The sequence below is a fragment of the Aestuariicoccus sp. MJ-SS9 genome, from assembly GCF_032586235.1.
Taxonomy (GTDB): Bacteria; Pseudomonadota; Alphaproteobacteria; order Rhodobacterales; family Rhodobacteraceae; genus Aestuariicoccus.
The window spans coordinates 1-57671 of the sequence record NZ_JAWHTD010000017.1 but is presented as its reverse complement, the minus strand read 5'-3'; the positions used below and the strand labels follow the sequence as shown (position 1 = coordinate 57671).

The 57671-nt window shown below is 67.7% G+C and carries 44 protein-coding genes (1 of these 44 running past the window's edge); 17 read left to right on the top strand and 27 right to left on the bottom strand.

All coding sequences use genetic code 11. The features are described from left to right. The 12 genes from RXV88_RS12915 to RXV88_RS12860 all read left to right on the top strand — a co-directional run. On the top strand, window positions 1-447 hold the 3' portion of the coding sequence (locus RXV88_RS12915; protein ID WP_316293476.1) for a hypothetical protein. Its footprint begins 693 nt before the window's first position; only the last 447 of its 1140 coding nucleotides appear in the window; its start codon lies off the left edge, out of view; the stop codon is at window positions 445-447. Window positions 448-564: 117 nt separating this feature from the next. Beyond that, complete coding sequence (locus RXV88_RS12910) at window positions 565-1644, top strand: GSCFA domain-containing protein (protein ID WP_316293475.1); 1080 nt, start codon at window positions 565-567, stop codon at window positions 1642-1644. Next, on the top strand, window positions 1634-2305 hold the full coding sequence (locus RXV88_RS12905) for a hypothetical protein (protein WP_316293473.1): 672 nt from the start codon (window positions 1634-1636) through the stop codon (window positions 2303-2305). Before RXV88_RS12910 ends, RXV88_RS12905 begins: the two co-directional genes overlap by 11 nt. Before the next feature lie 103 nt (window positions 2306-2408). Continuing rightward, complete coding sequence (locus RXV88_RS12900) at window positions 2409-3137, top strand: phytanoyl-CoA dioxygenase family protein (RefSeq protein ID WP_316293472.1); 729 nt, start codon at window positions 2409-2411, stop codon at window positions 3135-3137. Next, on the top strand, window positions 3134-3832 hold the full coding sequence (locus RXV88_RS12895) for an SDR family NAD(P)-dependent oxidoreductase (protein ID WP_316293471.1): 699 nt from the start codon (window positions 3134-3136) through the stop codon (window positions 3830-3832). The genes RXV88_RS12900 and RXV88_RS12895 overlap by 4 nt, the downstream gene beginning before the upstream one ends. A gap of 180 nt (window positions 3833-4012) precedes the next feature. Further along, complete coding sequence (locus RXV88_RS12890) at window positions 4013-7084, top strand: FG-GAP-like repeat-containing protein (RefSeq protein WP_316293469.1); 3072 nt, start codon at window positions 4013-4015, stop codon at window positions 7082-7084. 263 nt (window positions 7085-7347) lie between these two features. Continuing rightward, a complete protein-coding gene (locus tag RXV88_RS12885) occupies window positions 7348-8832 on the top strand; it encodes a phosphomannomutase/phosphoglucomutase (RefSeq protein ID WP_316293467.1) in 1485 nt (494 codons plus the stop codon). Between the two features lie 142 nt (window positions 8833-8974). Beyond that, on the top strand, window positions 8975-10303 hold the full coding sequence (locus tag RXV88_RS12880; RefSeq protein ID WP_316293465.1) for a UDP-glucose/GDP-mannose dehydrogenase family protein: 1329 nt from the start codon (window positions 8975-8977) through the stop codon (window positions 10301-10303). Beyond that, on the top strand, window positions 10303-12648 hold the full coding sequence (locus tag RXV88_RS12875; RefSeq protein WP_316293463.1) for a glycosyl transferase family 1: 2346 nt from the start codon (window positions 10303-10305) through the stop codon (window positions 12646-12648). Before RXV88_RS12880 ends, RXV88_RS12875 begins: the two co-directional genes overlap by 1 nt. Window positions 12649-12651: 3 nt before the next feature. Then, on the top strand, window positions 12652-13491 hold the full coding sequence (locus tag RXV88_RS12870) for a hypothetical protein (RefSeq protein WP_316293462.1): 840 nt from the start codon (window positions 12652-12654) through the stop codon (window positions 13489-13491). Further along, window positions 13488-14306 carry a hypothetical protein gene (locus RXV88_RS12865; RefSeq protein ID WP_316293460.1) on the top strand — a complete coding sequence of 273 codons (819 nt, stop codon included), beginning with the start codon at window positions 13488-13490 and terminating at the stop codon, window positions 14304-14306. The genes RXV88_RS12870 and RXV88_RS12865 overlap by 4 nt, the downstream gene beginning before the upstream one ends. A gap of 137 nt (window positions 14307-14443) precedes the next feature. Continuing rightward, complete coding sequence (locus tag RXV88_RS12860; RefSeq protein ID WP_316293458.1) at window positions 14444-14860, top strand: VOC family protein; 417 nt, start codon at window positions 14444-14446, stop codon at window positions 14858-14860. Window positions 14861-14922: 62 nt separating this feature from the next. On the opposite strand, the gene RXV88_RS12855 is transcribed toward RXV88_RS12860, so the two are convergent. Continuing rightward, window positions 14923-15600: an ABC transporter ATP-binding protein gene (locus RXV88_RS12855; protein WP_316293457.1), complete on the bottom strand. Its 678-nt coding sequence runs from the start codon at window positions 15598-15600 to the stop codon at window positions 14923-14925. A 31-nt stretch (window positions 15601-15631) separates the two neighbouring features. Beyond that, the gene (locus RXV88_RS12850; RefSeq protein ID WP_316293455.1) at window positions 15632-16873 is read right to left on the bottom strand and encodes a sugar transporter; all 1242 of its coding nucleotides are present in this window, start codon (window positions 16871-16873) and stop codon (window positions 15632-15634) included. A gap of 104 nt (window positions 16874-16977) precedes the next feature. Here RXV88_RS12850 and RXV88_RS12845 point away from each other — a divergent pair, with 104 nt between their 5' ends. Both RXV88_RS12845 and RXV88_RS12840 read left to right on the top strand, forming a co-directional pair. Continuing rightward, window positions 16978-17793, top strand: a complete 816-nt coding sequence (locus tag RXV88_RS12845) for an ABC transporter permease (protein WP_410468825.1) — start codon at window positions 16978-16980, stop codon at window positions 17791-17793. Window positions 17794-17891: 98 nt separating this feature from the next. Beyond that, a complete protein-coding gene (locus RXV88_RS12840; RefSeq protein ID WP_316293453.1) occupies window positions 17892-18656 on the top strand; it encodes a sulfotransferase family 2 domain-containing protein in 765 nt (254 codons plus the stop codon). Window positions 18657-18679: 23 nt separating this feature from the next. Here the strand turns inward: RXV88_RS12840 and RXV88_RS12835 are convergent, their stop codons facing one another. The 17 genes from RXV88_RS12835 to RXV88_RS12755 all read right to left on the bottom strand — a co-directional run bounded on the left by RXV88_RS12835 (window position 18680) and on the right by RXV88_RS12755 (window position 45718). Further along, a complete protein-coding gene (locus RXV88_RS12835) occupies window positions 18680-20911 on the bottom strand; it encodes a VWD domain-containing protein (RefSeq protein WP_316293451.1) in 2232 nt (743 codons plus the stop codon). 110 nt (window positions 20912-21021) lie between these two features. Continuing rightward, window positions 21022-24063 carry a choice-of-anchor L domain-containing protein gene (locus tag RXV88_RS12830; RefSeq protein WP_316293449.1) on the bottom strand — a complete coding sequence of 1014 codons (3042 nt, stop codon included), beginning with the start codon at window positions 24061-24063 and terminating at the stop codon, window positions 21022-21024. 211 nt (window positions 24064-24274) lie between these two features. Then, window positions 24275-27610 carry a nidogen-like domain-containing protein gene (locus RXV88_RS12825; protein WP_316293447.1) on the bottom strand — a complete coding sequence of 1112 codons (3336 nt, stop codon included), beginning with the start codon at window positions 27608-27610 and terminating at the stop codon, window positions 24275-24277. 67 nt (window positions 27611-27677) lie between these two features. Further along, window positions 27678-28166: a hypothetical protein gene (locus RXV88_RS12820; RefSeq protein ID WP_316293444.1), complete on the bottom strand. Its 489-nt coding sequence runs from the start codon at window positions 28164-28166 to the stop codon at window positions 27678-27680. A gap of 184 nt (window positions 28167-28350) precedes the next feature. Continuing rightward, window positions 28351-32403 (bottom strand): choice-of-anchor L domain-containing protein, encoded by a 4053-nt coding sequence (locus RXV88_RS12815; protein WP_316293442.1) that lies wholly within the window; start codon window positions 32401-32403, stop codon window positions 28351-28353. Between the two features lie 279 nt (window positions 32404-32682). Continuing rightward, window positions 32683-34470: a calcium-binding protein gene (locus tag RXV88_RS12810; protein ID WP_316293440.1), complete on the bottom strand. Its 1788-nt coding sequence runs from the start codon at window positions 34468-34470 to the stop codon at window positions 32683-32685. A gap of 161 nt (window positions 34471-34631) precedes the next feature. Then, window positions 34632-37553, bottom strand: coding sequence for a M10 family metallopeptidase C-terminal domain-containing protein (locus tag RXV88_RS12805; protein ID WP_316293438.1), 2922 nt, complete (start codon window positions 37551-37553; stop codon window positions 34632-34634). A 164-nt stretch (window positions 37554-37717) separates the two neighbouring features. After that, a complete protein-coding gene (locus RXV88_RS12800; RefSeq protein WP_316293437.1) occupies window positions 37718-37915 on the bottom strand; it encodes a hypothetical protein in 198 nt (65 codons plus the stop codon). Continuing rightward, window positions 37912-38481 carry a hypothetical protein gene (locus tag RXV88_RS12795; protein ID WP_316293435.1) on the bottom strand — a complete coding sequence of 190 codons (570 nt, stop codon included), beginning with the start codon at window positions 38479-38481 and terminating at the stop codon, window positions 37912-37914. Before RXV88_RS12795 ends, RXV88_RS12800 begins: the two co-directional genes overlap by 4 nt. 42 nt (window positions 38482-38523) lie before the next feature. Beyond that, complete coding sequence (locus RXV88_RS12790) at window positions 38524-38973, bottom strand: hypothetical protein (RefSeq protein WP_316293433.1); 450 nt, start codon at window positions 38971-38973, stop codon at window positions 38524-38526. Then, complete coding sequence (locus RXV88_RS12785; RefSeq protein WP_316293431.1) at window positions 38970-39380, bottom strand: hypothetical protein; 411 nt, start codon at window positions 39378-39380, stop codon at window positions 38970-38972. The genes RXV88_RS12790 and RXV88_RS12785 overlap by 4 nt, the downstream gene beginning before the upstream one ends. Window positions 39381-39963: 583 nt before the next feature. Further along, on the bottom strand, window positions 39964-40278 hold the full coding sequence (locus tag RXV88_RS12780; RefSeq protein WP_316293429.1) for a hypothetical protein: 315 nt from the start codon (window positions 40276-40278) through the stop codon (window positions 39964-39966). A gap of 53 nt (window positions 40279-40331) precedes the next feature. Then, the gene (gene kdsA, locus RXV88_RS12775) at window positions 40332-41171 is read right to left on the bottom strand and encodes a 3-deoxy-8-phosphooctulonate synthase (RefSeq protein WP_316293427.1); all 840 of its coding nucleotides are present in this window, start codon (window positions 41169-41171) and stop codon (window positions 40332-40334) included. Beyond that, window positions 41171-41959 carry a manno-octulosonate cytidylyltransferase gene (locus tag RXV88_RS12770; RefSeq protein WP_316293425.1) on the bottom strand — a complete coding sequence of 263 codons (789 nt, stop codon included), beginning with the start codon at window positions 41957-41959 and terminating at the stop codon, window positions 41171-41173. Before RXV88_RS12770 ends, kdsA begins: the two co-directional genes overlap by 1 nt. After that, window positions 41956-42930: a KpsF/GutQ family sugar-phosphate isomerase gene (locus RXV88_RS12765; RefSeq protein ID WP_316293424.1), complete on the bottom strand. Its 975-nt coding sequence runs from the start codon at window positions 42928-42930 to the stop codon at window positions 41956-41958. Before RXV88_RS12765 ends, RXV88_RS12770 begins: the two co-directional genes overlap by 4 nt. Before the next feature lie 193 nt (window positions 42931-43123). After that, window positions 43124-44125 (bottom strand): ParB/RepB/Spo0J family partition protein, encoded by a 1002-nt coding sequence (locus RXV88_RS12760; protein ID WP_316293422.1) that lies wholly within the window; start codon window positions 44123-44125, stop codon window positions 43124-43126. Between the two features lie 204 nt (window positions 44126-44329). After that, window positions 44330-45718: an AAA family ATPase gene (locus RXV88_RS12755; RefSeq protein ID WP_316293421.1), complete on the bottom strand. Its 1389-nt coding sequence runs from the start codon at window positions 45716-45718 to the stop codon at window positions 44330-44332. 473 nt (window positions 45719-46191) lie between these two features. On the opposite strand from RXV88_RS12755, the gene RXV88_RS12750 reads away from it, so the two are divergent. Further along, window positions 46192-47199 (top strand): replication initiator protein A, encoded by a 1008-nt coding sequence (locus RXV88_RS12750; RefSeq protein WP_316293419.1) that lies wholly within the window; start codon window positions 46192-46194, stop codon window positions 47197-47199. Between the two features lie 238 nt (window positions 47200-47437). Here RXV88_RS12750 and RXV88_RS12745 read toward each other — a convergent pair whose 3' ends face one another. Then, entirely contained in the window at window positions 47438-48049 is a 612-nt protein-coding gene (locus RXV88_RS12745) for a DUF2793 domain-containing protein (protein ID WP_316293418.1), read from the bottom strand. A gap of 265 nt (window positions 48050-48314) precedes the next feature. On the opposite strand from RXV88_RS12745, the gene RXV88_RS12740 reads away from it, so the two are divergent. Further along, window positions 48315-49625, top strand: coding sequence for a glycosyltransferase family 2 protein (locus RXV88_RS12740; protein WP_316293416.1), 1311 nt, complete (start codon window positions 48315-48317; stop codon window positions 49623-49625). 78 nt (window positions 49626-49703) lie between these two features. Then, on the top strand, window positions 49704-52394 hold the full coding sequence (locus tag RXV88_RS12735) for a glycosyltransferase (RefSeq protein ID WP_316293414.1): 2691 nt from the start codon (window positions 49704-49706) through the stop codon (window positions 52392-52394). A 74-nt stretch (window positions 52395-52468) separates the two neighbouring features. Here RXV88_RS12735 and RXV88_RS12730 read toward each other — a convergent pair whose 3' ends face one another. From RXV88_RS12730 to RXV88_RS12700, 7 genes are all read right to left on the bottom strand, one after another. Further along, on the bottom strand, window positions 52469-53956 hold the full coding sequence (locus RXV88_RS12730; RefSeq protein ID WP_316293412.1) for a hypothetical protein: 1488 nt from the start codon (window positions 53954-53956) through the stop codon (window positions 52469-52471). 77 nt (window positions 53957-54033) lie between these two features. Then, window positions 54034-54345: a hypothetical protein gene (locus RXV88_RS12725; protein WP_316293409.1), complete on the bottom strand. Its 312-nt coding sequence runs from the start codon at window positions 54343-54345 to the stop codon at window positions 54034-54036. Window positions 54346-54704: 359 nt separating this feature from the next. After that, window positions 54705-54896 (bottom strand): hypothetical protein, encoded by a 192-nt coding sequence (locus tag RXV88_RS23705; RefSeq protein WP_410468824.1) that lies wholly within the window; start codon window positions 54894-54896, stop codon window positions 54705-54707. Between the two features lie 219 nt (window positions 54897-55115). Continuing rightward, window positions 55116-55490 (bottom strand): hypothetical protein, encoded by a 375-nt coding sequence (locus tag RXV88_RS12715; RefSeq protein WP_316293407.1) that lies wholly within the window; start codon window positions 55488-55490, stop codon window positions 55116-55118. A 174-nt stretch (window positions 55491-55664) separates the two neighbouring features. Beyond that, entirely contained in the window at window positions 55665-56168 is a 504-nt protein-coding gene (locus RXV88_RS12710) for a hypothetical protein (protein ID WP_316293406.1), read from the bottom strand. Continuing rightward, window positions 56146-56496 carry a helix-turn-helix transcriptional regulator gene (locus tag RXV88_RS12705; RefSeq protein WP_316293404.1) on the bottom strand — a complete coding sequence of 117 codons (351 nt, stop codon included), beginning with the start codon at window positions 56494-56496 and terminating at the stop codon, window positions 56146-56148. Before RXV88_RS12705 ends, RXV88_RS12710 begins: the two co-directional genes overlap by 23 nt. Window positions 56497-56874: 378 nt before the next feature. Next, the gene (locus RXV88_RS12700; RefSeq protein ID WP_316293403.1) at window positions 56875-57582 is read right to left on the bottom strand and encodes a DUF932 domain-containing protein; all 708 of its coding nucleotides are present in this window, start codon (window positions 57580-57582) and stop codon (window positions 56875-56877) included. Between the last annotated feature and the right edge of the window lie 89 nt (window positions 57583-57671).

Sequence of the window (57671 nt, the reverse complement as noted above, 5' to 3'; positions counted from 1 at the left end):
CTCGAGAACAACGGCGCAATGGCGCTGATCATGGACAACAACGACGCCAGCAACCCGGTGGAATGGCGCATGGGCCAAATCCCCGGCAACACCGATCTGGTGCTGGTGTCACCGGACGGCCCGGGCGACGAATTCAAGCTCAGCACCAGCGGCAACCTGACGATCACCGGCAACTTTATCTCGGGCACGACCACGCTGAACGTGCCGGATTACGTCTTTGCCGCGGATTACGACCTGCGTCCGCTGTCCGAGGTACGCGCCTTCATCGACGCCAATAGCCACCTGCCGGATGTGCCCTCAGCCGCCCAAGTGGCTGAAACCGGCCTCAACATGAGCGAAATGCAGATGACGCTCCTGCGAAAGATCGAAGAGCTGACGCTCTACACGCTCGAGCAGGAAGAGCGCATCGGCAGCCTGACCAGCGAGCTGGAGCGCCTGGCGAACTGACCGGCCCCGCACCGGACCCACGACAGGCCGCGCATCCGAAGATGCGCGGCCTTTTTTTTGGGCCCAACAGGGAGTATGACGAAGGTCCATGCAGGCAGAAAGAAAGACCTCGCCGCCTTGTCCGCCTCCGAGTCCAACCCCTACGCGCAATTGCCGCCCCGCCAGTTTTGGCGCAGCGCCGTGGCCGAACCCGGGCCGTTGGGTCTGCGCGATCTGCACCGCCCAGCCTTCCGCATCTCGCCGCGCGACCACATCATCACCGCCGGATCCTGCTTTGCCCAGAGGCTCAGCCAGGCGCTGCTGCGGCGCGGCTATGCCTGGCTGGATGCCGAACCGGCCCCGCCGATGATGCGCCCCGAAACGGCGCGGCGTTACAATTACGGTGTATTCTCGACCCGCACCGGCAATATCTACACGGTGGCGCTGCTGCGGCAGTGGCTGGAATGGGCCTTTGCCCCCAGGACCGCCAATCCCGAGATCTGGCAGGACGCCGACGGTCGGCTACGCGATCCTCTGCGCCCGGCGATCGAGCCCGAAGGCTTCGAGACGCCCGCAGCGCTGCAGACTGCCCGGGCGCGTACCTTCGCCGCGCTGCGTCGCGCGGTACGCAAGGCCGATGTTTTCATCTTCACCTTGGGGCTAACCGAACTCTGGTACAATCGCGACAGCGGCATGGGCTACCCGATGTGCCCGGGCACCCAGGGCGGGCGCTTCGACCCGGAACGCCACGCTATGAAGAACCTCTTCTGTGACAGCATCCTGCGCGATTTCGAGGCGGTCCTGGCGCTGCTGGAAAAGGTCAATCCCGGGCTCAAGCTGATCCTGACGGTGTCGCCGGTGCCACTCACCGCCACCGCCGCGCCCGATTGCCACGCGCTGGTAGCCAACACCTACACCAAGTCCACCCTGCGCGCGGTAGCCGGAGAGGCCGCCCGCCGCTGGCCGCAGGTGGATTATTTTCCTAGCTACGAGATGATCGCCACACCGCCGATGCGGGGGATGTTCTACACGCCGAACCTGCGCAACATCGCGCCCGAGGGGGTCGAGTTCGTCATGAAGGCCTTTTTCGACTGCTATACCGGGTCGGCGGAGGGCGATGCGGCCGGCGACGGCGGCGCCTCCGCGCTGCGCCTGGCAGAGGCCGGAGATGAGCTGGTCTGCGACGAGATGATCCTGGATTTCTACAATGCCCGCTGATGTGCCCGCCGAGCTGTTCCTGATCGGCGATTCCAACGTCATCGCGATCGCCCAGGCGGCCGACGACCGCGGCCTACCCTGGTGGGGCGGCCCGCTGGCCGCGGGCCGCATGCTGGAAGAGCCGTTCTGGTGCATCGAGGGGCGGCGCTTCGTCTATACCGCCGAGGGCGCGGGACCGATCCGCGCACGGTTCGAGGATCTGCTGGTCTTCGACGGGCCGGTGCTTACGACGCTGGGGTTCAATTCGCACCGCTTTACCGAGGATTTCGCGCGCTACGCGCGCGCGCAGGACCTGCCGGCCACGCCCGAGGCGCTGTCGCGCGCCGCCTTTGCCGACACCGTGCGCGATGCCCGCCGGGTTGCGCTCGAGTTCTACCGCATGCTGGGCGAGCACGGACGCGAGGTCTGGTTCACCTGTTCGCCGCAGCGTACGGCGCTGGGGCTCTACCCGCTGCTGCACGCTTTCGAGGAGGTGCTGATCCCCGAAGTGGCAGCCACCGGCGCGCGGTTCATCGACACCCGCGACGCGGTCATGGACGGCGCCAGCCCGCGCCCGGAATACGCCAACCCACACGATGCGATGCATGCCAGCCCCGCACTCGGCGCGCTGGTGCTGGACCGGCTGGCGGCGCGGCGCGCCGGCAGGACCGCGCCGGTCTGAGCCGGCCCGAGCCGCGCACGGCAGACGGTTGCGCACGGACGAAAACATCTTATAGTACGGCTTTGCCGGGCGATTTCCCGCCTGGCGAGACAAGGCCCCGACCATGCTGCCGACATCTGCACCGTCGCTTCCCGGCCTGGGCTGGGCGGCTGAAAGACAGGCCCTCAACCTGCTCGGCTACAGCGCGCCGCTGCCGCTGGCAGAGCCCGACCGCGCCCGCACCGTACACGCGCACAACACCGGCCTGCCGGCCTATTCGCGCAACCCCCATGTCAGCTCGGACAAGGTGCGCCGCATGCTGCGCGACCCCGCCCCGACGACGGCGGTGGCGGCGCTCTGCGGCGACGGCTTCCGGCTCTGGCGTAGCGCCTTCTTCGCCAAGTCCGAAGGCAGTCGCGAAATCGGCTGGCACCACGACAAGCATTTCAACGACGGCGACGAGGACATCGGGCTGGACGAACTGGGCGGGCATTACTCGATCCTGTTCGGGCTGACCGACATCACCCAGACCACCGGCCAGCTCGAGATGCTGCCCGGCTCCCATCGCCCGGTGGCGGGGCTGGAGCGCGACACCCGGCCGTACCACCTGCGCCCGCGCGAGGCGCATATCCTGACCGATCTGTCCGACGACGTGTTGGCGATGCGCCGCCCGGTGCCGATCCCGGCGGGCTGTTTCGTGGTCTTCCATTCCGCCATTCTGCACCGCAGCCTGCCCCATACCAGCGGTGGCGACCGGCTGGGCCTGGCGATCCGCCTGGCGAAGCCGGACCGCGCCATCCCGGCCAAACTGGCCAAACCCCAGGACATCATGCCCTTTCCGCCCCCGGCATGAGCACAGCGGGCACCTGGCTGATCACCGGCGCCACGCGCGGCATCGGGCTGGCGGTGACGGCCGCGCATCTGGCGCGCGGCGGCAGCGCCATCGCCACCCACCGCGCAGCACCCGGCGCGGCGCTCGACGCGCTGGCCGAGCGCCACGGCGGCCGGCTGCGGCTGCTGGCCTGGGATCTGCGCCAGCCGCTGTCCGCCACCGCCGCCGAAGCCGTCTGCGACGGCCCCCTGGAGGTGCTGTTCGGCAACGCCGCCATCTACGGCCCGCGCGGGCTCAGCTTTCCCGGAGGGCCCGATTACGACGGGCTGAAAGACGCCTTCGACGTCAACGCCCTGGGCGTGATCCGCATGGTCGAGGCCTTTGTGCCGCATATGGAGGGGGCCGCCAATCCGCGCATCGTGGCCGTCACCAGCCTGATGGGCACCGCCGCCAAGGCCGGGCCGAAAGGGCTGGGCTACCGGATATCGAAAGCGGCGCTGAACATGGCGATGCAGGTCATCGCCGCCGAGCTGCAGGGCCGGCACATCGCCACCGCCTGCCTGCGCCCGGGCCATGTGCGCACCGATATGGGCGGCCCGAACGGGGCCATCGCGCCCGAAGAGAGCGCCGCCGCCCTGCTGGCGGTGACCGACGCGCTGAGCTACCGCCCCGCGCCGCAATTCCTCGACCTGACCGGCGAACCGCTGGCCTGGTAACGCGCCGCGCCGCGCCTGGACGGCAACCGGCCGATCCGGCCCGAGGACGTCGCCCCGGCGCAACGCTCATGCATCCCGAGCGCCTTCGAGGAAGCGCTTGAGTTGCAGGCGGCGGCTGGCGATACTCTCTTTGCAAGTCCCTTTTGACCTATCGGTTTCACACCAGCGGAAAGACGCAGCATGTCTTCGATCGTCACCCCCCCGTTTCAGAAACGGTTCTTTCTCGCCATGCTCATCGTCGGGGTGCTGGCCTATCTCTTCTGGACCGGATCGCGCTATCCGGCGCTTAATGAAAAGGCGATGATGTCGGGCGCGATCCAGCTCGAGGACGCGCTGAGCTTCGAGGCCAGGTTCCCGATCGACCCCGACATGGGGCTGGTGGAACGCATCTTCTGGTCGACGCTGAACTGGATCAACACCAACAAGAAAGGCATGACCTTCGGCGTGCTCTTTGCCGCCGCCTTCCTGACCGCCGCCGGCTACCTGCGCCGCAAGAGCTTTGAGGGCAGTTTTTCCAATTCTTTCCTGGGGCTTGTCATCGGCACGCCGCTGGGGGTCTGCGTCAATTGCGCCGCCCCCATCGCGCGCGGGATGTACACCTCGGGCCTGCGCGCCGAAACCACGCTGTCGGCGATGATCGCCTCGCCCACGCTGAACGTGGTGGTGCTGACGATGCTCTTCTCGCTTTTGCCGGTCTACATGGCGGTGCTGAAGATCGCGCTCAGCCTGGTGATCATCCTGCTGGCGGTGCCGCTGATCGCGCGGGTGCTGCCGCGCACCGAGATCGAGCCGGAAAAGCGCATCCAGACACCCTGGAGCGGGGCCGAACTGGCCGCGGGCCAACCCGCCGCGGAAGGGCTGCATGTGGCGGTCTGGGAGGTCGCAAGGGCCTATGCCGCGAACCTGTGGTACATCTTCAAGATGACCGTGCCGCTGATGATCCTGGCGGGGTTCCTGGGCACGGTGGCGGCGGTGCTGCTGCCCGCCGACGCGGTGCTGGGCATGGAATTCGCGCTCTGGCTGCTGCTGGCGGTGGCGCTGGTGGGGCTGTTCCTGCCGGTGCCCATCGGGTTCGATGTGGTGATGGCGGGCGCGCTCCTGGCGGCGGGGATGACGCAGGGCTATGTCATGGCGCTCTTGTTCACGCTGGGCAGCTTCTCGGTCTATTCCTTCTTCATCGTGGCCCAGTCCGTGGGCCGGCGCGCGGCCTGGCTGTTGGCGGGGGCGGTGTTCGTGGCCGGCGTGGGCGGCGGCTGGGGCGCGCAGGCCTGGCACGATTACCAATCCGACCGCGCGCTGAAGCTGCTGCTGGGCGAGGCCCCGGCCCCGCGCCTGCCCTGGGCGGCCGAGGCCGCGGGCGCGCCGGGCTGGCAGGTGACCAGCGACGACGCCGCGCGCATCTCGATCGCCGCCACGCCGTTCAGGCCGCGCACCGGCGCGGGCGGGTTCACCCGGATGGAGGCCTGGCAGGCCGGTATCGACAAGCCGGTGGAGTTTTCCATGGACGACATGTGGCCGCCCTTCTGGGAGGGGCGCAGCCTGGCGTCGAGCGATATCGACAACGACGGCGACATGGATCTGGCCATCGCCTCGACCGAGGCGGGGCTTTACCTTTACGCCAATGACGGCAGCGGCGGGTTCGCCCGGATCGAGGCGGATCTGGGCGCGCTGGCCGATATGCCCGTCTTCAACGCGGCGCTGGCGGATATCGACAACGACGGCTGGCGCGATCTTCTGATCGCCACCTACCGGCAGGGGATCTGGCTCTGGCGCAACCAGGGCGGCGCCTTCACCGGCGCGCCGCAGCCCGTCGCCAACCGCGACGGCGCGGTGCTGGCCATGGCGCTGAGCCTCGGCGATCCCGACCGCGACGGCGATCTGGACGTCGCCCTGGGCAACTGGACGGCGGGCTGGTACCGCCGCGTGCCGGGCGAGGAAAGCCGCAACCGCATCCTCTGGAACCAAAGCGGCGTGCTGGACGGCTCGGATTTCACCGACCTGCCAGGCATCCCGGGCGAGACCCTGTCGATCCTCTTTGCCGACATCGACCGCGACGGGGCGGCGGATCTGCTGGTGGGCAACGATTTCGAGATCCCCGATTACATCTACAGGGGCGACGGCGCGGGCGGCTTCACCGCCATCACCCATGGCGACGGCGTGGTGCCGCATGTCACCACCACCACCATGGCCATCAAGGTGGCCGATCTGATGAACGACGGCAGCCCCGAGATTTACCTGGCGCAGATCGCCGGGCGCTCTTCGGGGGTGTCGAGCAAACTCAAGATGCAGCCGCTCGAGCGCTATTGCGACAGCATCGAGGATGCCCGCGCCCGCACCACCTGCGCCACCAACATGGGCATCAAGACCTGGTACCGCTCGGGCAACAATTTCGACCCGACCTATGCGAGCGAATGCCAGAAGCTGACCGGCAGCCTGCAGGCCGAATGCAAGGGCATGCTGGTCAAGGACCTGGCGATCCAGCGCCACGATCCGGGCATCTGCGCGCTGATCCCCACGGGCCAGGACCGCGCGCACAGCTTCTGCGATCTGCATTTCCTGCCCACCCGCTCCCCCACCCCCGCCGAGGCCGATGCCGGCCTGCGCCAGGTGCTGCGCGCCAACGTCCTGCTGGAGCGCGAGGGCGAGGTCTATGCCGACACCGCCACCGACCGCGGGCTCGAGGTGGGCGGCTGGTCCTGGGACACCAAGGTGGCCGATTTCGACCAGGACGGCTGGCAGGACGTCTATATTGTCAACGGCACCTGGGTGCCGAACGAGGTCTCGCCGTCGAACATGTACTTCCGCGCCCGGGGCGACGGCACCTTTACCGAGGCCAGCGGCGAAGCGGGGCTCGAGGATTACCTGATGACGGCCGCCGCCACCGCCTTCGACATGGACGGCGACGGCGATCTCGACATGCTGACCCATCCGGTGAACGGGCCGCTGGCGCTCTTTCGCAACGACGGGGTGAGCGGCAACGCGCTTGCCATCGCGCTCGAGGACATGGCCGGCAACCGCGACGGCATCGGCGCAGTGGTGACGGTCACCGACGATCTGGGCGTGACCCGCTCGCGCGAGATCCAGCTGGGCGGCGGCTTCATGTCCTTCGACGCGCCTGTGGCGCATTTCGGCATGGGCACGGCGCGCGGGGCGCAATCGGTGACGATCCGCTGGGCCGACGGGGCTGAAACCGCGATCGCCGGCCCGCTCGAAGCGGGTGCCTCCTACCGGGTGACCCGCGCAGCCCCCTGACCCGCCGCAGTCCCCGCAGGCACCGCTACTTTTCGAGTATTTCCGCCAAGAAGAAGCCCCATCCCGTCCTGCTTCTTCTTGGCAAAAATACTCCGGGGGTGAATTGGCTGAATGGCCAAGAGGGGGCAGCGCCCCCTATTCACGGCCCGCCCCCCCCCGCGTATCGCGCGATTTGCCGCGACAGGATCCCGGGCCCCGTTGCCCCCGCGCGCCAAACCTCCTAATCCTGCGGACCAAAGCCATAAAGACCGAGCCCCTTTGCCATGACCCGACCCCTGCCCGACGTCACCCCCAACAGCTGGGAATTCCTGCGCGACGCGATGATCGCGCCCACGGGGTTCCGCGAATACGACGCGCGCTGGAAATATCCCGAAGAGATCAACCTGCCGGGCATGACCGCGCTCGGGCTGGGGCTCGGTACACAGATCCAGGCCCGCGGGCTGGAACCGGTCATCGCCGTGGGCAACGACTACCGCGACTATTCGCTGGCGATCAAACAGGCGCTGACGCTGGGCCTCATGCAGGCAGGGATCCGGGTGCGCGACATCGGCCCGGCCCTCAGCCCCATGGCCTATTTCAGCCAGTTCCACCTCGATGCCCCTGCCGTGGCGATGGTGACGGCGTCGCACAATCCCAACGGCTGGACTGGGGTCAAGATGGGCTTTGAGCGCCCGCTCACCCACGGCCCCGAGGACATGGCCGAACTGAAGAGTATCGTGCTGGAGGGGCGCGGGCAGCCCCGGCCGGGCGGCAGCTACGAGACGGTCGAGGGCGTGCGCGAAGCCTATCTCGACGATCTGGCCGGCGATTTCCGCATGAGCCGGCCGCTCAAGGTGGTGGTGGCCTGCGGCAACGGCACCGCCTCGGCCTTCGCGCCCGAGCTTCTGCGCCGCATCGGGGTCGAGGTGATCGAGCGGCATTGCAGGCTGGATTACACCTTCCCGCATTACAACCCCAACCCCGAGGCGATGGAGATGCTGCACGACATGGCCGCGGCGGTGCAGGAGACGGGGGCGGATCTGGCGCTCGGATTCGACGGCGACGGCGACCGCTGCGGCGTGGTGGATGACGAAGGAGAGGAGATTTTCGCCGACAAGGTGGGCGTGATCATGGCGCGCGACCTTTCAAAGCTCTATCCCGGATCGACCTTCGTGGCGGATGTGAAGTCCACCGGGCTTTTTGCCGCCGATCCGGTGCTGCGCGAAAACGGCGTCACGGCGGATTACTGGAAGACCGGCCACAGCCACATGAAGCGCCGGGTGCGCGACCTGGGCGCGCTGGCGGGGTTCGAGAAATCCGGGCATTACTTCCTCGCCCCGCCGGTGGGGCGAGGCTACGATTGCGGGATGCGCGTGGCGGTGGAGCTGTGCAAGCTGATGGACCGCAACCCGGAGATGTCGATGTCGGATCTGCGCCGGGCGCTGCCCAGGACCTTCTCGACCCCGACCATGTCGCCCCATGCCGCCGATACCGAAAAATACGACATCCTGGCGCGCATCGTGGCCCGGCTGGAAGAGCACAGCGAACTGGCGGGCCGCAAGATCGCCCAGACCGTGACGGTGAACGGCGCGCGGGTGGTGCTGGACAACGGCAGCTGGGGGCTGGTGCGGGCCAGCTCCAACACGCCCAACCTGGTGGTGGTCTGCGAAAGCACCGAGTCGGAGGCCGAGCTGCGCGCGATCTTCGACGATCTCGACGCGGTGATCCGCCAGGAGCCGGGCGTGGGCGATTACGACCAGACCTTCTGACCCGGCGCGGGCGTCGTTTTCTTTGCAAGAAAACGATCCGGAATTTTTCAAAAATTCCGGCCCCCGCGGCATACGTTGACACCACGGGCCGACAGGGTTTTAAGGCCCCATCGCGCATTCAGCCGCAAAGGATCCGGTTTCCATGAAAATCGCAATGATCGGTACGGGTTATGTGGGCCTCGTCTCGGGCGTCTGTTTCTCCGACTTCGGCCATGACGTGGTTTGCGTCGACAAGGATCCGCGCAAGATCGAGATGCTGGAGCGTGGCGAGGTGCCGATCTACGAGCCGGGGCTCGACACGCTCATGGCGCGCAATGTCGAGGCCGGGCGGCTGACCTTCACCATGGACCTGGCCCACGCCGTCGACGGCGCCGATGCGGTCTTCATCGCCGTGGGCACGCCGACCCGGCGCGGCGACGGCCATGCCGATCTGACCTATGTGATGGCCGCCGCCGAAGAGATCGCCCGGGCGGCCAGGGACTACGTCGTCGTGGTGACCAAATCCACCGTGCCGGTGGGCACCAACCGCAAGGTGCGCGACGTCATCGCCGCGGCCAATCCGCAGCTCGATTTCGACGTCGCCTCCAACCCAGAATTCCTGCGCGAAGGCGCGGCGATCGACGATTTCATGAAGCCCGACCGCGTGGTCGTGGGCGTGCAGTCCGACCGGGCCGCCGCGGTCATGTCCGAGATCTACCGCCCGCTCTATCTGCGCGATTTTCCGATCGTCACCACCGATCTGGAAAGCGCCGAGATGATCAAATACGCCGCCAACGCCTTTCTGGCCACCAAGATCACCTTCATCAACGAAATCGCCGCCCTGTGCGAAAAGGTCGGCGCCGACGTCAAGCAGGTGTCCAAGGGCATGGGCATGGACAACCGCATCGGCAACAAGTTCCTGCATGCCGGCCCCGGCTACGGCGGATCGTGTTTTCCCAAGGATACCAAGGCCCTGGCCCGGATCGGCCAGGAACACGCCTGCCCGATGCAGATCACCGAGGCGGTGATCAAGGTCAACGAGGAGGTCAAGCGCCGGATGATCGACAAGCTGCGCGACCTCTGCGGCGGCAGCTTCAACGGCAAGCGCATCGGCGTGCTGGGGGTGACCTTCAAGCCCAACACCGACGACATGCGCGACGCGCCCAGCCTGACCATCGTACCCGCGCTGGTGGGCAGCGGCGCGCAGATCGCGGTGACCGATCCGCAGGGCCGCCATGAGGGCGAGGCGCTTCTGCCCGGCGTCACCTGGGAGCACGATGCCTATGCCGCCGCGACCGGCGCCGACCTCTTGGTCATCCTGACCGAGTGGAACGAGTTCCGCGCTCTCGACCTGGAGCGCGTGGCCACCGCGATGAACACGCCGCACATGGCGGATCTGCGCAACATCTATTCGGCCGAGGTGGCCGCGGCCGCCGGCTTTGTCGCCTATGACAGCATCGGGCGCCAGGGCCACCCGGTTCAAGGCATCTGATGCCGCAGACCTCCGCGTCCGGGACCGGGGCACCGGTCTTTGTGGTCATGGCGGTCTACCGCCCGGACCCCGACCATCTGCGCGCGCAGATGGTCTCTCTGGCGGCGCAGAGCCATGCGCCGCGCCGGGTGCTGGCGGTGATCGCCGACACGGTGTCGGGCGATCTGGTCACCGAAACCGCCGCCGACATCGGCCTCGATCTGGCGCTGGTGGAAACCGGGATGGAGCTCGACGCGGTGCGCGCCTTCGAGGCGGGCATCGCCGAGGCGGTGACACGCGCCGAGGCGCTGGCGGCAGACGGCGGGCCTGAGCCGCTGATCGCGCTTTGCGACCAGGACGACATCTGGCATCCCGACCGGCTGGCGCGCGGCGTGGCGGCACTGGCGGAGGGTCTGGCCCAGCTGGTGCATTCGGATGCGCGGCTGGTGGGGCCGGACGGCACGACCGAGCTGCAGCGCTCGATGTTCAGGTTCGAGCGGCGGCAGCGCAGGCCGGGGCTGCGCGGGCTGCTCTACCGCAACAACATCACCGGCATGACCTTGCTGATGCGGCTGCGCGTGGCGCAGCTGGCGCTGCCCTTTCCGCAGCAATCGGGGGTGCATTTCTATCACGACCTCTGGCTGGGGCTGATCGCGGCGGCGACCGGCGGCGTGCGCCTGATCGACGCGCCGCTGGTGGATTACCGCCAGCACGGGGCCAACACCATCGGCGCGGTCGACCGCCAGGGCGGCTGGCTGCGCAGCGGCGGCGGCCGCCGTCTGCCCGATGCGATGTGGCTGCGGCGGGAATCGGCAGCTTACGGGCTGGCGCGCTACCTGGCGCAGTCGCTGCAGAACCGGATGGCCGATGCGGTGGCCGACGGGCGGCTGGCCCATGGCGTGGCCCGCACCGCGCCGCTGCGCCCCTATCTGCGCCGCACCCGGGGCATGGGCACGCATCTGGCCGATGCGGCCCGGCTGCTGCTGACCGGCCATGCCGGGCTGGCGCGGATCGCCGCGGGTTTCGGCGTGGTCAGCCTGGGCCGCACCGTCTGGACCCTGCGCAACGCGCTGAGCGAGGGCATGGCCAGCGCCATCGAGGCCTTCGACACAAGGCTCTATTCGCTCTCGCCCGGGGTGGCGCCGCGCCTGCCCCAGAGCCACGAGGACAATGGCCCGCGCCGCAAGCCGAAGCCCTGGGAGGATCTGGCCGACCGGCGCAAGACCCCGCGCTGGACCCCGGCCTTCAGCGCCCCGGCCCCGGCACTGACCGTTCTGGTGCCGACGCTGAACCCCTCCGAGATCTTCGCCGGCATCGTCACCGCGCTCGACATCGGGCTGGGGCTGGCGGCACGCGGGCTCGACGTGCGCTTTGTGGCCACCGATCTGCCGGTCTCTTCGCCCGGGGCCTCGCGCAGCTTTCTGCTGCGCCGGCTGGGCCCGGGCGCGGCCCAGGCCGCGCCGCGCGTGTCGCTGCATTGCGGTGTGTCCGAGACCGAGATCCCCGCCCACCCGGGCGACCGGTTCCTGGCCACCGCCTGGTGGACTGCGCATCTGGCCGACGGGCTGATCCGCGATCACGGATTCGATCAGCAGCGGTTCCTCTACCTGATCCAGGATTTCGAGCCCAATTTCTACGCCTGGGGGCCGGAATTCGCCGATGCCATGGCCAGCTACGGCTTCGAGTTCGATCCCTTGTTCAACACCACGCTGCTGCGCGATTATTTCGCCCAGCAGGGCTTTGGCTTTGCCGGCCGCGACGCGCCCGCCTTTCACCCGGCCATCGACATCGGCCGCTATGCGGGTCAGACCCGCAGCGCCGCCAGCCCCCGGCGGCTGGCGCTTTACGGCCGCCCCGAGGTGCCGCGCAACATGTACGCCACCGCCATCGAGGCGCTGGCCCGCTTTGCCGAGACCGAAAAGCTGGGGCCGGGCGACATCGAGCTGGTTTCCATCGGGCTCGCCCATGCGCCGGTCGCCCTGCCCGGGGGGCTGGTGCTGCAATCGCTGGGCAAGCTGCCGTGGGAGGAATATCCCGGATACCTGGCCGGGACCGACCTGGGGCTGTCGCTGATGTTCTCGCCCCATCCCAGCCATCCGCCGCTGGAGATGGCCGCCTCGGGCGTGCGGGTGGTCACCAACACCTTCGGGCCCAAGGACCTGGGCGCGCTCAGCCCCGCTATCGACAGCGTGGCGCCCACAGCGCCCGAGCTGGCCGAGGCGCTGTCGCGGGCCTGGCGCACGGCGGAGCCGGTGAGCGACGCCGCCCGCCGGATCGACCTGACCGAGCTCGGCCAGCCGATCGAGACGCTGATCGACGATCTGGCGTGCCGGCTGACCCCGGCGCTGAAAAAGGTGCAAACGTAACCCATGACGCGGCGGATCATACTGCATATCGGCTCGCCAAAATGCGGCTCAACCTATCTGCAGCAGGCGCTTCTGCAAAGCGCCGGCGCATTGCGGGCGGCGGGGATCCATTATCCGCATGACGGCGGCGGCCACCCCGGCAACGCCGCCGATCTCGCCGATCTGACCCGCCCCCGGCTCGAGACGTGGTTCGGTGACGGCATCCATACGGTGATCCTGAGCCACGAAGACCTTTACGGCGGGCCGCGCCGCGGGGACGCGCTGGCCCGGCTGGTGCGCGAGGACGACACCCAGGTGCAGCTCATCGCCTTCCTACGACCGTTCTCGGAATTCATATTCGGCGATTACTCGCAGTTCATGAAGCAGTATTTCTACCGCTATCTGGAAACCCGCAATCCCTATGACGGGCGCAGCTTTACCGAATTCGCCGAACGCCGGGTGGAAACGCTGAAGCCGGCGACGTTCCTGAGCAACTGGGACAAGCGCTTTCCCGATCCGGGGTTGATCCTGGACAGCCACCGCAATATCCGGCTGGTGTTGGAACGGCTTCTGGGGACCGGCGGGCCGATCGACTGGGAGGTGCCGCGCAGCCAAACCAACCCGTCGCTCAGGATGGCCGATTGCGACGCCATCGCCGCAGCGATGCGCGACCCCACCATTCCCGACAACCAGATCCGCGCCATGTTCCAAGAGGCCTTCCACCACACCGCCGATCCCGATCCGGGCAAGAGCGCCGAGCGCGTGGCCTGGCTGGAGGAGATCTTCGAGCCAAAGAACGCCGCGCTGATGCGCCGCTTCGGCTTCGACAACCGCGTGGCCCCACGGGCCACAGCCCCGCAATGACCCGGCACATCCTTCTGCATGTTGGATCGCCGAAATGCGGCTCGACCTATCTGCAACGCTGCCTGATCCAGAGTGCCGATGCGCTGCGCGAGGCAGGACTGCATTACCCGCATGACGGCAAGGGTCATCCCGGCAACGCCGCAGCCCTCGCCGATCTGGATGCACCCGCGCTCGAGGCGCTATTCCCCGCAGACGTGCACACGACGATCCTCAGCCACGAGGACCTACTGTTTCTGCCCCGGCGCGGCGCGGCTCTGGCGCGGCTGGCGCCCGAGGCCGGGATCGCCGTGTGCGTTCTGGTCTTTCTACGGCCGTTTTCGGAAATCCTCTACGGCTCCTATTCGCAGCACATGAAGCAGCATTTCGAACGCTTCCTGGCCACGCGCCGCGCCTATGACGGGCAAAGCTTCGAAGACTTCTGCACCGCCCGCGCGCGCCAGTTCGCACCGCTGCGCGGGCTGCGGGGCTGGGCGGAGACCTTCGGGCGCGACGCGCTGACCATCGCCGGCCACCGCGACCTGCGGCCTGTGGTCGAAGGCCTGCTACCCGGCGCGCCCATCGACTGGACGCTGCCACATTACCTGGGCAACCCGTCGCTGCGCATCGCCGATTGCGCTGCGCTGGCGCGCGCCATCGCCGACCCTGCGCGCGATGCGGATGACCTGCGCACCGAGTTCAAGGCCATCCACCACCTGACCCGCGAGCCCGATCCCGGCCGCACGCCCGAGCGCACCGCCTGGCTGGAGAGCCTGATGGAAGAGGCCAACGCCGGGATCCTCGATGCCTTCGGCTACGACAACCGGGCGGCGGAATAGACCGGGCCTGCCGGTTGCGGCCCGGATGCATGGCGACGGCCGAATTTGGCCCGAGGGGGTGGAACAACCGATCCGGTTTCTGCAACGCTGCGGGTCTCCGGGTCGAAGCCCCGAACGTGCGCAAGGAGCCGCGACGCATGATCGCCTATGTCACAGTCGGCGCAGATGATATCGCGCGCGCCATGCGGTTTTACTCCGCGTTTCTGCCGGCCCTCGGCTACACGCTAAGGGAGGGGCCCGAGGGGCTGAGCTACGCGCTGCCCGTCCCGCCGGGCCAGGCGCCCGTGCTTCCCGATTTCTACGTCAAGCCGACCTTCGACGGACGTCCCGCCTCGGCCGGCAACGGCTGCATGGTCGCCTTCGAGGCGCGCAATCAAAGCCAGGTCCGCGCGCTGCATGCCGCGGCCCTCGCCGCGGGCGGGTCCGACGAAGGCCAGCCGGGCTTTCGCGCGTCCTACGGGCCACACTTCTACATCGGCTACCTGCGCGACCCCCAGGGTAACAAGATCGCGCTTTTCTCCAGCGATGCGGACGATCCCGGGCGAGACGGGTAACGCGAGGGACACGGGCGGCCAGCGCCCTTCGCCGCCCCGACGAACGAGCACTGCGTCTTGGGCTAGACCACGCCGCCCGGTTTGGCCGCCTTCATCAGTTCCTGGTGATGCGCGATGCCCTCTTCGGGGTCCTTGTAGTAGTAAAGCTGCCCGCCCTCGAGCACGCAGGCGTGGTGGCAGAGCCGCCGCACCTGTCCCAGCGCATGGGTCACCATGATCGCCGCGCTGCCGGTCAGCCGCTCAGTCAGAATCGCCTCGGATTTGCGCTTGAACGAGGCGTCGCCCACCGCGCCGATCTCGTCGGCAAGATAGGTGTCGAAGGGGATTCCCATCGACACCCCCAGCGCCAGCCGCGATTTCATGCCCGAGGAATAGCTGCGGATGGGCAGGTAGAAGTGATCCCCCAGCTCTGCGAAATGACGCACGAAATCGGTCAGCTCGTCGCTGTCCACGCCGTAGACGCGGGCGATGAAGCGGGTGTTCTGCAGCCCCGTGAGCTCGGGGTGGAACGAGCCGGCGAAGCCGATCGGCCAGGACACACTGCCCTCGGTGACGACCTCGCCGCTGTCTGGCTCCATAGAGCCCGACAGGATCTTCAGCAGGCTGGACTTGCCCGCCCCGTTGCGCCCCAGGATCGCCACTGCCGTGCGCGGCGGAAACACCGCCGAGACGCGGTCGGCAACCACTTTGCGGTTGCCGTTCAGAATGAAGGTCTTGGAGACGTTGCGCAGCTCGATCATCGCCGGTCTCTCGTTGCCGCCGCCACCGCGCTCAGCGCCGGTCGCGCAGCGAATAATAGATCATCGCGCCGATGGCCCAGAGGATCAGCAGGAACACCCCCGACACCGGCACGATCACGCCGCGCTGCGGATATTCCGGGGTCTCGGCCCGGGTCGGGTTGATATAGGAGGCCAGGTAGCGCGATTGCCGCTGCGCCTCGGCCAGGGCGGATTCGTAGGCGGTGCGCGCCGACAGGCTGGCGCTTTCGGCGAATTCCAGATCGACGATCAGCCCCTCGTATTCCTCCAGCAGGCGCGAAAAGGCCTGGGCGCCGCCGCCCGAACCCTCTTCGGCGTCGCGGGCGAACTGGTCGCGTTCGGCGGCGATCTGCTTGCGGATCGCCTCGATGCGGCTGCGCAGGCGCTCGACCTGCAGGCCGTTGGGATCGACGCCCTCGTCCAGGAGGCTCTGCAATTCGATCAGTGCCTGGGCCAGGGATTGCTGCAGGGCATTGACCACGCCCATCTGGCCCTGGATGTCGGCCGAGGGGTCGATGATGCCGGTGCGGTTGCGAAAGGCCGTCAGCGCCTGGCGCGCGGCGCGCAGCCGCTCCTGGCTGCGCATCAGTTCTTCCTCGGCATAGCGCGTGGCGTCAGCGCGCGCGATGGCCGAGAGCTCGTTGATCATGGCGCTGGAATTGGCAAAGATCGCGGTGGCGATGGAATGGGCGTCGTCGGGATCAAAGGCCAGCACCCGCACCTCGATCAGCCCGCCGGAGCGATCGTAGAACACCTTGACCATGCGCTGCCAGTAATCGGCCAGCGCCTCGATCCTTGTGTCCTCGCCCAGGGTGAAGACCGGATCGCCGTCGCGGCGGTAGATCGCCGGCAGGTCCAGTTCGCGGGCGATGGCGCGCACCATCTGCTGGGACTGGATGAATTCGTAAAGAATGTCGGTGTCCGACGAGCTGGATCCCGACAGCTCGGTGATCCCGCCCAGCAGCTCGACCGCCGAACTGACCTCTTCGGTACGCACCGAAAAACCGACATGGCTGGCGTATTGGTCGCGGGCGACGGCGTACATATAGAAGGCCACCACCACCAGCGGCAGGAGGACGAACAGGCCGAAGGTCGCCAGCAGCAGCCAGTGACGCCGCCTGGGGCGCGCCGGCGTGGCGGCGGGCAGCACCTTGACCGAGGCCACCTGCTTTTTGCCCGGCCCGTTTCCCTTTGCCGGGCCGGACGGTTTCGCCGGGGCGGAGGCCGCCTGTGCTGCCTGGTTTGTGTCTTCCAAATCCGGTCTCTTTGCCTATGATGCGGCGCCTGTGATACGGCTTGCACGCCTTGACGGGGTTGGCGCGTTCTATCCGACCCCGCGACCCTATGCCAGAGACCCCGATGGATCAATCCACTCTGCCCCGCCTGCCCTCCGCGCCCGCCCGGGCGCCGCGCCGCTCCGGCACGCCGCGGGTGGTGGCCGCGCTCATGCTGCGCGAGATGTCGACGACCTACGGCCGCTCAGCGCTGGGGTATCTCTGGGCGATCTTGGAACCTGTGGCGGGCATCATGCTGATGACGGCGATCTTTTCGCTGGGCTTCCGCTCACCCGGGATCGGCACCAGCTTTGCGCTGTTCTTCGCCTCGGGGATCCTGCCGTTCATGGGCTATATGGATATCAGCGGGAAGATCGCGGTTGCGCTGCGGTTTTCGAAATCCCTGCTGTTCTATCCGGGCGTGACCTTCATCGATGCGCTGATCGCGCGGCTGCTGATGAACGCCATGACGCAGATATTCATCTCGGCCTTCGTGCTGACCGGCATCCTGTGGCTTTACGATCTTGACGTGATCCTCGATCTGCCCGCCATCGCGCTGGCCTACGCCATGGCGGTGGCGCTGGCGGCGGGGGTCGGAACGCTCAACTGCTTCTTGTTGTCGCTCTACCCAGTGTGGGAACGCACCTGGGCAATCCTCAACCGGCCGATGTTCATCATCTCCTGTATCTTCTTTCTTTATGACACCGTGCCGATGCCCTATCGCGACTGGCTGTGGTGGAACCCGCTGGTTCATATCGTCGGACAGATGCGCAAGGGTATCTACGCCACCTATGACGCCACCTATGTCTCGCCGCTTTACGTCTTTCTGGTGGCGGGCGTACTACTGACCACCGGCCTCCTGCTGCTGCGCCGCTATCACCGCGACATCATCAACAACTGACCCGCGGTGCGTGCCGAGCGCGCACCCTAGGGTCGCCCAGATGGACGCCGCGCACATTCTCTGCTAGCGCACCCCGAGCAGGTAACCACACGGCAAGGATGGACATGGGCTGGCGCGGCTATATCGACAAGATACATGGATGCGTCTTCTTCTGGTCACAGAAGGCCGCCTGCACCACGCTCTTCGGCTTTCTGGCCGACAACATGACCCCCGCCCCCGCCCACAAGAAGTATTTCCACACACAGAGCCTGCCCTACCACCACTGCCTTCCCGCCATCAAAAGGCAGCGCCTGCAATCGGCCATCCTGGTGCGCCACCCCGTCACTCGCATCATCAGCGCCTATTTCAACAAGTTCTGCCTCTACCAGGGCCGGGTGCTGCGCACCCGCGACGATCTGGAGCCCTTCGCCCGCGATCTGCACGATCTCTATGGGCAGATCACCGGCGCCCCGCGCCAGGCCAACGTGATGACCTTCGAGGGCTTTCTCGACGCGGTGGCCCATCTGCACGCCAACCGCGACAAGCCCCGCCACCCGGTCAACGGCCATTGGGAGACCCAGGTGCCGCCCTTCCTGGTGGCCGAGGGCCTGCGCTACGATCACATCGTGCATGTGGAGCGGCTGGATGCCGAGATGACGGCGCTGGCGCGCGCGCTCGGCATGCGCTGGACGCCGCGAGCGATGAACCGCACCGAGCGCGGCGAAGGCCCCCTCCATCCCGGCTATCTCGGCGACGTGCCGGCCCGCGACGTGGCCGGCTATGCCTTCAGCTACGACAATTTCATCACCGACGCCACGCTGGCGAAGATCCACGCGCTCTATGCCACCGATTTCGAGATGTTCGGCTATCCGCTGAGGCCCTGAGCGCGCCGCCCCGGCCCCGGGGGTCAGAGGAAGGTGAAATCGTCGAGCGTCAGGTCGGCCGCCGCCACGCCTTCGATCAGGATCGTGTGACCCTGGTAATCGATCAGAGCGCCCTGGGCCGTGTCGGTGATGTTCAGCGCATCGACATAGCCCTGCAGGCCCGAGCCCGGCGCGTTCTCGACCCCGGTCATACGGAAGCTATCGACCCCGTCCTGGAAGTCGGTGATCACGTCGGCGTCGCCCGCGTTGAAGCCGTTGAAGACAAACGTATCGGCATTGGCCCCGCCGGTCATGGTGTCGTCGCCGTCGCCGCCGTTGATCGTGTCGCTGTCGTCGCCGCCCGAGATCACGTCGTTGCGCCCGCCACCCGCAAGGAAGTCGTCGCCCGCACCGCCGGTGATCGTGTCGTCGCCCTCGCCGCCGCCGGCGCTGTCGTTGCCCTGCCCGCCCGCGATCACGTCGGTGCCCGCGCCGCCGCCCATGTCGTCGGCGCCCAGACCGCCGGTCACCGTGTCCGACCCGAAGGACCCGCCCATGGTGTCCGACCCATCGTTGCCCGTCAGGCTGTCGTCGCCCGCGCCGCCGTTGACCACGTCGTCGCCCTCGCCGCCGTCGGCGCTGTCGTTGCCCTGACCGCCGCCGATGAAGTCGTTGCCCGACCCGCCGTCGATCAAGTCATTACCAAGTCCGCCGCCGATGAGGTCATTGTCCGCACCGCCATCGACCACGTCGTTGCCATCACTGGCCGCGATATTGTCGTTGCCCGCGCCGCCGTCCAGCACATCGGCCCCCGCGCCGCCCAGAAGCGCGTCGTTGCCGCCGTCGCCCGACAGCTGGTCGTTGCCGTCGTTACCTTCCAGCCGGTCGTCGCCGCCCGCGCCCGACAGCACGTCGTCACCGGTGCCGCCCACCAGCGTGTCGTCGCCCGAGGTGCCGGTCTGCGACACGGTCAAGAAGAGCGCGGAGTCGATGAACGACTCGTCGCCGGTCAGCGCAAAATCGAGCACCGCCGCCTCGAAGGCCGCCGTGCCCGGCACCAGCCCGGCCGCTTCCGCCGCGGCCTCGGCCGCGGCGCGCACCGCCGGGTCGAGGCTGTCGAGCGTGACCTCCTCGCCGGGGAAGGCCGCGTCGTAGAAGCCGTCGGTGGTTTCGCCCGCGTCATAGGTGAAAAGACTGTCGGCAGCGGCCACGCGCCAATCCTCGCGGTACTGGCCATAAAGATCGGCGAAGGCCACCGGCTGGGCCAGCACCGTGCCGTCGGCCAGAGCGATGTCGTTGGCCGGGTCGCCGTCGCCGTCGCCCAAGAGCCCCTCGAGACTGCCCAGCAGGCTTGCGTCCATGCGCAGGCCGATATCGACCCGGTCCTCCAGCACGCGCACGCTGAGCTGCGCGTCGCCGTCGCCCGCCACGCCATCGGCGCCGGGATAGACGATGCGATAGATGTTGCCCTCGCGAGTAATCAACCCGCCGCCCGCCACGTTGAGCGCCGCGCCGTCGGCCAGGTCGACCGCCGCACCGTCCACGGTCAGCGGGATGGCGTCGGCGGCATCGATCATCACCGCCGTGCCCGCAAGATTGGTGGCGATGGCGGCGTTGACGCTGACGTTGTCGGCCACCGGCACCATGCGCGCCTGGATCTCAAAGTCGCTGTCGGTGCCGCGCAGCAGAACGTATTCGCCCGCCGCCTGGAAATCATAATCTACTCCGTCGAGCGTGCGCAGATGCGGATCGCCCGCCACCCAGGCCTCGACCAGCTCATCCGGGAAGCGCGGCAGGACGAAATTGTCGAAGAAATCCTCGATCACGCCGGGATCGATCGTGCCGCCCTCGCCGACGATTGCCTGGGCCAGGATCGTGTCCTCGGGCACACCGTCGAGAACGGCGCGGATGGCGTCGAAACCGCTGGTTAGGATCGAGGTGTCGCCAGCCGCCAGATCGCTCAGCAGCGCTGTGGCCTGGGCGATCACGTCGTCCACCGTCACGCCTTCGGGCAGTTCGGCAGGGTCGATGACGGCGGTCAGCTGCTCTTCAAGAAGCGGGATCAACTCCTCCAGAAAGCTGAAATCCGTGGCCAGGATCGAGGCTTCGGCGGCATCGAGCAGCGCCAGGTACTCCCCCACCGTCAACGTCGTGGGATCAGCGCTGAAGGCCTGGGTCAGGTTCGCGTCACCCAGAAGCGCCGCCCCGGCGGACGCCAGCTGAGTCCAGGCGGTGAAGTCTTCGATCGTGGTGATTTCAGGGAATTCTGGAAACATCGGTGCGCAATCCTTTGGCAAACACGAGAGTTAAAAAAGGCATGCCGGCCCGGAGACCCGCATGCCGGTTGGCAGGGCCCGCACCAATGCGCGCGGGCCGGACCCTGATCTTAGAGGAAGGTGAAATCGTCAAGCGTCAGATCGCTCGCCGACACGCCCTCGATCAGCACGGTGTGGCCCTGATAGTCGATCAGCGCACCGCCGGCGGTGTCGGTGATGCCCAAGGCGTCGAGCTTGCCGGCGAGGCCCGTGCCCGGCGCGTTCTCGACACCCACCATGCGGAAGCTGTCGATGCCGTCCTCGAAGTCGGTGATGACGTCGGCGTCACCGTCCTTGAAGAAGTTCCACACGAAGACATCCGCACCGTCGCCGCCGGTCATGGTGTCGTCGCCATCGCCGCCGTTGATCGTGTCGTTGCCGATCCCGCCGTTGATGGCGTCGTTGCGCCCGCCGCCCGCGAGAAAGTCGTTCCCCGCGCCGCCGTTGACCACATCGTCGCCCTCGCCGCCGCCGGCGCTGTCGTCGCCGCCGCCGCCCGAGATCGTGTCCTGACCCAGGCCGCCGCCCATGTCGTCGTTGCCGGTGCCGCCGGTGACCTGGTCGGAGTTGAACGACCCGCCCATGGTGTCGTTGCCGTCGCCGCCGATCAGCACGTCGTTGCCGCCGCCGCCGTTTACCACGTCGTTGCCGTCGCCGCCGTCGACCGTGTCGTCATCGAGACCGCCGCCCATGAAGTCGTTGCCGGTGCCGCCGTCGAGGTCGTCACTGCCGGCCCCGCCGCCCATGAAGTCGTCACCGGCGCCGCCAATAGCGACATCGTCGCCGGACGAACTGCCGATGTTGTCGTTGCCCGCGCCGCCAATCAGCGTGTCGTTGCCGTCCTGGCCGAAGACACCGTCGTTGCCGGCCCCGCCGTCCAGGCTGTCGTCGCCGCCGCCGCCGATCAGCGTGTCGTCACCGTCGCCGCCGGTCAGCGTGTCGTCGCCGTCGGTGCCTTCGAACAATTCGCCCGGAACCCCTCCGTCGCTGATGATGCCGTCGAAGGAGATCGTGGTGTTGGTGCCGTCGTTCTCGACGTTGTAGGTGGCCTGCGAGAAATCGCCCAGCAGCGTGATGGTGCTGTCGCTCTCGCCATCGCCATCGGTGTCGATGTCGAGGATCAGCGAGCCCTGAGTGCCAGTTACATCGTCTTGGTCACCAACCCAGTCCTCGACGACGATCACATCGTCATCTTCGGCGCCGTCAATCTGGTCGCCGTCGAGTTCCTGCGCGGTGCCGCTGATCGTATCCGCGCCGCCAGTTCCGATTGAGTGGAGTTCCGGCGCGCCGTTGGCGTCGATCAGATCGTCGCCGACAGTGCCGTTGGACGGTACAAAGCTGCCGCCGGTCTCGAAATCCGACCCCTGGATATTGCCGACGAAGATCCCCGAATCATAAATCGAATCCCCGGTGTCGGCGACCCCGATGGTCACCGTGTTGATGCCCGGCTGCACCGGCGCGATCACGTTCAGCAGCACCGAGAAGCCGTCGTATTCGGTGTCGAAGGTACCGGTGAAAGGATCGTCGTCGGACCCATCGTCGCCGTTGTTGGTGTAGAAGTTGCCCGGCGTGTTGATCGATTCACCCGTGATCGACAGCGGCTGTTCGGGATCGTTGTTGAACAGCGCATAGTTCACGCCGTTCACATAGACCGCGGCGATGTCGACGAAGGAGGAGTTGACAAATTCGGGGAATTCGTCCGAGCCGAAGAAGACGTCGAAGCTGATCGAGGATTGATCGCCCAGGTCGGCGGCGTCGAAGGTGAAGGTGATCAGCGAGGCGTCATTGGTGCTGCCGGCACCGGGGAAGGCCTCCTGCGCCGTGGCGGTCAGCCGCGGATCGCCCGGCTCGTTCAGCACCTCCCGGAAGCTCGGCGAGGTGTTTTCGGTGCCGGGGCCCCCGCCCGAGCTGAGGAACACGCCGCGGTCGATGCCCACCACCTCGTTCGGCGTATCGCCCGAGATCTCGCGGATGGCATGGCCGTCTTCCAGCAGCGCCAGGCTTTCCACCGCGCCCACGTAATAGATGTCGATCGGCACGATACTGTCGTCGGCAAAGAGGAAATCGCCGATCGTCGGGAAATCCTGCGGCCCCAGGATCGTCTCGCCGATGCCCGGATCCGAGGCCAGCGCCGGGTCGAGCTGCAGGATCGTGTTGCCGCCGTCGGCGGTGGCCACCAGCCCGGCCGTTTCCGCGTCGCCGAACACCGTGTCAAAGAAGAACGACGCCTCGGGCGTGTCGTCGCCGGTGGTCTCGATCAGGATCTCGTTTTCCCCGGGCCCTTCGGAGATGCTGTCGGGCGAGATCCCCAGGAGGATGAGCAGGTCGCCAAAATCGAGCCCATTGATCGTGTCCTCGTTGAAATCCGACGGGGTGCCGCGGGTGATGTCGAGCCCGCCGCCGCCGTCGACGATATCGCCGTCGGGGACATCGGGCGTGGTGCCGCCGGGACCGCTGTTGATGTCGTCGTAACCCGGCCCGCCGAGGATGAAATCCTGCCCCGTCCCGCCCAGGATGGTGTCGTTGCCGAAGTTGCCGTCGATCGTGTCGTTGCCGCCCTCGCCGTCGATCGGATCGTTGCTGGGAAAGCCCAGGATGACGTCGGGTCCCGCGGTGCCGGCGAAGGGGTCGGGATCGACCACCGCACTGCTGGCGTCGCCGGGCGAGAATTCGATGCCGGGCGCGAAGGGCCCCGAGGGGATGTCGGAGACGGCCCCGTCGAAGAAAGTGATCACTTCGGTGTCGGTCGGCGGGTTGCTTGCGCCCACCGGATCGCCCGAGAGCACATAGACATAGGTACGTCCGCCAAAGCTGTTGTCGACGATTGTCAGGATCTGGGTGGTGTCGGGGCCGTTGGTGAATTCACCCATGCCCGCGCCCCACTGGTCGCTTTGCAGGTTAGGCAGCAGACCATCCAGAAGGATGCCGTAAACCTCACCCGAGGTGACGTCGAGCGCGCCCGAGATATCGGCCGGATCGGTGCTGGTGCCGGGGGTGAAGGTCACGCCCAGATCGTCGGAGCCCTGAATTTCGAGGGTCGAGCTGGACACGGCGGTCGGGCTGTCCGTGGGACCGGAAAAGCTGAAACCGGTGAGGGTATAAAGACTTGGCATGGTGAAATCCTCGCTATGTGTCGGATTTCCGGGCCGGAACAGCGGCAATCGCAGCAGCTATGGAAATCCGGTTTCTATCAAAAAACAAACCCGAAGACGCCCTGTAAACAGCCGCACCCCCCGGTCCTTCCGCGGTCATGCTAGGAAAGGGGGCGGCACGGGTCAACGGTTTTCCCGCCCGCGCCGCCCCCGGTTTTCGCGGCAATCCGCCTCAGAGGAAGGTGAAATCCTCCAGCCCCAGATCGGCGGCCACGACGCCCTCGATCAGCACAATGTGGCCCTGATAATCGATCTGCGCGCCGCCCGCGGTGTCGGTAATGTTCAGTGCCGCCAGCTTGCCTTGCAGGCCCGATCCCGGCGCGTTTTCGACGCCCACCATGCGCAAGCTGTCGACCCCATCGGCGAAGTCGGTGATCACGTCGGCATCGCCGTCCTTGAAGAAGTTCCACACGAACACGTCCTCGCCGCCGCCGCCGGTCATGGTGTCGTCGCCGTCGCCGCCGTTGATGGTGTCGGCGCCGCTGCCGCCGTCGATGAGGTCGTCGCGCCCGCCGCCCGCAAGGAAGTCGGCGCCGCTGCCGCCTTCGATGCTGTCGTTGCCCTCGCCGCCGCCGACGCTGTCGTCGCCGTCGCCGGCCAGCACGGTGTCCTGACCCAGGCCGCCGCCCATGTCGTCGTCGCCCTCGCCACCCTCGACGCTGTCGGCGTTGAACGACCCGCCCATGGTGTCGTTGCCCGCGCCGCCCAGCAGCACGTCGTCGCCGCCGCCGCCATTCACCACGTCGCCGTCGTCGCCGCCGTCCACGGTGTCGTTGCCCAGACCGCCGCCCATGAAGTCGCGGCCCGCGCCGCCGGTCATCAGGTCGTTGCCCAGGCCGCCGCCCATCAGGTCGTCGCCCGCGCCGCCGTGGGCCTCGTCATTGCCGTCGCTGGCAGCGATGTTGTCGTTGCCGTCGCCGCCCAGCAGAGTGTCGTCGCCGCCCTGCCCCAGCACCGCGTCGTCGCCCGACCCCGCGTCGATCAGGTCGCGCCCGTCGCCGCCCTCCAGCCGGTCGTCGCCGGCGCGGCCGACGATGGTGTCCTGGCCCGCCAAACCGTCGATCGTGTCGCCCAGAACGCCGCCTGTCAGCGCGTCCGGCCCCGGCGTGCCGGTCAGCACCAGCGCCTCGGGCTCTTCGGTCGCGACCGTCTCGTCGATGGTCTGCGGCACCTCGACCGCGGATTCCAGGAAACTGCTGTCGCCGGTCAGCGCGAAATCCAGCACCGCGTTTTCAAAGTTCGGCGTGCCCGGGGTGAGCCCCGCATTGGTCGCCGCCTCTTCGGCCGCCGCCAAGAGCTCGGGGTCCAGATCGTCGAGGCTGACCGCCGCGCCGGGGAAATCCTCGTCGTAAAAGCCCGCCAGGCTCTCGCCCTCGTCATAGGTGAAAAGGCTCTGTTCGGCGCTGGTGACGCGCCAGTCGTCGCGGTACTGGCCATAGACGTCCTCAAAGACCAGCGGGCGCGCCAGCGGCGTGCCGTCCGCGAGCGCGATGTCGTTCGAAGCATCGCCGTCGCCGTCGCCCAAGAGCCCCTCGAGGCTGCCCAGAAGCGCGTCGTTGAGACGGATGTCCAGATCGACCCGGTCCTCGCGCACCGTCACGATAAGCTGGCTGTCGCCGTCGCCCACCACGCCGTCCGCACCGGCATAGACCACCGTATAGGTGTCGCCCTCGCGGTAGACGCGGTCGTCGCCCACCTCGACAAAGCCGAAGTCCTCGATCTCGGTCGGCACGCCGCCGATGTGCAGCGGCACCTCGTCGGTGGCGTCGATCATCACCGCCGTGCCGCCCAGATTGGTGGCCACCGCGGCGTTGACGCTGACGTTGTCGGCCACCGGCACCATGCGCGCCTGGATCTCGAAATCCGACTCCGTGCCGCGCAAGAGCACGTATTCCCCCGCCGCCTGGAAGTCATAGCCCACGCCATCCAGCGTCGAGAGGTGCGGATCGCCCGCCACCCAGCCGCCAGCGTCCTCGGGCTGCAGCGGCACCACCGATTCCACCACGCCGCCGTTGCGCACGAAGAATTCCCACAGCCCCACCAGCCCGGTGTTGCCCGGGATCACGTCGAGGCTCAGCATCGCGTCCTGGTCGCCCGATTGCGGCAGCTCGAAGAACTCGTCCGCCTCGCCCGACCCGGCGGTGTAGCCCGCCCGCGCCACCGTGCCGCCCAGCCCGTTGACCCCGCCCGAGGCGCTGCCGGTGGTCCAGTTGACCGCCTCGTAGCGGAACTGGATGTCGAAATCGCCGCCGCCCTGATCGGTCAGGATCAGCTGGAAGGCGTTCAGCAGATCGGTGCGGTTGCTGTAATAGCCCACGTCGTCCCAGGTGATGACGATCTGGTCGGTGACCTCGTTGAAATCCCAATAGACCAGGTTGGTGCCCATGGAATTGCCGCCCGGCGTCGGGCTGGCCGCGCCGCCGCGGGTGTCCACATCGGCGAAATAGGGGCTGATCTCGGGGTTGTTGGACACGTCGGTGATCGGGCTCGGGGTATAGGTGCCGCGCGGGCCGCCGAAGGTGATCGAGCCGTTGTTGTTGATCCAGAAACCCGAATAGACCGTGCCGAAGAAGTTGATGCCGTCCTCGAAGATCGCGCTGGCGTCGATCTGGGCGGTAAAGCCGTCGTCGTTGGCCGGCAGCACGTTCTCGCCGAACCCCACGTCGCCGCCCAGCCCCGAGACCAGCCCGGGGCTGCCGCTCAGCGGGTTGAGCGCGGCATCGGTCAGATCGCCGTTGGAGAACTGGATCCGCTCGACATCGACCAGCGTGGTCTCAGTCCCGGCGGGGTCGCGCAGCACCCTTGTGCCGGCGTTGACCGACACGATCTCGTAATCCTCGGGCGCGCCGATCATGGCGACGGTGTCGACGCCCGGCCCGCCGTTCAGCGTGTCGGCGCCGCCGTTGCCGTCAAGCGTGTCGTTGCCATCGAGCCCCGAGAGCGAATCCGCCCCCGCGCCGCCGTTCATCACGTCGTTGCCGGGCGTGCCCGGCAGGGTCAACGCGATGGGCGCCAGCGCGGTGCCGCTGGAATCGACCACGTCGAAGAGCACGTTGCGCGCCACGCCCGGAAAGCCCGAGCCGACATCGCTGGGGGTGGCCCCGGCCAGGTAGGTGTCGATATCCAGCCCCGCGATATGCATCAGCGCGGTGATGTAGCTGTTGGAATTCTGCCCCTCCAGCGTCTCGCCGGGGGCGACGCCGGTGCGGTAGTCGATGCTCTGGGTGGCGAAGAAATCGCGCGCATTGGTCAAGAGCTGCCAGACCTCCTCGACCGTGCGGTCGGGGCCCACGTCGATCTGGACGCGGGCGTAGTTTTCCGCGTCGCCATAGCCGGGCGTGGTGGTGTGATCGGTGGTGGCGGGCACCACGATCCAGTCGCCGCTGGCGGCGGTGGGCGATTGCACCTCGATCTCGAATTCGTTGCCCGCGTCGTCGATATAGACCAGTTGCAGATGGCCGTAATCGGTGATGGAAACCTCGTTCCCCGCCAGGTAAAGTTCCGCCATAATCTCTTCCTCTCAATCCCTGAATGGTGTCGGTACAGCCCCGGGCGGACCCGCCCGGAGCGAAATTCTACTGGCGCAAAAGCGCCGCGTCGGTGTGCAGGACCCGCCCCCCGGCCGAGAGCGTCAGCCCCAGCGACAGCGCATAGGCCCCCTGCGTCACCGCCGGCGCCAGCGGCAGCGGGCGGCGTTGGGCCGCCCAGGTGCCGGTCAGTGACACCCCAGGCCCGTCGGTGTTGAAAAGCATCAAGGTGCCCGCGGGCCGCTCCTGCCGCGCCACCGGATCGAAGCCCAGCCCCTCCAGCCAGCCCTGCACCGCCGCGGCGCCGCCCGTATCGGCGGCGCGCTGTGCGGCGCGCGCGGCGCAGATCCGCAGCTCGGCCAAATCGGTGAAGGCGTCCCAGTTCAGCCCCTGCCCTGCGTCCTCGCAGACCGGGCTCCGGGCCAGCGCCGCGCTCAGCTCGGCATGTCCGGGCCGGTCGCTGGGGATGCTCAGCGGCTGGCCCCAGAACAGCACTGCGGCCCCGGCGGGGGCCGGGGCGTCGCGGTTGTCTGGCATGTCTCCCCCCATGGTTCCCCGCGCCACAAGCACGGCCAGAAGGGCCGCGAGCGCCAGAAAGGGAACACTTCTGAAAAACCTGGTCACAAGGAACGATCCGAATTGGCCGCCGTAATAGGGCTACCTTACCAGACCGCCCTTGCCGGTCCAGACAAACCTTGCCGCGCGGGGGGCGCCTCCGGGCTCAGACGAAGAGCATGTCGCCGGGGTCGAATTCGGATTCGATCACCCCCAGCAGATGGATCTCGTGCCCGCCCAGCTCCAGCAGGACGCCGGGCAGATCGTCGATCACCGCAAAGCTCACATCCACCGCCGCGACATTGCCGCCGGTAAAGCGGATCGTGTCCACCCCGACCTCGAAATCGACGATCATGTCGAACTCGCCGTCGCGCGGGTCATTGAAGACGAACATATCCGCGCCCGCGCCGCCCATCAGCGTGTCGTTGCCCGACCCGCCGTTGATCGTGTCGCTGCCCAGACCGCCGATCACCAGATCGTCGCGCCCGCCGCCCGCAAGGAAGTTCGCCCCGTCGAAGCCCTCGATCACGTCGTTGCCCTCGCCGCCGCCGATGATGTCGTCACCGAGCCCGCCGAAAAGGTAATCCTGACCCGTGCCGCCGCCCAGGCTGTCGTTGCCGGTGCCGCCATAGACGCTGTCGTTGCCGAAAGAGCCCCCGGCGGTGTCGTTGCCCGCCTGCCCGTCCAGCAGATCGTCGCCCGCGCCGCCGTTGACGATGTCGTTGCCGGTGCCGCCCAGGACGCTGTCCTGGTCCATGCCGCCGCCGATGATGTCGTTGCCCGCACCGCCATAGATGGTGTCGTTGCCCAGGCCGCCGCCGATGCTGTCGGCGCCGAAATCACCGGTGATGCTGTCGTCGCCTGCGCCGCCCGCCAGGGTGTCGGCGCCCTCGCCGCCGCCCAGCGTGTCCTGGCCCGCGCCGCCCGAAAGCTGGTCGTTGCCGGTGCCGCCGCGCAGGTTGTCGCCCGCATCGGTGCCCACGGCAAAGATCGGCGGGTCGGGCAGCACGCCGATGGTGTAAAGCTGCACGCCGCCGGACACCGCCTCGACAAAGAATTCCGCCTGGCTGAAGTTGCCGAAGATCAGCGTGCGGCTTTCGGCGGTGCCGTCGCCGTTCAGATCGACCACGATCTCGGCCTGCTGGTCATCGGCCGTGACGCTGACCGCGGCGGGGTCAAAATCCTCGGTCCAGAGCAAGAGGTCGTTGTCGCCCCAGCCGTTGATCACGTCGTTGTCGAGCTGCGCCAGGCTGCCGCGCACCAGGTCGCGCCCGCCCACCAGATCGACGATCTGCGGCGCGATGTTGAGATCGAAGACATCGTTGTCCTGGGTGCCCGGCACGTTGACGAAACTGCCGAAGGCGTCGATGTCCGAGCCCGCCAGGTTGCCCACCCAGAGCCCCGAATCGTAGATCGAATCCCCGGTGTCGGCGATGCCGATGGTGACCGTGTTGGTGCCCTCGACCACCGGCGCCAGCACCGTCAGCAGCGCCGAGATGCCGTCATATTCGGTGTCGAAAGTGTCGTTGCCGTTGGAAAAGAAATTGCCCGGGGTGTTGATGCTTTCGCCGACGATCGACAGCGGCTGTTCGGGGTCGTTGTTGAAGAGCGCGTAGTTCTGCCCGTTGACGTAGACCGCCGCGATATCGACGAACGAGCTGTCGGCGAATTCGGGATATTCGTCCGACCCGAAGAAGACGTTCAGCGCCAGCGTCTCCTGGCCCTCTTCCAGCAGGCTGGAATCGAAGGTGAAGGTCAGCACTGCCGCATCGTTGGTGCCGCCCGCGTCCTCGAAGGCCGCCGCGACCGCCGCGTCGAGCAGCGCATTGCCCGGGGTGCCCAGGTTCTCGCCGAAACTGGTCGAGGTGTTCTGCGTGCCCGGCCCGCCGCCGGTGGTCAGGAAGATACCGTTCTCGATCCCGACGCTGATCGCGCCGTCGGTGACGGTGTAGCCCTCGGGCAAAAGCCCGATGGCGTCGGGCGAGCCCTGGTAGTCGATGCTCAGCAGCGGCGTGTTCTCGGTCCCGAAAAGCGCGTCGCCAATGGCCGGGTCGGCGCGGCTGGCGATGTCGTCGCCCACCGGCGCGCGCACGCCGGTCAGCGGCGTGGTGTCGCCCGAGGGCGCCTCGACCCCGCCCGCGGTGTCGGGCAGGGCAATGGCCTCGAGCGCCGAAAGCGGCACCTCGACCCCGCCGTCGAAGCGGAACGTCTCGATCCCGGTATAGACGTCGGAACCTGTGTCCGTGGGGTTGTCCGCATTCGCCACGATGCGCAGGCTGCCGTCCTCGCGCAGGAAGTAATCGTAGCGCGAGGGCGTGCCGGACAGAATGGCGACATCCGATCCCGCGCCGCCCTCGATGATGTCGTCGCCGCCCGCGCCCTCAAAGATGTCGTCGCCCGCGCCGCCGGTCATGGTGTCGTCCAGATCGGATCCGCGGATCGTCTCCATCCCGGTAAAGCTCGTGAGGCCGCCGTTCTCCAGCGTGAAGGCCCCCGTGCCGCTGGCCGAGGTGGTCACCGTCATGGCCTGATCCAGCGTCTCGCCGCTCAGCTGGTCGCCGCCCGCGCCGCCCGCCAGGACATCGTCGCCGGTGCTGGCCAGCACGACATCGTCGCCCGCGCCGCCCGCAAAGACATCGTCGCCGCCCGCCCCCGCGAAGGTGTCGTTCAGATCCGAGCCGACGATCTCTTCGATGCCGAAAAAGCGGTTCTCTTCGTCAATGCGCGCCGCGCCGGTCGCGGCGTCGATCAGCGCGACCGTGCCGATGCCGGCATCGGTCAGGACCACGTTGGTGCCGGTGACGATGTAGGTGCCCTCCGCATCGGTGGTCGTCGTGGTCAGGGCGCTCATGTCGAGGATGTCGCGGTCGGCCGGGGCCTGCGGCTCGGTGCCTGCCTGATCACCGAAATAGGCGTCGCTGCCCGTCGACAGAACCAGCGTGTCGTCGCCCGCGCCGCCCACCAGCGTGTCGTCGCCACCCTCGCCGTCGAGCGTATCGTTGCCGTCGCCGCCGTTGACCAGATCCGCGCCGTCCCGGGCCAGCACCAGGTCGTCGCCCGCGCCCGCCTCGATCACGTCGATCTCTTCGCGCCCGAAGATCGTGTCGTCGCCCTCGGTGCCCAGCTCGGGCGCGGGTTCGGGCACCGCAATGGCCTGCATGGTGGCCAGCGGCACGTCGACGCCGCCGGCAAAGCTGAAAAGCTCGACATTGCGGTAGATGTCGTCGCCATCCGCCGAGAGCACGCGCAGCGACCCGTCCTCGCGCAAAAAGATCACCGCCTGCGACGGGGTCTCCGGCAGCACCGCCGTGTCAAAGCCCGCGCCGCCGTCGATCACGTCCGATCCCTCGCCGCCGGTCAGCACATCGTCGCCCGCGCCGCCCACCAGCGTGTCGTCGCCACCCTCGCCGTCGAAGACATCCGCGCCCCCGGCGCCGGTCATGACGTCGCCGAACTCCGACCCGCGGATCGACTCGACCTCGGCAAAGCCGGTCACGTCGCCGTTGTCGAGCACCAGCGCGCCGCTGCCCGCGCCGGTCATGGTCAGAACCATCGCCTGGTTCAGGTCCTCGCCCGACAGCAGGTCGCCGCCCGTGCCGCCCGTCACCGTGTCGTCGCCGGTGCCGATCATCAGAATGTCGTTGCCCGCGCCGCCTGTCAGGTCGTCGTTGCCCGCGCCGCCCGACAGCAGGTCCGCGCCGTCGCCGCCCTCGAAGGTGTCGTCGCCACCCGCGCCCGCGATCACGTCGCCCAAGCCCGAGCCGATCACGACCTCGATGCCGAAGAACCGTGCGTCGTAAAAGGTGCCGGTGGCGGTGCCCTCTCCGGCATCCGCAAAGATCACCTCGATCCCCGAGATCGTGGCGCCCATGTCGAGCACGTCGCGCCCGCCCGGCACGGTCGACACCACCTGTTCGCCGAAATAGGCGTCGTTGCCTGCCGACAGCACGAAGATGTCGTCGCCCGCGCCGCCCACCAGCGTGTCGTTGCCATCCTCGCCGTCGAGCGTGTCGTTCCCCGCGTCGCCGTAGACCAGATCGTCGCCGTCGCCGGCCAGCACCACGTCGTCGCCCGCGCCCGCCTCGATCACGTCGACCCCGTCCAGGCCGTTGATCGTGTCGGCGTCGCCGGTGCCGGTCAGCGTCTCGGGGGCGTCGGTGCCGTCGATCACCGCATGGCGGGTCAGGGCCAGCGGGCCGTCTGTCGTGTCCTTGGACATTCTGCTCTCTTTCCTCGTTCATCCCGGGGCGCAGGCCCGAGGCCTGCCACTCGGGGATGTTTTTATTATGGCCGGAATCCTAGAAACTGTGCCGCTGCGCTGTCAAACGCGAAAGGCCACCGCGCGCCGATTGGCGGCCCGGGCGCTTTGTTTTCGCCACAGGGTGGGGCCGGGACGCGGCCATCCGGCCTGTCCCTTCGCGCCCCGGTCATGCGAACGGCGCCCCGGGACGGGGCGCCGCAAGACCCGTTTCGGGCCGGATGAGAGCCTGTTTCAGGCTCAGACGAAGAGGAAATCCTCGGCCCCCAGATCGGCCTCCGCGACGCCTTCGAGCACGATGGTGTGGCCGTCATTGACGATCTGCGCGCCCGCGGCGGTGTCGGTGATGGTGAGCGCCTCGAAATCGCTCTGGCCGTCCTCGGTCTCCACGTCCTTGAGCCGCAACAGGTCGATGCCGTCCTCGAAATCGGTGATCAGGTCGACCTCGCCGTCGTTGAAATGGCGGAAGACGAAGACATCCGCCCCTTCGCCGCCGGTCATGGTGTCGTTGCCCTTGCCGCCGTTGATCGTGTCGTTGCCGGTGCCGCCGTCGATCAGGTCGTCACGCCCGCCGCCGGCGAGGAAGTCGTCGCCCGCATCGCCATTGATCGTGTCGTCGCCCTCGCCGCCGCCGGCATGATCGTCGCCTTCGCCGCAGGCGATGTCGTCGGTGCCCGCGCCGCCGCCCATGTTGTCGTGACCGTCGCCGCCGTCGACGCTGTCGCTGCCGAAGGAGGCGCCCATGGTGTCGTCGCCGGTGCCGCCCGACATGGTGTCGTCGCCCGCGCCACCGTTGACCACGTCCTCGCCATCGCCGCCGTCGGCGCTATCATCGCCCAGGCCGCAGCCGATCACGTCGTCACCCGCGTCGCCCGACATGGTGTCGTTGCCCAGGCCTCCGCCCATCACGTCGTTGCCGCCGCCGCCATGGGCATGGTCGTTGCCCGCGCCGGCGCCCATGTGGTCGTCGCCCGCGTCGCCTTCCAGGCTGTCGTCGCCCTCCTCGCCCCAATGGTACGAGATGTCATGCGCGGCGACGTAATGGGCCATGACCTCGGCCGACACCTGGGCGGGCAGTTCCTGCAGCAGCGCGGGCACGAAGGTGCCGTAGCCCTCGGCCACCTCGTACCAATGGTCGGTGTCGGGGTCCTTGGCATAGACCGACCATTCCGGCGCGCCGTGGCCGTGTTCGGTCTTCAACACGAAGCCTTCGATCAGGGTATAGCTTTCGTCGTCCTCGATCTCCTCGGGGTCCAGCGTGCCGTCGTCCTCGACCTCGGAAACCGCGATCACCGCGGCGGTGTCGTCGAATTCGAAGTGATAGGCGTCGGGATCGCCGCCGTCGTCTTCCTCACCATCGTCCTCTTCATCGTCCTCGGAGTCGTCGCCGTCATCCTCTTCGTCGTCGCCGGAGTCGTCCTCTTCCTCGTCGTCCCAGACGGGCGGCACCGTGACACCGGCCAGCCCGTCCAGCACCGCCGGGTCGAAGACGCCGTCGCCATCGGCCACCTCGTACCAATAGCCGGTCTCGGGATCCTTGGCGTAGACCTCCCATTCGGGAGTCAGGCCGGTCTCGGTCTCGACTACGAAACCGTCGATCAGCGCATAGCTTTCATCGGGGTCGATCTCCTCGGGCTCCAGCGCGCCGCCCGGGCCCACCTCGAAGACCGCCGTGACCGTGCCGTCATCGGCAAACTCGAAGACATAGGCGTCGATATCCTCGCCCTCCTCTTCCTCGTCGTCCTCGACGGGCGGCACCGTGACATCTGTCAGCCCGCCGAGCACCGCCGGGTCGAAGACGCCGTCGCCATCGGCCACCTCGAACCAGTAGCCGGTCTCGGGATCCTCGGCATAGACCTCCCATTCGGGGAAGGGGCCGCTGTCGATCTCGACGACGAAGCCGTCGATCAGCTCATAGCTTTCGTCCGCATCGGGGGTCTTGGGGTCGAGCGTGCCGTCCTCCTCGACCTCGAAAATGCCGGTGACGATGCCCGCCGCATCGAATGAAAAGGAATATGCGTTTTCCATCTGGTCCCTCTCGTGTCGCGCCTTGGATATGGGCCCCTTGGTGCCGCCAAAGCGGCCCCGGCGCCATGACCCGGGGGTTTAAAACCGCCCCTGCGGGCCGGAATAGACCGCAGGTTTATGGCGATTTTATGCCAACCGGTCGGATCGCGCCCCCGCCCCGCTCAGACGAAGAGGAAGTCGCCCGCATCGAGATCGGCGGCATCGACCCCGTCGACGTCGATCCGGTGGCCGCCGTACTGCACCACCGCGCCGAAGCTGCCGTCGGTGATCGACAGGGCGGCGAACTTGCCGGCCAGCCCCTGGCCCTCGACCCCGCTCAGGCGGATCAGGTCGAGCCCGTCCTGGAAGTCGAGGATGATGTCCCATTCGCCGCCCACCAGGTCGTTGAAGATGAAGATATCCGCGCCCGCGCCGCCGATCAGGTCGTCGTCCCCCAGCCCGCCGTTGATGCGGTCGCCGCCGGCGCCGCCGTCGATCGTGTCGTTGCGCCCGCCGCCCGCCAGGAAGTCGGCCCCGGTGCCGCCGAGCACCAGGTCGTCGCCCTCACCGCCGCCGATGCTGTCGTCGCCGTCGCCGCCGTCGAGCGTGTCGCGGCCGGTGCCGCCGCCCAGGCTGTCGCCGCCGTCGCCGCCCTGCACGTCGTCGTTGTTGAAACCCGCACCCATGGTGTCGTTGCCGGTCCCGCCGGTCAGCACGTCGTCGCCGGCGCCGCCGTTGACGATGTCGTTGCCCGCACCGCCGTCGGCGGTGTCGTCGCCCTGGCCCGCGCCGATGGTGTCGTTGTCGGCCCCGCCCGAGATGCTGTCATTGCCGAGCCCGCCGCCGATCTCGTCGTTGCCCAGCCCGCCGAGGATGGTGTCGTTGCCGGCCGATCCGGCCAGCAGGTCGTCGCCCGAGCCGCCATTGAGGCTGTCGTTGCCGCCCTGCCCGAAGAGCGAATCCTCGCCCGCGTCGCCGGTCAGCGTGTCGCCCCCCTCGGTGCCCACCTGCAGGCCGCCCTCGCCGGTCGCGCCGCCGGTGCCCAGCAGCGTGTCCAGATCGACCGTGCCGTCGCTGAAGGTGAAGAACTCGACCCCCGACACCACGTCGGTGCCCAGCGTGTCCGACACGATGCGCACCGATCCATTGCCCAGATCGGTGACCGTGGCGCTGCCGCGGGCGATGGCGAAAACCGCATTGTCGGCGCTGCCACCGCCGCCCGCCAGCGTGTCGTCGCCCGCGCCGCCCTCCAGCGTGTCGGCGCCCAGCCCGCCGCTCAGGCTGTCGTTGCCGGTGCCGCCCTGCAGGTCGTCGTTGCCGTCAGCGCCCACAACGGTGTCGTCGCCCGCCCCGGCGCTGACGTGGTCATTGCCGCCGAGCGAGTCGATGCTATCGTCGCCGCCGGTGCCGGTCAGGATGTCGTCGCCCTCGGTCGGGGCGGCGGGCTCGACCGTGTCGTCGCCCAGCAGCTGCGCCGCGGTGAAGGTGCCGTTGGAGAACTGGAAGAGCTCGATGTTGCGGTAGTAATCGGTGCCCAGGGTCGAGGCGATCACCAGCGTCGCGCCCTCCTGGCTGACGGTGACCGAATTGCGCGTGACGTTGAGCACCACGGTGTCCTCGCCCCCCAGCCCGTCGATCGTGTCGTTGCCGCCGCGCCCGATCAGGCGGTTGTCGGCGGCATTGCCGACGATGCTGTCGTCGCCCGACCCGCCGATGGCGTTCTCGATCGTGGTGTCGACGTCGATCACTATGCCACCCACGGTGCCGCGGATGTCCGACACCGCGCCGGGGCGCAGGTCGATCTTCTGGTCGCTGGCCACCGGGGCGAGGTTCACCGTGTCGATGCCGCCGGTGTCGAAGATGGTGAAGGACACCGGCCCGCCGGTGTAGAAGCTGCTGTCCTGGGTGCCGCCGTCGAAGATGATGCCGAAGAGCGTGCCCAGCCAGCCGTCAACGTTGGATTCCGACCCCCAGACCGTGTCCCCGGTATTGGCGGCGGGCCGGCCGTAGATCCCGTGCACCGCCACCAGGTCGGCCAGCATCGGCGTCAGGATCGTTGGATCGTCGCCCGCGACATTGGGATTGTCGTCGGGGTTGAAATAGCTCATCACCGAATAGAGCGTGCTGTCGTTGGAATGGATGTTGTCGTCGCCGTAGGTCGCGACGCCGTCATAGGGACCGGGATGGCCCAGACCCAGCGCATGGCCGATCTCGTGCAGGTAGGTCTGGTAGGAATAGCTGTCGATCGTGGTGCCGTTGTCGGTCAGCCACTGGGTGCTGATGTTGACGGTCGCGCCAGGTATCCCCGCACTCGGGTTCGGGGCTGTCACACCGGTCTCGGGGTTGTAGTAGGCCGGCCCCGCGAAAGCCCCGGATTGGTCGTCGCTGAAAAGGATACCCGGTGTCGCGTCGCTGGTCTCCTGGAAGGTCACGCCGATGGCGTCCTCCCAGGCCTCGAGCGCCCAGCGGGCCAGCTGCTTGCCCGCGGCGGTCAGCGCATCCAGGTTCACCGTGATCGTCGTGGTGTCGAAATAGATCGGCGAGGGCGTGCCCCAGTCGATCTCGGCGATATAGGTGGCGGCCTGCTGGACGGTGTAGAACTCGGTCGCCGCCATCAGCTGGTAATCACCGGTCTCGGAGTCGAAGCTTTCCACCTCCAGGTAATAGGTGCCGCTGGAGGGGGCGGTGAACTGCACCACCGAGAATTGATTGCCCGGGAACGGGGGATCCGCAGGAACAATATCGTCCACACTCGCCAGCACCCCGCCGCCGGTGCCATGCACCGTCAGCACGGTATCGTTCAACCCGTCCGTCCAGCCGCCCGTGCCCCAGGCCGAGAAGACGTAGTTCTCCCCGCCCGACAGGCTGACCGCGATCCAGTCGCTGTCGCTGCCCGACGAGATCGTGCCGGAAAAGACATCGCCCACCGACATCGTATAGGCGGTGCCCGTGCCCGCCGTCGCATCCGACCCTTCGCTCAGGTTGGCGGTGCTGACCGCCTCGCGGACCGCGGCATAGCCGGCCAGCCCGGTGGGGTCGGTCAGCGGCACGCCCGCCGCCGCATCCACCAGAACCCGTTCGTAGGAGGAGCAAATGGTGCACATGAGAGGATCGCCTGTTCTGCTGGTCTGTTTTTATCGCTGGTCAAAGTGGTGTCAGCCCGGCGGGCGCTTGTCCATCTTAACCGCGGGCCGGGCCCGGATATCCGCGAAATCTTGCGGATATGTGACCAAGTCGGGTCAAATTCGGGCCGATTTGCGCCCTCGGCTCAGGTCAGGACCATGTCGTCGGGACCGATCGCCGCGGCATTGACGCCCTCCAGCACGATGACATGGCCACCCCAGGCGATCTCGGCCCCCGCGGCCCCGTCGGAGATCTGCAATTGCGCGAATTTCGCCGCCTGGCCCTGCCCCGGCAGACTGGCCAGGCGCAGCGTGTCGATCCCGTCCTGGAAATCCTTGATCACGTCGGTTTCGCCGCTGACCAGCGCGTTGAAGACGAAGACATCCGCGCCGCCGTTGAGCCGGTCGCCCCCGCCTCGCCGCGCAGCACATCGTCGCGCCCACCGCCCGCCAGGAAATCGGCCCCCTCGCCCCCCAGCACACGGTCGTCGCCCTCGGCCCCCGCCACGGTGTCGTCGCCGCCATGCCCGCGCAGGGTGTCGTCGCCGCCGCGCTCGCCGATCATGTCGGCCCCCTCCCCACCCTCGAGCACATCTGCCCTCACGCCGCCCTCGAGCACGTTGACCGCAGGCGGCGACGCGGGGCCCGGCTGGGGCGGCGGCGCTGGTTCCGGCTGGGGTTGGGGGGAAGGCGCCGGATCGGGGTCCGGCGCCGAGGGCAGCGGATCGGGGCCTGGCACACTGCCCGGGAACGGGTCGGGATCGGGCGGCGGATCGGCCACCTGCAGCGGCCCGGTCTCGACCGCGATGCGGGCAGTGCCCGCGGCCAGAAGCTGCGCGACATGCCCGGCACTCAGGCTCGCGCCGTTCCAGCTGCGCAACTCCAGCTCTTCGCCGCCGAATGTGATCACAGCGCCCCAAAAGGTGCTCTCCACCTCAATCTGATCGGCGCTTTAGAGGAACGGCCAGAGCGACAGGTCGAGCAGATCCTGCCCCGGTCGGATATCCGTGATCACATCGCAACGGCCATCGGCGCGAAGCAGGAAGATATCCGCCCCCGCCCCGCCCGAGAGCGTGTCCTGTCCCGGCCCGTCGCTGATCAGGTCGCGGCACGCGCCGGACGTGAACGATAAAAGATCGTCGCCGCCGGTGCCCGTGACCTCGCCCGCACCCTGGGCGACCACCGCGCCAGGACTGAAATCGATCCTGTAAAAGCACAATCCCGCCTCGGTGGCCGAGGTCGTCAGCACCGCGATGCCCTCCTCGACTGCAACTGCCCCCAGCGCCGAGACATTGTCGAGCGCCAGATCGGTCCTGTCCTCGAGGCTGTGATCGTGCACCAGGCGGCCCTTTGCGGTCAGCCGGAAGAGGCTGAGGCCGTCGCCCTGCCCATTTGTGATCACAAATACCTGACCGCCGCTTTCGACACTGGCAGATGCGCCGCCCCGGCGAAGCGGGTCGGCAGGGCGTCGCCCACATGATCGGTCACGCTCAGCCCGCCCGTGTCGGAGACCGCAAAAACCGTTAGGCTGGAGGATCCCCTGGCCGCGGCGATCAGGTATTCGCGCCCGTCCACCTCCCCCGCCTCGAGCGCGGTCAGGCCCTGCACCGGCACACTGTTGGGCTGGCCCAGATGCGCCACCGGCGTCAGGCCGCCGCCGCTGTCCAGCCGCACCACGCTGACGCCGTGTTCGCTGGCCGAGGCGGCGGCGACGAAGACCCCCTGCGCCGTGCCGAGGACCGCCAGATCCGACACGTGGTCGAGGTAGGCATTGGCGCTGTCGCCGCGCGTGAGCGTAGCACCTGGCATCCTCGCCCCGTTCGCAGCGATCGCGGTGATCCCCGCGCCGTCGGCCCGGGCGGCGATGTAGAACGCCTGCCCGCCCGCGCTGGCGCAGACGAGCGTGATCAGATCGGCACTGCTGCGCCCCCTGCCCCAGCATCGCCTGGGTGGCGGTGGAGGCCCCCTGCGCCACCTCGAACATCTGCGGCGCGACGCTGCCACCCGTGCCGTTCACGCTCAGCGCCACGCGCGCGCCCGGCAGGTGCCAGTCGGCGCCGCCCATGTCGAGGCCATCGCTCAGGTCGGCCATCCGCGTGACCCCGGCGGCATGGTCGGTCACTGCCAGAAAATGGCTCTGATCCACCGCAACCGGCGTGATCAAGCCATATATCAAAGGGTCTTCAAATCCGGCCGGCACATAGGTGCCCGCCGGTTCCAGCCGCAACGCCATCCCGCTTATCCCCCAACGCGTCCCCGCGCTTCGAGTTCAGAATGGCGGCCCCGGCTTCAGGGGCTTTTAACGAATTTTGGCGGAAATACGACGTTCCGGTAGAGTTCAATTCAAAGCCGCGCGCATGCCGTCCGGCGCGGTGCGCGCAAAGCGCACACCCTACGGCAGCGGCGCCTTCGCCACGAGCCCGGCCAAAAGCGCGTCATGGGCCGCGTCGTCGAGCGGTGCGTCGCGGCGCGACATGGCGCGCGGGGCGCCCGGCCCCTGTGCGGTGTCGATGCGCGCGCTGAAGGCCTGTGGGCCGGCCTGCAGCACCACCAGCGTCAGGTCGGCGTTTTCAGGCTCTGTGATGGCCCGAACGGGCCGTTTCGCGGCGAAACGGACGGCCTCGGCGAAGCGGTCGCAAAGGCCGTTTGGCAGTGCGGTCTTGGCGCTTTGGGCCACGCAGGCCACGGTCAGGGGTGTCTGGCTCATGCCCATGCCTCCTGTCGTCATCGCCAGCGCCAAGGCCAGCGCGGCGCGCCGGTTCACGCCCGGCCCTTGCGCAGGTCGTCAAAGCCGCGCAGTTCGGCCACCAGCGCGCCCATGCGCTCCACGGGGATCATGTTGGGCCCGTCGCTGGGGGCGTTGTCGGGATCCTGGTGCGTCTCGATGAAAAGCGCGCTCACCCCCACCGCGCAGGCCGCGCGCGCCAGCACCGGCGCGAATTCCCGCTGCCCGCCCGATGTCGCGCCCTGCCCGCCCGGCTGCTGCACCGAATGGGTCGCGTCGAAGACCACCGGATAGCCCGTCGCCGCCATCGTGGGCAGGCCGCGGAAGTCGCTGACCAGGGTGTTGTAGCCGAACGAGGTCCCCCGGTCGCAGAGCAGGATCCGCCGGTTGCCGGTGCTGGCGATCTTGGCGGCGACGTTGCCCATGTCCCAGGGGGCCAGGAACTGGCCTTTCTTGACGTTGATCGCCGCGCCGGTTTCGCCGGCGGCCAGCAGGAGGTCGGTCTGGCGGCAGAGGAAGGCGGGGATTTGCAGCACGTCGCAGACCTCTGCGGCGGGGGCGCATTGGTCAGGCAGGTGCACATCGGTCAGCACGGGGCAGCCGAATTCGTCCCTGATGCGGCCCAGGATCTCGAGCCCCCTCTCCATCCCGAGCCCGCGTTCGGTGCCGATGGACGAGCGGTTGGCCTTGTCGTAGCTGGCTTTGAATATAAAACGCGTGCCGGTGGGGGCGCAGGCCTCGGCGATGCGGTCGGCCATCATCCTTGCGTGCTCCAGGCTTTCGAGCTGGCAGGGCCCGGCGATCAGCGCGAAAGGGTTGGCGCCGCCGATGGCGATGTCGCCCAGGCGGACGATTTCAGAGCCAAATCCATCCATTAGAGACCTCTCAGCGCGGATTCGATGCGGGGAATGTCGTGCGGGTTGTTGAGTTCCCAGAAGACCCGGCCACGGCCTTCGACCGTCACGCAGGCCACCGGCACCCCGTGTTCGAGAAAGCGCAGCTGTTCGAGCCCCTCGAGCCGCTCGAGCGTGCCTTCGGGCCATTGGCCATAGGCCATCAGGGCCGCGGGGCGGTAGGCATAGACGCCGACGTGGTGGAAGACCGGGATCGGGTCGGGCAGCTTGCCCGGGTCGATATAGGGGATCACTTCCTTGGAGAAGTAGAGCGCATGGCCGTTCGCTGCGAACACCGCCGTGGTGCCGCCGACCCGGCCGGTCTTGCGGTCTTCGGTGAAATGGCCGTAGGTCTGCGCGTCGCAGCGCAGCACCGGGGTCGCGACCTGGGCGGAGGGATCGGCCTGCATGGCGGCGATCAGATCCTCGATGAACCAGGGCGGGGTCAGCGGCGCGTCGCCTTGCAGGTTGACCACCAGATCGGTGTCGAGCCCGGCGTTTTCCAGCGCCTCGGCGCAGCGTTCGGTGCCGTTGCGCGCGGCGTTCGAGGTCATGATGACCGAGGCGCCGAAGCTGCGTGCGTGCGCGGCGATGCGGTCGTCGTCGGTGGCGACATAGACGCCCGAGACGCCGCGCACCTGGGTCGCGGCCTCCCAGCTGAGGCGGATCAGGCTCTTTCGCTCGCCCGAGGGCAGGGTCAGTTCGGCCAGCGGCTTTCCGGGATAGCGGGTCGAGGCATAGCGGGCGGGAATGACGATGACCGGTTTCATGCCACACCTGCGCGCAGGCAATCGTGGATGTGCAGCACGCCCACCGGGCGGCCCGCGTCGTCGATCACCAAGAGCACGCTGATCTTGCGGTCGTTCATCAGCGCCAGCGCCCGGGCGGCGAGCGTGTCGGGGGTGACGGTGACCGGATGGCGGGTGGCGATCTGCCCGGCGCTGCGGCGCATCAGATCGTCCATGTTGCGGCGCAGATCGCCATCGGTGACGATGCCCAAGAGCGCACCGTCCTCGGCCACCACGGCGGCGATGCCGAAGCCTTTGGAAGACATCACGAGCAGCGTGTCGGACATCGGGCTTTCGGGATCGACCAGCGGCAGGGCGGGGGGCCCGTGCATCAGCTCGGCCACATGGGTCATCTGCGCGCCGAGCTTGCCGCCGGGGTGGAAGTCGCGGAAATGGTTCGCATCGAAACCCCGCGCCTTCATCAGCGCCACCGCCAGCGCATCGCCAAGCGCCAGCATCATCGTGGTCGAGGTGGTGGGGGCCATGCCGTTGGGGCAGGCCTCGGGCATGGCGGGCAGGGTCAAGCGCTGTTGGACGGCGCGCATCAGGGTGCTGTCGGGCCGCGAGGACATGCCGATCATCGGGATGCCGAAGCGGGTGCAATAGGCGATCTCGTCGGCCAGTTCGGGGGTCTCGCCGGAATTGGAGAGCAAGAGCACCACGTCGCCCTCGGCGATCATGCCCAGATCGCCGTGGCTGGCCTCGGCGGCGTGGACGAAATAGCTGGGGGTGCCGGTGCTGGCGAGGGTGGCGCTGACCTTGCGGGCGACATGGCCGGACTTGCCGATGCCCGACACGATGACCCGGCCGCGGCAGGACAGGATCAGATCGACGCTCGCTGCGAAATCGGGCGGCAGACGGTCCGCCAGCGCGGTCAGCGCCTGGGCTTCGAGCGTCAGCACATCGCGCGCGGCGGTCTGGTGCGAAGAGGGCAGGGGGGCGGTGTCGGGCATCGTGTCATCCGGAAGCTTGGGGCCGGGATAGCAGAGGATGCGCGTGGACGGAATGGCAAGATTTTCCGGCGGTGCTCATCCGCCCTGGCGGGCGTCTTCGCGAGGAAAGGCCGCAAGGGCTTGACGAGCGGCGCGGTATAGGTCCGATCCGGACCAAATGTTTCGCGCGCGAAACATTTGGTCCGGATCGGACCTATTTTTCCGCCAGCCAGCGTTTCAGCGCCGCGCGCTTTTCCGGCGTCAGGCCTGGGCCGCTGAGGGTGATGTCGCCGTTCGCTGCGGTGCGCAGCCAGATGCCCGGCGCCACTTCGCGCCCGCGGCGGTCCTCTGCCGCCCCGGGCGCCGGGGCGGGAGGCGCCGGGTCCGGCACGGTGTTGCGCGGGGCGGGTTGCGGAGGCTCCATTGCGGCGGCGATCACCTCGGCCTCGGCCTCGGGCGTGTCGGCGCGGGCCGCGCGTAGCGCCGCCTGCAGCCGCGCGCCCAGGCCCGCGTCCTCCTCCAGCGCGCGGCCCAGGGCCAGCCCACCGCGTTCGCTGAGCGCCTGGGGGAATTGCAGCACCGACGACAGGTGATGCACGATCGGCAGGAACCCCCCGATCTTTGACCGCTTGGGCCGCGAGGCAGCGCGGAACAAATCCAGCAGCGCCTCTTTTTCGCTGCGATAGACCCCTTCCTCGGCGGCCTTGGCGACGATGCGGGCGCGCTCAAAATAGCTCAGCCCCACCCGGATCTCGTTTTCCTCGACCATGGCCTGATAGGCCTCGGCGGCGGTTTCGGGCCGGCGGATCAGCGCCAGCACCTCGTCGCGCCCGAGCTGGATCAGCGCCTGGCAGCGCCGCCAGCCGGAGATCAGCCCATAGCCCCCCCGCGGCAGTTCCACCACCTCGATCGGGGTCTGCTGGCCGCGGTCGCGCAGCGAATTGACCAGCGCCTCCATCTCGTCGTCCTCGACGATGATGCGGTCGCGCACCAGGTGATCGAACTGGATCTCGGCCAGCGCCAGCGGCACGATCATGCGCCCCTCGGCGCGGGCCTTTTGCAGGGTCTCGGCCATCTCGGCGGCGGCATGAGAGGTGGCGGCGTCGCGCGCCACATCGGCGATGGGGGCCGCGCGCAAGAGCGACTTCGTCTCGGGCGCGGGCGCATCGCCCAGGTAGAGCGGGTTGGCGGGGGTCAGACGTTTACGCTTGGCCATGGCGGGCCTCCTTGGCGGCAAGGCTTGTGCGCAGGGGTGAAGATGCGGTGAAGGGGGCGCGCGCCGCCGTCACCGGACCGAACGGCCGCCGCGCGCTGCCCTCCGCCCGTTCGCTGCGAAACATCGCCAATGCCCCCTCCCGCGGGGAGGGTCGGGCGCGGCCCGGGGCGGGCCCGGGCGGAACGGCAATACCCAAGCACCCGTTCATTCCGCCGCCTCCTGCCGGGCCAGCTCGTCGCGCCGCCAGGCCCCGACCAGAAGCTGCTTGAAGGCGGCATAGGTGGCGTCAAAAGTTTCGCGCCCGCGCACATAGGTCTCGCGGTTGAAATCGCGGTAATCGGCCTCGTAGATGCCCTGCACCTGTTCGCCCGCCTGCCCGATGAGCGCGGTGAAATCCTGCCGGTGCGGGCTGAGGGTGGGGCCGAGATAGGCCTGCATCAGCGCGGCCAGCTCGGCCTGCTGCGCGCCGTCATAGCGGGTGACGACCGCGCGCACCGCGTCCCACTGGAAGGCCAGCCCCTCGCGCCCCAGCGCCCGCGCGGCCATGTTCTCGGCCTCCTCGATCGAGCCGAAGGTGGAATGCAGCATGTCGAAGAACCGCCCCGTGCTGTCGAATTCCAGAAACGACGCCCCCAGAGGCACCAGCAGGATATCGGCGGCGGCCAGACCGTTGATCGTCAGATACCCCAGCGCAGGCGGCGTATCGAGGAAGATCACGTCGTATTGATCCAGCACGCCATCGGCCTCCAGCGTGTCGGTCAGCGCATCCCAGAGCTTCCACCCCCGCCCCTGCATCCGCCAGACGGGGATCTGGAACTCGGCCCAGTAGAGGTTCAGCTGCGCGCCGATGAGGTCGATATTGGGCCAGTGGGTTTTCTGGATCAGCTGTTCGCTGCGCACCTCGAGCGCGTCCGACAGCGTGTCGTCCAGCGGTTGCGGCGCCTCGCCCCGGTCGAGCCGGCGCTGGTTCTCGCCCTGCAGGTAGCGCGCGTAATGCCGCGCCATCAGCGGGAACACCGTCTGCCATTCATCCGCCACCTTGCCGCCGAAGATCGAAGTCATGGACCCCTGGGAATCCAGGTCGATCACCAGCACGCGGTAACCGTCGAGCGCGGCCGACATCGCCAGATGCGCCGCCGTCGAGGTCTTGCCCACGCCGCCCTTGAAATTGGCCACCGCCACCATCTTGGCGGGCTGGCCCGCGGGGCGGTACGGGCGATAGTTCTTGGCCTTGGACCCGGCCTCGGAGAAATGCGCGCGCAGCCGCAGCACCTCGTCGAGGGTGAACCACTTGGCCCCGCCCTCGGTCTCGGACCGGCCCTGCGGCAGATCGGGGTTCTGTTTCAGCACCCGGCGGAAATGGCCCACGGCGACGGGGATGAGATAGCGCGTGATCTCCCAGGTGGAGAACATCCGCAGGTGCCGCGCCTCGCCCTCCTCGAGCCCGCGGCTTTCCAGATCCTGACGCCCGGCCGCGCAGGCCCGCGCGATGGCGCCGAAGCCCTCGGTCGTGGCCGGGTCGCCCAGCTGCACCAGCGCGGAATCGGGGTCGATGTTGAAATAAGGCGGGAGCGCCTTCGGGTCGGTTTTCATGTCCTGCTCGGTCCGCTTTTGCTTGGAATGTGTGCGGTTTCGCAAAGGATACCACAAAAGCGCACACATCAAAGCAAAAGCCACACACACCCGAGGCTTTTCTTTCTTTTCTCAGCAAGTTCAGTGGGTTGTTTTCAGGTATCCGGATGGAAATCCTGACCGGGTTCCCGAAAGGATCCTGTTATTTATCGTTATTTGTTATGTTATGGATGTCGAGCCTTTTCCGTAAACCTCTGAAATCAAGCGTGGAATTTCCACGGTGCGGGGCATAGGCGACTCTGATCCCACGATTGGGCGACTCCGAACCCACGCCGGCCCGACTCCGATCCCCCGCTGCGCTGTAGACGCAGGCTGTGGATAACTTTAGGGTGGGTGTCACTGAAACCCCGAAAGCGGATTCGCGAAAAAAGAACCGGGGGCAGCGTGGTGACGACCCAGCATAAGGGCGCGCCGCATGAGGCACGAGGCAGGACATGACCACACGAGCGACCGGCGGGCTCTTGCCCGACCGCCATCCGACAGCGGATTTCTTCATCTGCGACATCTTCGGCGTATCGCCCAAGGACGACCTGGGCAGTATGGAGCATCCGATCTTTTCGCTCTCGACCCGACCCGACCGGCGGGTTCTGTCCTATGAACACAACGGTGCCCGCATCGAGGTGACGCCAAGCGTCAAGGGCCGCGCGACGATCCACGACAAGGACGTGCTGATCTATTGCATCAGCCAGCTGATGGCGGCGCTGAACGCGGGCCGGGCGATCTCGCGCACCCTGCATCTGCGCGCGCATGATCTCTTGGTGGCCACCAACCGCGACACTTCGGGCGATGCCTATGCGCGCCTCAAGGAGGCCTTCGAGCGGCTGGCGGGCACCCGCATCACCACCAATCTCGAGACCGGCGGGATCGAGACCACGCGCGGCTTCGGTCTGATCGAAAGCTGGGAGATTGTGCGCCGGTCGCGCGGCGGGCGGATGATCAGCGTGACCGTGACGCTGTCGGACTGGCTCTTCCGGGCGGTGCTGTCGAAATCGGTGCTGACGCTGAGCCGCGATTACTTCCGGCTGCGCAAACCGCTCGAGCGGCGGATCTACGAGCTGGCGCGCAAGCATTGCGGGCGGCAGGCGGGCTGGATGGTCAGCGTGGGCGTGCTGCATAAGAAGGCCGGATCCACCGCGCCGGTGCGGGTGTTCCGCGCGGCCCTGCGCCGGATGATCGCCGACGGCCACCTGCCCGATTACCACATGCGCGAGGAAGACGGCGACCGCATCGCCTTCGAGCGCCAGGGCCGGGTGGTCGACCCGGGCCCCGAGGCGCCGCGCGTCTCCGAGGCGGCGCTCGAGGCCGCCCGCGCGCTGGCTCCCGGCGCGGATGTGCACGGGCTCGAGGCGCAGTGGCGCGACTGGTGGGCCGAGACCGGCCGCGCGCGGCTGTCGAACGCGGATGCGGCGTTCCTGGGCTGGGTCAAGGCGCAAAAGCGCTGAGCGTGCCGCGTGGGTGAGCCTTCGGTTCTATGCGAGGGTCGTCCATTGTGCGCCATTGGTTCAAGCACAATGGACGACGCCCCTCGCGCTCCCCGGAGTATTTCTGCCAAGAAGAAGATCAAAGAGTCCCTCTTTCCTGTTTCACTGATCTCTAAATATCCCGGGGGGAGTCACCCAACGGGCGACGGGGGGCTGGCCCCCCTTCCGGTCGGCGCGCCACAGGCGCGGCGACATCAGATCAGAAAAGATCGTGCCAGACAGTGCCGTCGTGGCAGCGCAGTTTCGACGTGGCCGCATCGAAATAGAGATCGCCCGCAGCGGCGGAGGCAGGGGCGCTGCCGGGGGTCAGGTGCAGCGCGGTGCCGAGCGTGACCTTGGCGGTGGCCGCGTCCACCCGCAGCGCCTCGGTCCAGGCCGCACCATCGGGCGAGACCTTGATCGACCAGTCGTCGCCCCCCGCCAGCCCTATCTCGGCCCGGCCCGACCAGCCGCTCTGAAAAAGCAGGCTGGCGGTGTCAGTCGCGGCGGCCTTGTTGATCTTGAGCTGATGCCCGGCCTCCGCATGGCTCAGCAGCGTGGCCTCGGCGGCCACCGCCAGCCGGTTCACCGCGTCCAACGCGGCGCCGATCCGCACCCCGTCGAGGTTCTGCAGATCGGTGTCGGCCAGGCGCCAGAGCGCGCCATCGAAGATGCGCACCCGGCCCGAGGGCGTGCTGGCCATCCGGCCCGCCGCCGCCGGCACGAACACCCAGGCGGTGCCGTCCCAGCGCGCCAGCCGGCCGTCCTGGCCGGCCCAGGCCCCTTGCGCGCCGAACCCCAGCGCATCGACGCCGCTCAGGTGCAGCTGCACCAGCGTGTGAGCCGCGTCAGCCCCTCGTTCACGGTGACATGTTTCTGCGCCTGTGTGGGGGCGAGATAGGGCAGGCCGAGGCGGGTGGATGTATCGGGCATGGCGGTCTCCGGAAGGGGAATGACTGGACGGTGGTCCAACTCTTCGGTGACATCCTTTGCCAGGGCGTGAAGGCGGCGGGCGGGGCGTTCATCTCTCGATAAGGCTCGCGCGCGGGCGCGGGCTGTGCCAAGACAGGGGGACGGACCCGAGGACCCCGCCCATCATGCCCCAAGACCCCGCCGATCCCGCGCTCATGGCCCGTCTTCGGGCGCTCTTGCACGACGCCGGGGGCACGCGCCCGCTCGAGGCGCGGCTGGCCGAGCTGCGCGAGGCCGCCGGGCCGGGGCCGCTGGGCGATCTGATCGACGCTTTCGCGCAGGCCCAGGCCGCCGAGGCGCTGGCCGCCCGGGTGGCGCTGGCGCGCGCCCAGCACCGGCTGGCCCGGCTCGAGGCGCCGCCGCCCGAACCGGGTGCGCGGCTGACCGGCGAGCCGCGCGCGGTGGGCCGGATGCTGGCCCGCGCGCTGGACCGGATGCCGGGCTGGCGCGCACGGGGGGTCTTTGACGAGGCGGCCTATCTGGAGGCCAACCCCGATGTCGCCGCCGCCGGTGCCAGGGCGCTGAAGCACTACATCGCCAGCGGCGCCGCGGAGGGCCGCCTGCCGGGCGGGCTGACCGCGGTCGATCCCGATCTCTACACCCCCTGGCAGCTCTTCGGTCCCGGCAGCATCGACGCGTTTCTTGCCGGAACAGAGCCGCTTTACCCTCACGAGCTGCGCCCGGTCCTGCGCGAAGAGGCGCTGGCGGCGGTGCGGGCCGCGCGGCCCCGGATCAGCGTGATCGTCCCCTGCTGGAACCGCGCCCATGTGGTCGCGGGCGCGGTGCATGCGGCGCTGACCCAATCCTATGCCGCCCACGAGGTGATCGCGATCGACGACGGCAGCACCGACGGCAGCGCCGATCTCCTGGCGGCGCGCTTTGCCGGGCCGCTGGAGACCGGCCAGCTGCGCCTGATCCGGCGCGATCACGCCGGCGTCTCGGCAGCGCGCAACGCGGGCCTGGCGGCGGCCACGGGCGAGATCGTCGCCTATCTGGACAGCGACAACCTCTGGGAGGCCGATCACCTGCTCTATCTCGGCGCGGTCTTCGCCACCGACCCCGCGGCGGATTGCGCCTATACGGCGGTGCTGCGCCACAATCTCGATGATGGCTGGAGCGACGTGCTCTTCCGCCCCTTCGACCGCGCCGCGCTGGAGCGCGAGAATTACATCGACCTCAACGGCTTTGCCCACCGCCGCGCGCTGAGCGACCGGCTGGGCGGTTTCGACGAGACGCTCGACCGGCTGGTGGACTGGGATCTGGTGCTGCGCCTGACCGAGCCCGCGCCGCCGCGGGCGGTGCCGGTGATCGGCGCGCATCACGTGATCTCGGCGCCGCTTCTGGGCAATATCACCGCCACCCGCGACGCCGAGGCCAATGCCGCGCGCATCCGCGCCGCGCTGGCCGCCCGCAAGGACGCCCCGGGCGGCGGTTGACAATGCGCCGCCGCCTTCCGATAGACAGGGCCGTTGCCGCCTGCGGCAACTGAGCCAGAACCGGAGTTGCCCGCCCCGATGTCCCCCGTCCTGCCCCGATCGCTCTCCGAACAGGCGCGGCTGATCCGCAAGACCGGGCATGTCCACGGCGCCTGGTACCGCGCGCGCTATGCGGATGTGGACCGGCTGGGCATGGATCCGGCCGAGCATTACCTGAAATACGGCGCCGCCCTGGGCCGCGACCCGGGCAAGGATTTCGACACCGCCTTCTATCTTGCGCAGCATCCGCTGCTGGCCGCGCATGGCGTCAACCCGCTGCTGCATTACGCGCTGCACGGGCGCTTCAAGGGCTACCCCTGCCAGGGCCCGTCCGAGGCCGGCGCGGGGCGGCAGGCAGTCGACCTGCTGCGCTACAAGCTGCTCAGCCTGGGCTTTACCGAGCGCCCGCTGGCCGAACTGGCCGAGGTGGTGCAGGGCGACGCGGCGCCGCAGGTGCGCGCCCAGGCCGCGCGCGAGCTGGCGATGTGGCACATGCGCGAGGGCACCGAGGAGGGCTATCGCCGCGCGCTCGGCTGGCTCGGGACCGCGCGCCCCCATGCCCACGACGTCGAGTTCCGCTGCCGGCTGGCGACGCTCGAGCTGCTCTGCCATCACTTCCTGGGCCAGCGCGAGGCGGGTCTTGCCGCCTGGGACCGCGCCGCCGCGGCGGGCGAGGCGGATGCCGACGTGCTGCTGGCGCGGGTCAATTTCGAAACCGCGCCGGGGGCGCGGGTGGCGCTGATCAACCGGGTGCTGGGGCGGTTCGGCATTCCGCCGGTGACGCTCCTGCCCGGCGGGGACGGGCGCGCGCCCTACGACCGGCTGGCGGCCGAAACCGCGCCCGCGCCGGTCGCCGAGGGCCCGCTGGTCAGCGTTCTGGTGGCGGCCTATGACGCCGCCGACACCCTGCCCACCGCGCTGCGCTCGCTCAGCGAGCAGAGCTGGCGCAACCTGGAAATCCTGGTGCTGGACGATTGCAGCCCCGACGGCGGCGCCACCGCCCGCGTCACCGAGGACCACGCCGCGCGCGATCCCCGCATCCGGCTGATCCGGATGGAGCGGAACGGCGGCGCCTATGTGGCGCGCAACCGCGGGCTGGACGAGGCGCAGGGCGTCTATGTCACCCTGCACGACGCCGACGACTGGTCGCATCCGGTCAAGATCGAGACCCAGGTGCGGCATCTGGAGGACAACCCGGATGTGATCGGCTGCACCTCGGACCAGGCGCGGGCGAGCTCGGATCTGGACTTCACCCGCTGGACCGCGCGCGGGCAGTTCCTCATTGGCAACACCTCGTCGTTCATGTTCCGCCGCGACGCGGTGCGGCGCGATTTCGGCTATTGGGACACGGTGCGCTTTTCCGCCGACAACGAGCTGATCCGCCGCATCCGCCGCAAGCACGGCCAGCCGGCGGTGACCGAGATGCAGACCGGCCCGCTGTCGTTCCAGCGCGATTCTGCCAGTTCGATCATCGCCAACAAGGCGCTGGGGATCAGCGGCTTCATGTTCGGCGTGCGCAAGGAATATCTCGAGGCGCAGCGCCATCACCGCGCGGAGGGCGGGACGCTGAAATACGGCTCTGATCCGGCCCACAGACCCTTTCCGGTGCCCGTGATCATGCGCCCCGAGCGCAAGAAGCTGGCGCGCGACTTCGGCCATTCCCCGGTGATCTTCGCCGGCGATTTCCGGCTGCGGGACGAGGCGCTGGACTCGTGCCTGGCGGATATCGCGGCGCTGCGCGCGGCGGGGCTGCGGGTGGGGCTGATCGAGATGCGGCGCTACGATCTGGGCCATCCCGGGCGCGACCGGCTGGCGATGACCGGCGCGATGCGCCAGGCGCTGACCGACCCGGGCGTGCAGATCCTGGGCTTCGGCGAAGAGGCGGCCTGCGATCTGCTTGTGCTGCGCGACGCACGCGTGGCCGAAGAGCCGCAGCGCTACTTGCCCTCCATCGCGCCCGACCGGTTGGCGGTCATCGCCGACCGCGCGCCAGACGACATTCGCCGGGTGGACGATCATCTGCAGCGCCAATTCGGCCGGCCCGCCACCTGGTATCCCGCTCACGCTCTGGCGCGCGGGGCGCTGGCGGCGGGCTGGCCGCTGGAGCCCGCGCGCCTTTCTGGCGCGGACTGGCCCATGAAAATCGACCCTGTTGCGGCCCAGGACCGCCCGGCCCCGCCCTTTGGCGCGCCGGGGCGCGCGCCTCTGGTCATCGGGCGGCATACGCCGGACGGGCCGGGCCGCTGGCCCGCCGGGGCCCGGGCGCTGCTGGCTGCCTATCCCGCGGACAGATCGCTGCGTATCGAGGTGCTGGGCGCGGCCGAAACCCCGGCCGAGATGCTGGGCGCGCTGCCCGCAAGCTGGACGGTGCATGGCGAGGGCGCGATGAGCGCGGCGGCATTTCTGGCGCGGCTCGACGCTTTCGTGCACATCGATGCCGACGATCGCCCCGATCCCGTCCGCCGTCCGGTGCTGGAGGCGATGGCCGCCGGGGTGCCGGTGATCCTGCCCGAGGCCTACCGCCCGTTGTTCGGCGATGCCGCGCTTTATGTCGCCGCGCCCGAAGAAGTGTCCGGACGGATGGCCTTGCTGGCGCAAGACGCGGCGGCGCGCAATGCGCTGATTACCCGGGCGCGGGCTTTCGTGGCCAGCGATTTCGGCCATTACGGCTATTGCGCCCGGCTGCAGGCGGCCGGGCTCGACATGTTCCGGGGTCCGGACCCTGAGTGATGAGAGGATGGCCCGGATATGGGGGGTAGACCCCGGAACGGCCGGGCGTGTCCCATCGCGGCTGAAACGGCCGGTCAGATGACCTGGATGGCTCCGAGCTCGGGGCTGCGCGAGCGAATATACGACAGGATGATCTCTTTCGACATCCGTTGCTCCACCGGCAGGCCGATCGCGGTTTCATAGAGTTTCCGGCTGTTCAGCCCCACCAGGCAAGGCATGGCGAGGTCGATCGTCTCCATGGTGGGGGTCGCCCACATGGCCATGCGGTGTTCCCAGTAGAACACATCGTTCGGATCGAACCCCTTCAGAGAACGCGGATCGAACCGTGCGGCCTGGTAGAACTCACGGAAGGCCGCGGCTGCATAGGCGGAATAGGCTTTGTCGGTGCCGTGTTTGCGCGAGGCCACGCCGTAAAGATCGATCATCGTTTGCACGTTGAAGCCGTGTTCGGGGCCGCGTTTGCCCTTGCGGTAGAAGCCGCGCACGATTTCGCCGCCATAGCCAATCAGGAAGGCCGGCGGCAGCACCTCTTTCGCGTCGGGCCGGTTGGCGATCTCGGCGCGCACCTTGTCCATCAGAACCCCCCGCGGGGCCGCGCGGAAGATATCGCCCGCATTGTAGGCGGCGCAGATGTCCAGAAGGTCGCCGTCGGTGCGGGTCTGGCTGATGTAGAGATGCGCGCAGCCGGTCTTTTCGGCGATGGTGCTGACGACCTCCGCCTCCTGGCGGGTGTAGTTTAGATCGCGCCATGTCACGCCGGTGAAGGGGGTGCCGGTGTTGTGGAACGCGGTCAGGACCGACCGGGTGTCGACGCCGCCGGTGATCGAGATCACCGGCGTGTAGCGTGCGACAACGAAGGTGCGCAGCGCGTTCAGCGCAGCGTCAAACCGATCGAACAGCTGTTCGCGGGTCGTTTCCTCGCAGGGTTTGTGCGGCCAGAACCGCGCAATACCGCCGAAGCGCGCGCTGTAGACATGGTTGGGAGGCAGCCGCCGAATGTTGCGATAGACGGTACGATGGCCCGGCAGATAGCACACGATCCGGTCCAGATATTGCGGCGCGTTCACAAAGGCGGTGGTGGCCTTGTCGCGCGGCATGCCGAACTGATGCGCCAGCAGCGCCGCGTGCGAGGCAACGGCCACGCGCGTGCCGGTGCAGTAATGCACCGAGCGCGATCCGAAGGGATCGTTGGCGACCAGAAGATCGCCCTCGGTGATGGCCACGATGGCATGACGTCCGCCCAGGTCGGTATTGCCGAGGTTGGCGATCAGGTCGCCCTTGGTCAGCGCGCGCAGCCGGTCCTCGACCGCGTCCCCGTCGTTGTCGAAGACATCGCCGATGACCAGAAAGGTGACATCATCGCTTTGCAGGGTGAACCACGTGGTCCCGGGGGCGATAAGAGCTACGAAATCACCCACATGAACCTTTTCGAACCGCTGGTGAATCAGCGACAGAAACCGTCCGCCACTGCCCGTCACCTCGTCCTTGCGCAGGATCAGGAACCCGCCCTGAAAGAGGCGTCCGGTCTTTTCGTAGAAATCGGTGATCCTGTCCATTTGCATCGGGATCTCCTTTTCCGCGGTTAGGTAGAGTTCTGGCGCTTATTGAAAGATCGCGGTCTAAATGCAAGCCTATCCGGTCAGCGCACAGGTGCGTCGGTTCGGCGATCGGGACGCGGATCGCCAAGATCTCCGCCAGCCGCGCCTGCGCCTCGGCACAGATTGCCGGATCGGGCGTCGACCCGGCGGCCCGGCCTTTCGGCGAAAAGCGGCCCGGCCCCGATGGCGGAGGCGTTGAACAGCTTTCGAGCGATGTCGTGGCGCGCAAGGGTGGTCTCGATCACCGACATTTCCAGCAGTGATCCGTCGAGTTCCGGCAGTTTGTCGAGATGCCGGCCGGCTAGGTCCCGATGGCTTAGGCCGCCCTCCCGGCCCTGGCCGCGGCGCACCACGTTCGCCCCCTCGCAGGCCCGTGCGCCACGGCGATGGGTGAAGGGAGATGGTCATGGGATTGAATGCGGCGAGCGGCGATTTGTCTTCGAGTGCTCGAACACGTGCCCGAGGTAACACCTTTTCTCACGCTGCTTTCCGGGCCTTGCGGATGTCTTGATCTCGTAGCGGCCGTTCACATGTGCCCAATCCATGCATGCCGAGCCGTCGCGTCGGTTATACGCCCCGGGAAAGATGGGCAGAATTGTTCCGCAACGCGTTGACGGCCCCAAGGTGTATCCCCATGCTTTTACATGGATTCCCTAGGTGTTTGATCCCAGGGTTTGATGGTGCGATCCATTCGTTGGAATGGAAGGACGCCTTATGGGACAGATACGCCACGGCTGCGCACGCCATCCGAGCAGCAATACAGCGATCGCAAGCTTCGAACGCGGAACTGAGCCGGGAGCTTGGCATCAACGTCAAAACCGTCGCCAAATGGCGCAAGCGGCAGATGGTGGAGGCTGTTTTCCTCATGGGTCAGGGCTACCGAGAGGGTCACCTCGTAGTACATGGTCTTGAATAGGAGGCCCCGCCGCACCGTGTCATGACTGATCGACACCCACACCGCTTCAGCCGCCGAAAAGACAGAGGGTGGGCGCGGTGGGTTTAGATGCGAAAGCAGATAAAGTCATGGTGGTGATCGGGTCATTTTTGTTGCGGCATGTGCCGATATGTTCCGCGATGGTTCCCCATACTGGACCCCCATAGAGGTTGGGGGTCGCTATGGAGGTTAGCTACGCTTCAATGAATCGGCGGCGGCGTTCGGATTGACCCCGAGTTGTTCGGCATAGGGTGGCTTGGACTTCGTGGGAGAGATGTATTCGACTGACTTGTCGATCCTTGCTTTCGCTTCGTCGAATGTTGGATAGACCGTTCCTCCAAAAACGTAGCCAGCCTCGACAACCCGGATGGTCTTGCCTTTGTACTCGACCGTGGAACCGACGACGTGTTCGAGCTGGGGCGTCTTTTTCGAGACCGGCGGTTCCTGGCGATAGCCGGCGCCATTGAATGCTCGCGCCTCGATCTTCGACTCTGAGCCAGATCGATTCATCCTCGATCCGATCCACCAGATGCCGGGACTAAACACAATAGAAACAAGCTGCAACCCGAGATCACAGCCTGTCAATTGAAAGTGTAATTGGCGCGCAACTAATTCACGTAGGTGAGATTTGTCTTGCGGTAGATTGGCACCCCGAGCGCGTACCGGAGCATGGAAATTGATCGTTTGGTACGGCCTGGTTTGCCGCAGCGTTGGATCCGCTCAGGCACGCAAGTCCCGTTATTCCGAGCCACTGGCCGTCGCCACGAAAGATTTGAGGAGCCCTGCTTCCCGCATCAGCACGAGCGCTTCAAAAAGGACGAGATTATAGGGTTCAGTTCCCCAGATCGGCGGCTTTTTCGGAACCATCAGCGCGAGGTCGGGAAATTGCTTGGCGAGGTTTTCGGCTTCTTCGTAGGCATTCCGGAACGTGCGGCGCCTCCGCACGACGAGGTTGACTAGGGGCAGGTCTTGCCCGATCGCGGCAAAGGTTTTCAGGATCTTGATCTGTTGCCCGTGCTTGCGCCCCGCCGCATCGGGATTTTCGGTGACAAGCACGTCGGGGTGATACTCCCTGATCCAATCGCGCAGTTTGGCCGCGGCCTTGGCAGACGAGCTGGCCCCTTTCTCCGATGTATCCCAGATCACCAGGTCGCCGTCATCGACCACCACGCAACCGAGCCGTCCGGTCCGGGCGGCGACGGCCAGCGCCCGCTGGTTTCTAACTGACATGATAATGGTCATCTTCTTCGAGTAATCGTCGGGCGAGGCGGTCGAGGGATTTCCGGCGCCGTTCGATGGCCGGCCATTCTTTCGGCTCCGCCGGCATGGTCGCCAGGTTTTCCTGGAGGTCTTTGCGGACCTCTTTCAGGATCTCGGCATAGAGGGTTTCGAAGCTGCGTCCGTAGATCAACGACAGGGCGCAGAGCTCGCGGATGGTGGGCATCCGTTGACCCCTTTCGATCTGGCTGATCGCGTGGTGGCTGACGCCGACGAGGTGGCCGCAATCGTGCTGGGTCAGGCCGGCGCGTTTTCGAGCGACCTTCAGGTCGCAAATGAACTCTTCAAACATGGTGGTTTGGCTTAATCGACTAATGGTCCCAGGATACCTTACGCGGCCGTTTCCGCGTACCGCCCGTCAATCGCATTTCCTGAAAACGGGTTTTGCCGTGGTGCCAGGACCCGCGTCCGTGAGAGAGGCGGGGGGCGAAAGGGCAAAGCCCGTTTCGCCTCTCTCGCGGCCCCACGCCCCGTGACCGGCAAAACCCGTTTTCAAATCCTGGTGGGGGTATTTTCGCGAATTTCGCGCCATCATGCCAGACCCGGCCCTTCGCGGCACATCGCGCTCACCCCGACGAAAATGGCCCGCCCGAAACGGGCGAGCCAGTGTTTCAAGAAAGAACTGAAGTCCGGTCTCCGCGCCCGGAGGTCTCTTCGGGATTAACGGCGATCACGCCGCCACGGCGTCGATTGCCTTGTGCAGTTCCGTCGTCGCCTTCGGGTTTTCGACCACGCGGCCCTCAAGCACGTAGGTCACGGCGTTGAAGAGCCGCCATGCGGACCGGCCACCCCAATCGAAAGGCGGGTTCTCGAAATGACCGAGAATCTCGGGGATCTTCGTGACCGTGAAAATCCGCTTCCGATAGAGCTCCAGGATCAGGTGATCGGCCGCTTGGGGGCTGAGTTCTGTCGCCTGGTAGCGGCAGAATTGCGCGTGCTGCGATGCCCGTTGCGCCTGCAGAGGCTCGACCACGCCGGCCACAATGCCCGGAAGATCCCGCTTGGCATGGACCGTGTGCTTGCGGCGGATCACCGTGTCGCCAGAGAAGGCGAGGTTGTCGCAGACGAAAACCCGGCTGCCAAAACTGATCCCGATCGGGAACGTCTTGTCGTGGCTGTTCCGCAAGCCCACCGTGTCAGTGTAGCCGCCATAGGGGCTTTGCAGCGACAGGACCCCGAAGAAGCGCATCCCGTCCGGCGTGACGCCGAAGTCCTCCTCGACGATATCGTGGCCGTAATAGCCAAGGGCGTACCGGACCATGTCGACAACGGCGCTATGCGCGATCGGGACATGGGTCTCGGTCGCCGAAGGTGTCGGCATCTGGTGCAGAGCAGTATAGTCGACCGGCTCCGCTCCGGCATGAAGCATGAGTGCCATGAGGCGTCTCCATTCATTGTTGGGAAGAGTGTCCCGACCGGGACAAAGGGGACGGCACAAAAGGGCTGGACCGCGCAGCCTGAGCGCAG

What these genes read in the sequence shown, in the direction of transcription:
- RXV88_RS12820 (WP_316293444.1), bottom strand. Translation starts at nt 28,166, where the DNA reads ATGCCAGACAACCGCGACGCCCCGGCCCCCGCCGGGGCCGCAGTGCTG.
- RXV88_RS12810 (WP_316293440.1), bottom strand. Translation starts at nt 34,470, where the DNA reads ATGGAAAACGCATATTCCTTTTCATTCGATGCGGCGGGCATCGTCACC.
- RXV88_RS12845 (WP_410468825.1), top strand. Translation starts at nt 16,978, where the DNA reads ATGGATCAATCCACTCTGCCCCGCCTGCCCTCCGCGCCCGCCCGGGCG.
- RXV88_RS12740 (WP_316293416.1), top strand. Translation starts at nt 48,315, where the DNA reads ATGCCCCAAGACCCCGCCGATCCCGCGCTCATGGCCCGTCTTCGGGCG.
- RXV88_RS12705 (WP_316293404.1), bottom strand. Translation starts at nt 56,496, where the DNA reads ATGTTTGAAGAGTTCATTTGCGACCTGAAGGTCGCTCGAAAACGCGCC.
- RXV88_RS12755 (WP_316293421.1), bottom strand. Translation starts at nt 45,718, where the DNA reads ATGAAAACCGACCCGAAGGCGCTCCCGCCTTATTTCAACATCGACCCC.
- RXV88_RS12710 (WP_316293406.1), bottom strand. Translation starts at nt 56,168, where the DNA reads ATGACCATTATCATGTCAGTTAGAAACCAGCGGGCGCTGGCCGTCGCC.
- RXV88_RS12900 (WP_316293472.1), top strand. Translation starts at nt 2,409, where the DNA reads ATGCTGCCGACATCTGCACCGTCGCTTCCCGGCCTGGGCTGGGCGGCT.
- RXV88_RS12700 (WP_316293403.1), bottom strand. Translation starts at nt 57,582, where the DNA reads ATGGCACTCATGCTTCATGCCGGAGCGGAGCCGGTCGACTATACTGCT.
- RXV88_RS12770 (WP_316293425.1), bottom strand. Translation starts at nt 41,959, where the DNA reads ATGAAACCGGTCATCGTCATTCCCGCCCGCTATGCCTCGACCCGCTAT.
- RXV88_RS12875 (WP_316293463.1), top strand. Translation starts at nt 10,303, where the DNA reads ATGCCGCAGACCTCCGCGTCCGGGACCGGGGCACCGGTCTTTGTGGTC.
- RXV88_RS12765 (WP_316293424.1), bottom strand. Translation starts at nt 42,930, where the DNA reads ATGCCCGACACCGCCCCCCTGCCCTCTTCGCACCAGACCGCCGCGCGC.
- RXV88_RS12880 (WP_316293465.1), top strand. Translation starts at nt 8,975, where the DNA reads ATGAAAATCGCAATGATCGGTACGGGTTATGTGGGCCTCGTCTCGGGC.
- RXV88_RS12870 (WP_316293462.1), top strand. Translation starts at nt 12,652, where the DNA reads ATGACGCGGCGGATCATACTGCATATCGGCTCGCCAAAATGCGGCTCA.
- RXV88_RS12895 (WP_316293471.1), top strand. Translation starts at nt 3,134, where the DNA reads ATGAGCACAGCGGGCACCTGGCTGATCACCGGCGCCACGCGCGGCATC.
- RXV88_RS23705 (WP_410468824.1), bottom strand. Translation starts at nt 54,896, where the DNA reads ATGTACTACGAGGTGACCCTCTCGGTAGCCCTGACCCATGAGGAAAAC.
- RXV88_RS12885 (WP_316293467.1), top strand. Translation starts at nt 7,348, where the DNA reads ATGACCCGACCCCTGCCCGACGTCACCCCCAACAGCTGGGAATTCCTG.
- RXV88_RS12860 (WP_316293458.1), top strand. Translation starts at nt 14,444, where the DNA reads ATGATCGCCTATGTCACAGTCGGCGCAGATGATATCGCGCGCGCCATG.
- RXV88_RS12805 (WP_316293438.1), bottom strand. Translation starts at nt 37,553, where the DNA reads ATGTGCACCATTTGCTCCTCCTACGAACGGGTTCTGGTGGATGCGGCG.
- RXV88_RS12750 (WP_316293419.1), top strand. Translation starts at nt 46,192, where the DNA reads ATGACCACACGAGCGACCGGCGGGCTCTTGCCCGACCGCCATCCGACA.
- RXV88_RS12865 (WP_316293460.1), top strand. Translation starts at nt 13,488, where the DNA reads ATGACCCGGCACATCCTTCTGCATGTTGGATCGCCGAAATGCGGCTCG.
- kdsA (WP_316293427.1), bottom strand. Translation starts at nt 41,171, where the DNA reads ATGGATGGATTTGGCTCTGAAATCGTCCGCCTGGGCGACATCGCCATC.
- RXV88_RS12830 (WP_316293449.1), bottom strand. Translation starts at nt 24,063, where the DNA reads ATGCCAAGTCTTTATACCCTCACCGGTTTCAGCTTTTCCGGTCCCACG.
- RXV88_RS12780 (WP_316293429.1), bottom strand. Translation starts at nt 40,278, where the DNA reads ATGAGCCAGACACCCCTGACCGTGGCCTGCGTGGCCCAAAGCGCCAAG.
- RXV88_RS12825 (WP_316293447.1), bottom strand. Translation starts at nt 27,610, where the DNA reads ATGGCGGAACTTTACCTGGCGGGGAACGAGGTTTCCATCACCGATTAC.
- RXV88_RS12890 (WP_316293469.1), top strand. Translation starts at nt 4,013, where the DNA reads ATGTCTTCGATCGTCACCCCCCCGTTTCAGAAACGGTTCTTTCTCGCC.
- RXV88_RS12785 (WP_316293431.1), bottom strand. Translation starts at nt 39,380, where the DNA reads ATGCCAGGTGCTACGCTCACGCGCGGCGACAGCGCCAATGCCTACCTC.
- RXV88_RS12735 (WP_316293414.1), top strand. Translation starts at nt 49,704, where the DNA reads ATGTCCCCCGTCCTGCCCCGATCGCTCTCCGAACAGGCGCGGCTGATC.
- RXV88_RS12905 (WP_316293473.1), top strand. Translation starts at nt 1,634, where the DNA reads ATGCCCGCTGATGTGCCCGCCGAGCTGTTCCTGATCGGCGATTCCAAC.
- RXV88_RS12835 (WP_316293451.1), bottom strand. Translation starts at nt 20,911, where the DNA reads ATGTTTCCAGAATTCCCTGAAATCACCACGATCGAAGACTTCACCGCC.
- RXV88_RS12760 (WP_316293422.1), bottom strand. Translation starts at nt 44,125, where the DNA reads ATGGCCAAGCGTAAACGTCTGACCCCCGCCAACCCGCTCTACCTGGGC.
- RXV88_RS12815 (WP_316293442.1), bottom strand. Translation starts at nt 32,403, where the DNA reads ATGTCCAAGGACACGACAGACGGCCCGCTGGCCCTGACCCGCCATGCG.
- RXV88_RS12730 (WP_316293412.1), bottom strand. Translation starts at nt 53,956, where the DNA reads ATGCAAATGGACAGGATCACCGATTTCTACGAAAAGACCGGACGCCTC.
- RXV88_RS12840 (WP_316293453.1), top strand. Translation starts at nt 17,892, where the DNA reads ATGGACATGGGCTGGCGCGGCTATATCGACAAGATACATGGATGCGTC.
- RXV88_RS12855 (WP_316293457.1), bottom strand. Translation starts at nt 15,600, where the DNA reads ATGATCGAGCTGCGCAACGTCTCCAAGACCTTCATTCTGAACGGCAAC.